At 66.2% G+C, this 56,146-nt stretch carries 52 protein-coding genes and 2 pseudogenes (1 of these 54 cut by a window edge); 36 read left to right on the top strand and 18 right to left on the bottom strand.

Features of this window, described 5'->3' with window-relative positions:
• Positions 1–1,244, bottom strand: partial view of a kynureninase gene (kynU, locus tag KF707C_RS09480; RefSeq protein ID WP_004422279.1) — the 5' portion only. The gene continues 7 nt to the left of window position 1, outside the view; 1,244 of the gene's 1,251 nt are visible here — the first part of the coding sequence; its start codon is at positions 1,242–1,244; its stop codon lies off the left edge, out of view.
• Positions 1,245–1,253: 9 nt separating this feature from the next.
• Positions 1,254–1,895: an arylformamidase gene (gene kynB / locus KF707C_RS09475; RefSeq protein WP_004422276.1), complete on the bottom strand. Its 642-nt coding sequence runs from the start codon at positions 1,893–1,895 to the stop codon at positions 1,254–1,256.
• Positions 1,896–2,025: 130 nt separating this feature from the next.
• Between kynB and KF707C_RS09470 the strand changes: the two genes are divergently transcribed.
• Positions 2,026–2,502: an Lrp/AsnC family transcriptional regulator gene (locus KF707C_RS09470; RefSeq protein ID WP_004422274.1), complete on the top strand. Its 477-nt coding sequence runs from the start codon at positions 2,026–2,028 to the stop codon at positions 2,500–2,502.
• 10 nt (positions 2,503–2,512) lie between these two features.
• Here KF707C_RS09470 and KF707C_RS09465 read toward each other — a convergent pair whose 3' ends face one another.
• Positions 2,513–3,196, bottom strand: coding sequence for an alpha/beta family hydrolase (locus KF707C_RS09465; RefSeq protein ID WP_394296141.1), 684 nt, complete (start codon positions 3,194–3,196; stop codon positions 2,513–2,515).
• A 42-nt stretch (positions 3,197–3,238) separates the two neighbouring features.
• Between KF707C_RS09465 and ccoN (KF707C_RS09460) the strand changes: the two genes are divergently transcribed.
• From ccoN (KF707C_RS09460) to hemN, 14 genes are all read left to right on the top strand, one after another.
• Positions 3,239–4,675, top strand: a complete 1,437-nt coding sequence (gene ccoN, locus KF707C_RS09460; RefSeq protein WP_004422270.1) for a cytochrome-c oxidase, cbb3-type subunit I — start codon at positions 3,239–3,241, stop codon at positions 4,673–4,675.
• The gene (gene ccoO / locus KF707C_RS09455) at positions 4,675–5,286 is read left to right on the top strand and encodes a cytochrome-c oxidase, cbb3-type subunit II (RefSeq protein ID WP_004422268.1); all 612 of its coding nucleotides are present in this window, start codon (positions 4,675–4,677) and stop codon (positions 5,284–5,286) included. Before ccoN (KF707C_RS09460) ends, ccoO (KF707C_RS09455) begins: the two co-directional genes overlap by 1 nt.
• A 4-nt stretch (positions 5,287–5,290) precedes the next feature.
• On the top strand, positions 5,291–5,458 hold the full coding sequence (locus KF707C_RS09450) for a CcoQ/FixQ family Cbb3-type cytochrome c oxidase assembly chaperone (RefSeq protein WP_004422267.1): 168 nt from the start codon (positions 5,291–5,293) through the stop codon (positions 5,456–5,458).
• Complete coding sequence (gene ccoP / locus KF707C_RS09445; RefSeq protein ID WP_004422264.1) at positions 5,455–6,390, top strand: cytochrome-c oxidase, cbb3-type subunit III; 936 nt, start codon at positions 5,455–5,457, stop codon at positions 6,388–6,390. The genes KF707C_RS09450 and ccoP (KF707C_RS09445) overlap by 4 nt, the downstream gene beginning before the upstream one ends.
• A gap of 438 nt (positions 6,391–6,828) precedes the next feature.
• A complete protein-coding gene (ccoN, locus tag KF707C_RS09440) occupies positions 6,829–8,268 on the top strand; it encodes a cytochrome-c oxidase, cbb3-type subunit I (RefSeq protein ID WP_036994110.1) in 1,440 nt (479 codons plus the stop codon).
• Positions 8,268–8,879 (top strand): cytochrome-c oxidase, cbb3-type subunit II, encoded by a 612-nt coding sequence (gene ccoO, locus KF707C_RS09435; protein WP_004422259.1) that lies wholly within the window; start codon positions 8,268–8,270, stop codon positions 8,877–8,879. Before ccoN (KF707C_RS09440) ends, ccoO (KF707C_RS09435) begins: the two co-directional genes overlap by 1 nt.
• Before the next feature lie 6 nt (positions 8,880–8,885).
• The gene (locus tag KF707C_RS09430) at positions 8,886–9,071 is read left to right on the top strand and encodes a CcoQ/FixQ family Cbb3-type cytochrome c oxidase assembly chaperone (protein WP_004422256.1); all 186 of its coding nucleotides are present in this window, start codon (positions 8,886–8,888) and stop codon (positions 9,069–9,071) included.
• The gene (gene ccoP, locus KF707C_RS09425) at positions 9,068–10,042 is read left to right on the top strand and encodes a cytochrome-c oxidase, cbb3-type subunit III (RefSeq protein ID WP_004422254.1); all 975 of its coding nucleotides are present in this window, start codon (positions 9,068–9,070) and stop codon (positions 10,040–10,042) included. Before KF707C_RS09430 ends, ccoP (KF707C_RS09425) begins: the two co-directional genes overlap by 4 nt.
• A gap of 135 nt (positions 10,043–10,177) precedes the next feature.
• Entirely contained in the window at positions 10,178–11,593 is a 1,416-nt protein-coding gene (gene ccoG / locus KF707C_RS09420; RefSeq protein WP_004422253.1) for a cytochrome c oxidase accessory protein CcoG, read from the top strand.
• Positions 11,594–11,608: 15 nt separating this feature from the next.
• Positions 11,609–12,106 carry a FixH family protein gene (locus KF707C_RS09415; protein ID WP_004422251.1) on the top strand — a complete coding sequence of 166 codons (498 nt, stop codon included), beginning with the start codon at positions 11,609–11,611 and terminating at the stop codon, positions 12,104–12,106.
• 6 nt (positions 12,107–12,112) lie between these two features.
• On the top strand, positions 12,113–14,512 hold the full coding sequence (locus tag KF707C_RS09410; protein ID WP_004422249.1) for a heavy metal translocating P-type ATPase: 2,400 nt from the start codon (positions 12,113–12,115) through the stop codon (positions 14,510–14,512).
• Between the two features lie 24 nt (positions 14,513–14,536).
• Positions 14,537–14,758 (top strand): cbb3-type cytochrome oxidase assembly protein CcoS, encoded by a 222-nt coding sequence (gene ccoS / locus KF707C_RS09405; protein WP_004422247.1) that lies wholly within the window; start codon positions 14,537–14,539, stop codon positions 14,756–14,758.
• Positions 14,751–15,479, top strand: coding sequence for a sulfite exporter TauE/SafE family protein (locus KF707C_RS09400; RefSeq protein WP_004422246.1), 729 nt, complete (start codon positions 14,751–14,753; stop codon positions 15,477–15,479). Before ccoS ends, KF707C_RS09400 begins: the two co-directional genes overlap by 8 nt.
• 80 nt (positions 15,480–15,559) lie before the next feature.
• On the top strand, positions 15,560–16,942 hold the full coding sequence (hemN, locus tag KF707C_RS09395; RefSeq protein WP_004422243.1) for an oxygen-independent coproporphyrinogen III oxidase: 1,383 nt from the start codon (positions 15,560–15,562) through the stop codon (positions 16,940–16,942).
• A 7-nt stretch (positions 16,943–16,949) separates the two neighbouring features.
• Here the strand turns inward: hemN and KF707C_RS09390 are convergent, their stop codons facing one another.
• On the bottom strand, positions 16,950–17,399 hold the full coding sequence (locus KF707C_RS09390) for a hypothetical protein (protein WP_036994108.1): 450 nt from the start codon (positions 17,397–17,399) through the stop codon (positions 16,950–16,952).
• Between the two features lie 146 nt (positions 17,400–17,545).
• Here KF707C_RS09390 and fnr point away from each other — a divergent pair, with 146 nt between their 5' ends.
• Complete coding sequence (gene fnr, locus KF707C_RS09385) at positions 17,546–18,280, top strand: fumarate/nitrate reduction transcriptional regulator Fnr (protein WP_004422238.1); 735 nt, start codon at positions 17,546–17,548, stop codon at positions 18,278–18,280.
• 54 nt (positions 18,281–18,334) lie between these two features.
• Positions 18,335–18,883 carry an adenine phosphoribosyltransferase gene (locus KF707C_RS09380; protein WP_004422236.1) on the top strand — a complete coding sequence of 183 codons (549 nt, stop codon included), beginning with the start codon at positions 18,335–18,337 and terminating at the stop codon, positions 18,881–18,883.
• Between the two features lie 47 nt (positions 18,884–18,930).
• Here KF707C_RS09380 and KF707C_RS09375 read toward each other — a convergent pair whose 3' ends face one another.
• Entirely contained in the window at positions 18,931–19,596 is a 666-nt protein-coding gene (locus KF707C_RS09375; protein WP_004422234.1) for a DUF6901 family protein, read from the bottom strand.
• 198 nt (positions 19,597–19,794) lie between these two features.
• Between KF707C_RS09375 and KF707C_RS09370 the strand changes: the two genes are divergently transcribed.
• From KF707C_RS09370 to KF707C_RS29920, 4 genes are read left to right on the top strand one after another with little or no spacing between them, the layout of a single operon-like run.
• Entirely contained in the window at positions 19,795–21,069 is a 1,275-nt protein-coding gene (locus KF707C_RS09370) for an ATP-binding protein (protein WP_036994105.1), read from the top strand.
• Positions 21,066–22,409 (top strand): HD domain-containing phosphohydrolase, encoded by a 1,344-nt coding sequence (locus KF707C_RS09365; RefSeq protein WP_004422226.1) that lies wholly within the window; start codon positions 21,066–21,068, stop codon positions 22,407–22,409. The genes KF707C_RS09370 and KF707C_RS09365 overlap by 4 nt, the downstream gene beginning before the upstream one ends.
• Complete coding sequence (locus KF707C_RS09360) at positions 22,409–22,945, top strand: response regulator (RefSeq protein WP_004422224.1); 537 nt, start codon at positions 22,409–22,411, stop codon at positions 22,943–22,945. Before KF707C_RS09365 ends, KF707C_RS09360 begins: the two co-directional genes overlap by 1 nt.
• Before the next feature lie 46 nt (positions 22,946–22,991).
• On the top strand, positions 22,992–28,679 hold the full coding sequence (locus KF707C_RS29920) for an EAL domain-containing protein (protein ID WP_004422222.1): 5,688 nt from the start codon (positions 22,992–22,994) through the stop codon (positions 28,677–28,679).
• A gap of 253 nt (positions 28,680–28,932) precedes the next feature.
• Here KF707C_RS29920 and KF707C_RS09350 read toward each other — a convergent pair whose 3' ends face one another.
• A complete protein-coding gene (locus KF707C_RS09350) occupies positions 28,933–29,370 on the bottom strand; it encodes a GlcG/HbpS family heme-binding protein (RefSeq protein ID WP_004422220.1) in 438 nt (145 codons plus the stop codon).
• A gap of 361 nt (positions 29,371–29,731) precedes the next feature.
• Here KF707C_RS09350 and gcl point away from each other — a divergent pair, with 361 nt between their 5' ends.
• From gcl to KF707C_RS09320, 6 genes are all read left to right on the top strand, one after another.
• A complete protein-coding gene (gene gcl, locus KF707C_RS09345) occupies positions 29,732–31,507 on the top strand; it encodes a glyoxylate carboligase (protein ID WP_004422218.1) in 1,776 nt (591 codons plus the stop codon).
• 93 nt (positions 31,508–31,600) lie between these two features.
• The gene (hyi, locus tag KF707C_RS09340) at positions 31,601–32,383 is read left to right on the top strand and encodes a hydroxypyruvate isomerase (RefSeq protein ID WP_004422216.1); all 783 of its coding nucleotides are present in this window, start codon (positions 31,601–31,603) and stop codon (positions 32,381–32,383) included.
• Between the two features lie 16 nt (positions 32,384–32,399).
• Entirely contained in the window at positions 32,400–33,290 is an 891-nt protein-coding gene (locus KF707C_RS09335) for a 2-hydroxy-3-oxopropionate reductase (protein ID WP_004422214.1), read from the top strand.
• A gap of 259 nt (positions 33,291–33,549) precedes the next feature.
• Complete coding sequence (locus tag KF707C_RS09330) at positions 33,550–34,830, top strand: glycerate kinase type-2 family protein (protein WP_004422211.1); 1,281 nt, start codon at positions 33,550–33,552, stop codon at positions 34,828–34,830.
• Positions 34,820–36,235 carry a pyruvate kinase gene (gene pyk / locus KF707C_RS09325; protein WP_004422209.1) on the top strand — a complete coding sequence of 472 codons (1,416 nt, stop codon included), beginning with the start codon at positions 34,820–34,822 and terminating at the stop codon, positions 36,233–36,235. Before KF707C_RS09330 ends, pyk begins: the two co-directional genes overlap by 11 nt.
• A gap of 141 nt (positions 36,236–36,376) precedes the next feature.
• Positions 36,377–37,285 (top strand): urea transporter, encoded by a 909-nt coding sequence (locus KF707C_RS09320; protein WP_004422208.1) that lies wholly within the window; start codon positions 36,377–36,379, stop codon positions 37,283–37,285.
• Positions 37,286–37,360: 75 nt separating this feature from the next.
• Here KF707C_RS09320 and KF707C_RS09315 read toward each other — a convergent pair whose 3' ends face one another.
• The 7 genes and pseudogenes from KF707C_RS09315 to KF707C_RS09290 form a co-directional block, all read right to left on the bottom strand.
• Positions 37,361–39,535, bottom strand: coding sequence for a FimV/HubP family polar landmark protein (locus tag KF707C_RS09315; RefSeq protein WP_051050791.1), 2,175 nt, complete (start codon positions 39,533–39,535; stop codon positions 37,361–37,363).
• A gap of 271 nt (positions 39,536–39,806) precedes the next feature.
• The gene (locus KF707C_RS09310; protein ID WP_004422204.1) at positions 39,807–41,210 is read right to left on the bottom strand and encodes a DHA2 family efflux MFS transporter permease subunit; all 1,404 of its coding nucleotides are present in this window, start codon (positions 41,208–41,210) and stop codon (positions 39,807–39,809) included.
• On the bottom strand, positions 41,210–41,644 hold the full coding sequence (locus KF707C_RS09305) for a MarR family transcriptional regulator (protein ID WP_036994102.1): 435 nt from the start codon (positions 41,642–41,644) through the stop codon (positions 41,210–41,212). Before KF707C_RS09305 ends, KF707C_RS09310 begins: the two co-directional genes overlap by 1 nt.
• 100 nt (positions 41,645–41,744) lie before the next feature.
• A pseudogene (locus KF707C_RS29585) lies at positions 41,745–41,963 on the bottom strand (ATP-binding protein); the annotation flags it as partial.
• Positions 41,964–42,027: 64 nt separating this feature from the next.
• On the bottom strand, positions 42,028–42,153 hold the full coding sequence (locus tag KF707C_RS29915) for a hypothetical protein (protein WP_004422200.1): 126 nt from the start codon (positions 42,151–42,153) through the stop codon (positions 42,028–42,030).
• A gap of 101 nt (positions 42,154–42,254) precedes the next feature.
• Positions 42,255–43,103, bottom strand: coding sequence for a type 1 glutamine amidotransferase domain-containing protein (locus tag KF707C_RS09295; protein WP_004422198.1), 849 nt, complete (start codon positions 43,101–43,103; stop codon positions 42,255–42,257).
• 14 nt (positions 43,104–43,117) lie between these two features.
• Complete coding sequence (locus tag KF707C_RS09290) at positions 43,118–43,423, bottom strand: putative quinol monooxygenase (RefSeq protein WP_004422197.1); 306 nt, start codon at positions 43,421–43,423, stop codon at positions 43,118–43,120.
• Between the two features lie 93 nt (positions 43,424–43,516).
• On the opposite strand from KF707C_RS09290, the gene KF707C_RS09285 reads away from it, so the two are divergent.
• The 4 genes from KF707C_RS09285 (at position 43,517) to KF707C_RS09270 (ending at position 48,389) form a co-directional block, all read left to right on the top strand.
• On the top strand, positions 43,517–44,452 hold the full coding sequence (locus KF707C_RS09285) for a LysR family transcriptional regulator (protein ID WP_004422195.1): 936 nt from the start codon (positions 43,517–43,519) through the stop codon (positions 44,450–44,452).
• Between the two features lie 70 nt (positions 44,453–44,522).
• Positions 44,523–45,470, top strand: a complete 948-nt coding sequence (locus tag KF707C_RS09280) for an alpha/beta fold hydrolase (protein WP_004422193.1) — start codon at positions 44,523–44,525, stop codon at positions 45,468–45,470.
• 118 nt (positions 45,471–45,588) lie between these two features.
• On the top strand, positions 45,589–47,457 hold the full coding sequence (locus KF707C_RS09275) for an ABCB family ABC transporter ATP-binding protein/permease (RefSeq protein ID WP_004422191.1): 1,869 nt from the start codon (positions 45,589–45,591) through the stop codon (positions 47,455–47,457).
• Between the two features lie 149 nt (positions 47,458–47,606).
• Positions 47,607–48,389, top strand: a complete 783-nt coding sequence (locus KF707C_RS09270; RefSeq protein WP_004422190.1) for an alpha/beta hydrolase — start codon at positions 47,607–47,609, stop codon at positions 48,387–48,389.
• On the opposite strand, the gene KF707C_RS09265 is transcribed toward KF707C_RS09270, so the two are convergent.
• Complete coding sequence (locus KF707C_RS09265; RefSeq protein WP_004422187.1) at positions 48,364–48,678, bottom strand: putative quinol monooxygenase; 315 nt, start codon at positions 48,676–48,678, stop codon at positions 48,364–48,366. The genes KF707C_RS09270 and KF707C_RS09265 overlap by 26 nt on opposite strands.
• Before the next feature lie 160 nt (positions 48,679–48,838).
• Between KF707C_RS09265 and KF707C_RS09260 the strand changes: the two genes are divergently transcribed.
• Both KF707C_RS09260 and KF707C_RS29910 read left to right on the top strand, forming a co-directional pair.
• Positions 48,839–49,429 carry an NAD(P)H-dependent oxidoreductase gene (locus KF707C_RS09260; RefSeq protein ID WP_004422186.1) on the top strand — a complete coding sequence of 197 codons (591 nt, stop codon included), beginning with the start codon at positions 48,839–48,841 and terminating at the stop codon, positions 49,427–49,429.
• Between the two features lie 163 nt (positions 49,430–49,592).
• Positions 49,593–49,724, top strand: a complete 132-nt coding sequence (locus KF707C_RS29910) for a hypothetical protein (protein WP_004422185.1) — start codon at positions 49,593–49,595, stop codon at positions 49,722–49,724.
• A 154-nt stretch (positions 49,725–49,878) separates the two neighbouring features.
• Here KF707C_RS29910 and KF707C_RS09255 read toward each other — a convergent pair whose 3' ends face one another.
• The 4 genes from KF707C_RS09255 to KF707C_RS09240 form a co-directional block, all read right to left on the bottom strand.
• Complete coding sequence (locus KF707C_RS09255) at positions 49,879–51,090, bottom strand: sodium/glutamate symporter (RefSeq protein ID WP_004422182.1); 1,212 nt, start codon at positions 51,088–51,090, stop codon at positions 49,879–49,881.
• Positions 51,091–51,136: 46 nt separating this feature from the next.
• Positions 51,137–52,072, bottom strand: coding sequence for a formimidoylglutamase (hutG, locus tag KF707C_RS09250; RefSeq protein WP_036994227.1), 936 nt, complete (start codon positions 52,070–52,072; stop codon positions 51,137–51,139).
• 23 nt (positions 52,073–52,095) lie between these two features.
• Positions 52,096–52,824, bottom strand: coding sequence for an IclR family transcriptional regulator (locus KF707C_RS09245; protein ID WP_004422178.1), 729 nt, complete (start codon positions 52,822–52,824; stop codon positions 52,096–52,098).
• Positions 52,825–53,222: 398 nt separating this feature from the next.
• Positions 53,223–53,981: an SDR family NAD(P)-dependent oxidoreductase gene (locus tag KF707C_RS09240; RefSeq protein WP_004422176.1), complete on the bottom strand. Its 759-nt coding sequence runs from the start codon at positions 53,979–53,981 to the stop codon at positions 53,223–53,225.
• Between the two features lie 126 nt (positions 53,982–54,107).
• Between KF707C_RS09240 and KF707C_RS29025 the strand changes: the two are divergent.
• The 3 genes and pseudogenes from KF707C_RS29025 to KF707C_RS09225 all read left to right on the top strand — a co-directional run.
• Positions 54,108–54,197, top strand: a pseudogene (locus KF707C_RS29025) (LysR family transcriptional regulator); the annotation flags it as partial.
• A 135-nt stretch (positions 54,198–54,332) separates the two neighbouring features.
• Positions 54,333–55,466 carry a PilT/PilU family type 4a pilus ATPase gene (locus KF707C_RS09230; protein WP_004422173.1) on the top strand — a complete coding sequence of 378 codons (1,134 nt, stop codon included), beginning with the start codon at positions 54,333–54,335 and terminating at the stop codon, positions 55,464–55,466.
• A 141-nt stretch (positions 55,467–55,607) separates the two neighbouring features.
• The gene (locus KF707C_RS09225; RefSeq protein ID WP_051050790.1) at positions 55,608–56,114 is read left to right on the top strand and encodes a hypothetical protein; all 507 of its coding nucleotides are present in this window, start codon (positions 55,608–55,610) and stop codon (positions 56,112–56,114) included.
• The last annotated feature ends 32 nt before the right edge of the window (positions 56,115–56,146 follow it).

Here is a 56,146-nt window from a genome sequence, read left to right as displayed (position 1 = left end):
ACCTGCTTGCGGGCCAGGAAGCGTTCGTCACGCCAGGTTTCGCCGTCGAGCACCTCGGCGAGGATCCGGGCGGCGTCCCAGGCATCGGTGAAGCGCGTGTAGAGCGGCGTGAAGCCGAAGCGCATGATCCGGGGCTCGCGGTAGTCACCGATGACGCCCCGGTCGATCAGGGCCTGGATCACCGCGTAACCCTCGGGATGCTCGAAGCTCACGTGGCTGCCGCGTCGGGCATGTTCCAGTGGCGTCACCAGGGTCAGCGGATGTCGCCCGCAGCGGGCTTGCACCTGTTCGATGAAGAGGTCGGTCAGCGCGAGCGACTTCTCGCGCAGGGCCTGCATATCGGTCCGGGCAAAGGTCGCAAGACCACACTCCACCATGGCCAGGGACGTGATCGGCTGGGTGCCGCAGAGGTAGCGGCCGATTCCCGGCGCCGGCTCGTAGCGCGGCTCCATACCGAACTGGCGGGCATGGCCCCACCAACCGGAAAGGGGCTGCCAGACCTGCTCACGCAGGGCGGGAGACACCCAGACGAATGCCGGTGAGCCAGGGCCTCCGTTGAGGTACTTGTAGGTGCAGCCGATGGCGTAGTCGGCGCCGGACGCCTTGAGGTCGATGGGCACGGCGCCGGCGGAGTGGCAGAGGTCCCAGATGGTCAGCGCACCGCACTCGTGGGCCAGGGCGGTGAGGGCGCCGATATCATGCAGGTAGCCGGTCTTGTAGTTGACCTGGGTGACCAGCACCACGGCCGTGTCGGAGCCCAGGGCGCCCGGCAGCGCCTCGGGGCTGTCCACGAGGCGCAGGCTGTAACCCTGCTGCAGCATGTCGGCCAGCCCCTCGGCCATGTAGATGTCGGTGGGGAAGTTGCTGCGCTCGGTGACTATCACCTTGCGCGAGGGATCGCGCAGGGCCTGCACCCGCAGGGCGGCCACCAGCACCTTGAAGAGGTTGATCGAGGTGGTGTCGGTGACCACCACTTCGTCCTCGCCCGCACCTATCAGCCGTGCCAGCTGGTTGCCCAGCCGCTCCGGCAGGCCGCGCCAGCCCGCGCTGTTCCAGCTGCCCACCAGGCCATCGCCCCACTCCTCGGCCACCACCTGGCGAGCACGTTCCAGCGCGGCCTTCGGGCGTGCGCCCAGGGAGTTTCCATCCAGGTAGATCAGGCCTTCGGGCAGGGCGAAGTCCTCGCGCAGGGCCGCGAGCGGATCACGGGCATCGAGGGCCAGGCAGTCGTCTCTTGTTGTCATGGTCGGTTCCTAGAGAGGCAGGCGACGCAGCACGGCGCGAACCGGGCTGGCATCGAGATGGGTGAACTTGAGCGGGAGGGCGATCAGCTCGTAATCGCCAGGTGCGACCTCGTCGAGCAGGAGCCCTTCGAGGATCGCCATACGCGAGCGCCTGACCGCCTGGTGCGCGGCCAGCGCCTTGCTGTCCTGGGGATCCAGCGACGGCGTGTCGGTCCCCACCAGGCGCACGCCGTGTCGCGCCAGCAGCTCGATGGCTTCCGGAGCGATGGCGGTGAAGGTCTCGGGCCAGGCGCGCACGGGGGCCAGGCGCCAGGTGCGAATCAGCACCCGGGGCGGCGTGTCCTTCAACCGGGACTCCAGATGTTCCGGAAGGACGAGGCCGCCAGCGTCCAGGCAATGGATGAGGCGACAGGGCCCCAGGTAGGGATCCAGGTCCACGGCGCCGATGGGCAGGCCGGTTGCGTCGTAGTGCAGGGGCGCGTCGGCGTGGGCGCCGGTGTGGGGCGACAGGGTGATGCGCCCCACGTTGACCGGGCAGTGTTCGTCGATCTGCCAGCACCAGGTTTCCTGGAGGGGCGTGTCACCCGGCCAGGTCGGGGTGCTGGCGTCCAGCGCCGGGGTGATGTCCCACAGGGACTTGCCATCGTGCATATTCGATCTCCTCCGAAGCGAGAAAATCATCCACCAAAGGCGATCGAATAATCGTGCTATCTTTGCGTCATAAGCGGCCTGCTTTCGCAGGATCTTTCATCCACCAGAACAAAATTAGAATTTTCCACACATGACACTCGACACCACCGACCTGCGCATCCTGCTCTGCCTGCAACAGAACGGACGCATCAGCAATCAGGAACTGGCGGAAAAGGTCGCGCTGTCGCCGTCGGCCTGCCTGCGCCGGCTGCGCAACCTTGAGGACGACGGCATCATCCGGGGCTATCGACCCGTGCTGGATGCCGAACGCCTGGGTGTGGAACTGGAGGCCCTGGTCCATGTTTCCATGCGCCAGGACGAAGCGGGCTGGCACGAGCGCTTCGTCCAGCAGCTGCACAGCTGGCCGGAGGTGGTGGGCGCCTGGATAGTCACCGGCCACAGCAACTATGTGCTGCGGGTCCAGGCGCGCAACCTGAAGCAGTTCTCCGACTTCATCGTGAACCGCCTGAACCGTGCCAGCGGCGTCACCGATATCCGTTCGGAGATGATCCTGCAGACCGTCAAGGAAGGGGGCGGCGTGCTGGACCTTCTGGCCGCCCGCCGCTAGCGATCGGGCATCAGCCGGCGAGAATGGCCGCCACCCTGTCGGCGGCTTCCTGCAGATGCTGCTCGTGGGTGAAACCGGAGGCCTTGAGCGGTTTCAGGTCGTGGTCGCCGGTCACCAGCCAGTGCAGCCTGATGGCATCCGACAGGCTGTACCCCGCCACCGTCATCCGGTCCCCCATGGGATCGCGCTCCCCCTGGACGATCAGCGTGGGCGTCCTGAGGTCCGCGAGGTGGGCGACCCGAGGCTTGTCCGCCTTGCCAACGGCGTGGAAGGGATAGCCCAGGCAGACCAGCGCATCGGCACCCAGTTCGTCCGCCAGCAGGCTGGCCATGCGCCCCCCCATGGACTTGCCGCCAATGGCCAGCGGCCCTGTGACCTGGCGTCGCACCAGCGCGTGGACTTCCCTCCAGCAGGCCAGTAACTGGGCCTGGGGATTGGGCGGCCGACGGCGTCCGTCGCTCCTCCTTGCCGCCATGTAGGGAAACTCGAAACGAACCACCGCAACCCCGCGATCCGCAAGCTTCCGCGCCATTTCTTCCATGAACTCGCTGTCCATCGGCGCCCCCGCGCCATGGGCGAGGATGAGGGTACCGGCTACCGGGCCTGAAGGCCTGTTCCACAACAACATTGCGACATCTCCATCAAACAGGGGCGATTGACCCAGATCAATAGTCACCCGAAGGGCTTTCACCATGCTTGCCCCGCAATCCAAAAACCGTGGACGGAAGCCCATAACATGAGCACAGCAAGCAGCACCGCCTATAACTACAAGGTGGTCCGCCAGTTCGCCATCATGACGGTGGTCTGGGGAATCGTCGGGATGGGGCTCGGCGTATTCATCGCAGCCCAGCTGGCGTGGCCGGAACTCAACTTCAACCTTCCCTGGACCTCGTTCGGTCGCCTGCGACCACTGCATACCAATGCGGTGATCTTCGCCTTCGGCGGCTGCGCACTGTTCGCCACCTCCTATTACGCCGTGCAGCGTACCTGCCAGACGCGGCTGATCTCGGACAGGCTCGCCGCCTTCACCTTCTGGGGCTGGCAGTTGGTGATCGTGCTGGCGGCCGTCAGCCTGCCACTGGGCTGGACCAGTTCCAAGGAGTACGCCGAGCTGGAATGGCCGATCGACATCCTGATCACCATCGTCTGGGTCAGCTACGCCATCGTCTTCTTCGGCACCCTGATGAAGCGCAAGACCAAGCACATCTACGTGGGCAACTGGTTCTTCGGCGGCTTCATCCTGACCGTGGCGATCCTGCACCTGGTGAACAACCTGGAGATCCCGGTCACCCTGACCAAGTCCTACTCCCTGTACGCCGGTGCCACCGATGCCATGATCCAGTGGTGGTACGGCCACAACGCGGTGGGCTTCTTCCTGACCGCCGGTTTCCTCGGGATGATGTACTACTTCGTGCCCAAGCAGGCCGAGCGCCCTGTCTACTCCTACCGCCTGTCCATCGTCCACTTCTGGGCGCTGATCGCGGTGTACATCTGGGCCGGTCCGCACCACCTGCACTACACCGCCCTCCCGGACTGGGCCCAGTCCCTCGGCATGGTGATGTCCCTGGTGCTGCTGGCGCCGTCCTGGGGCGGCATGATCAACGGCATGATGACCCTCTCCGGCGCCTGGCATAAGTTGCGCTCCGACCCCATCCTGCGCTTCCTGGTGGTGTCCCTGGCCTTCTACGGCATGAGCACCTTCGAAGGCCCGATGATGGCCATCAAGACCGTGAACGCCCTGTCCCACTACACCGACTGGACCATCGGCCACGTGCACGCCGGCGCCCTCGGCTGGGTCGCCATGGTGTCCATCGGTTCCCTGTACCACCTGATCCCGAAAGTGTTCGGCCGCGAGCAGATGCACAGCGTCGGGCTGATCAACGCCCACTTCTGGCTGGCCACCATCGGCACCGTGCTCTACATCGCCTCCATGTGGGTCAATGGCATCACCCAGGGCCTGATGTGGCGGGCGGTCAACGAGGACGGCACCCTCACCTACTCCTTCGTCGAGGCCCTGGAAGCCAGCCACCCCGGCTTCGTGGTCCGGGTGATCGGCGGTGCCATCTTCTTCAGCGGCATGCTGCTGATGGCCTGGAACACCTGGCGTACCGCCCGCTCCGTGGCCTCGTCCGCCTACGACGCCGAAGCCGCCATCCCGCAAGGAGCCCACTGATGAAGCAGCACGAGAAACTCGAGAAGAACGTCGGCCTGCTGGCGCTGTTCATGATCCTGGCGGTCAGTGTCGGTGGCCTGGTACAGATCGTGCCGCTGTTCTTCCAGGACGTGACCAACACCCCGGTGGAGGGCATGAAGCCCTATAGCGCCCTGCAACTGGAAGGCCGCGACATCTACATCCGCGAGGGCTGCGTCGGTTGCCACTCGCAGATGATCCGTCCGTTCCGTGCCGAGACCGAGCGCTACGGCCACTATTCGGTCGCCGGCGAGAGCGTCTGGGACCACCCCTTCCTGTGGGGCTCCAAGCGTACCGGTCCGGACCTGGCCCGCGTGGGCGGCCGTTACTCCGACGACTGGCACCGCGCGCACCTGTACAACCCGCGCAACGTTGTCCCCGAGTCGAAGATGCCCGCCTACCCCTGGCTGGTGGAGAACACCCTGGATGGCAAGGACACCGCGGCCAAGCTCCGTGCCCTGCAGACCCTCGGCGTGCCCTACAGCGAGGACGACGTAGCCGGCGCCCAGGCGGCGGTCAAGGGCAAGACCGAGATGGACGCGCTGGTTGCCTACCTCCAGGTGCTGGGCACCGCCGTGAAGAACAAGAGGTAGCCCCATGGATATCGGAACCCTGCGTGGCCTCGGCACCCTGCTGGTGCTGGTCGCCACCCTCGGCGTGATCTGCTGGGCCTACAGCGGCAAGCGCAAGGCCGCCTTCGACGAAGCCGCGAACCTGCCCTTCGCCGACGATGACCGGAATGATTCTAGGAGCAACCGCGCATGACCACTTTCTGGAGCTGGTACATATCCCTGCTCACTCTCTTCACCCTGCTGGCACTGCTGTGGCTGATCTTCGCCACCCGCAAGGGCGAATCGAAAGGCCCCACGGACCAGACCATGGGCCATGCCTTCGACGGCATCGAGGAGTACGACAACCCCCTGCCCAAATGGTGGTTCCTGCTTTTCATCGGCACCCTGGTGTTCGCGGCCGGCTACCTGGTGCTCTACCCGGGCCTGGGCAACTGGAAAGGCCTGTTCCCGGGCTACGCCGACGGCTGGACCCAGGTCGCCCAATGGCAGCGTGAAGTGGACAAGGCCGAGCAGCAGTACGGCCCGATCTTCGCCCGCTACTCCGCCATGTCCGTCGAAGAGGTGGCCAAGGACCCGAGCGCCATGAAAATGGGCGGTCGCCTGTTCTCGACCTACTGCTCCATCTGCCACGGCTCCGACGCCAAGGGCGCCATGGGCTTCCCCAACCTTACCGACGGCGACTGGCGCTGGGGCGGCGCACCGGATGCTATCCGCACCACCATCCTGCACGGCCGCATGGCCGCGATGCCGGCCTGGGGCGAGATCCTGGGTGACAGCGGTGTCAGGGACGTGGCCGCCTACGTGCGCCAGGACCTGGCCGGGCTGAAGCTGCCGGAAGGCGCCCAGGCCGACCTGGAGGCCGGCAAGAAGCTCTTCGCCGTCAATTGCACCGCTTGCCACGGCGCCGAGGGCAAGGGAACCCCGGCCATGGGCGCGCCGGACCTGACCCACCCGGCTGGCTGGATCTACGGCTCCGGCCTCGCCCAGCTGCAACAGACCATTCGCTATGGCCGCAACGGCCAGATGCCCGCCCAGCTTGAATACCTGGGTGAAGACAAGGTCCACATCCTGGCGGCGTACGTCTACAGCCTGTCCCACAAGGCAGAAGCAGTCGCCGCCCAGTAGCAGTGAAGAGGACGGGGCGACGCAGGGATGCGGCGCCCCACCCGACAGCGACGCCCACCGGGCCGAACTGCTCGCCGCGCAAAAGGCATCCTTGAGCCGGATGCCAGGGACACAGGGATGTGTCCACCCCTTCCTTTATATAGTGCGACCCAGTGTCGCACCTCCCCGACCAGTTGCACCCTCCCCCCGTTGACTTCGGCTAAGCTCTCTCGCAGTCGCCACTTTGCACAACTCCAAGGCGATTCCCTTCTTCGCGCAACTCGATCGGCCTCGACAACCTGCCGGGAAAGCGGGTCGGCATAGCCGCAAATCCTTGTCCAATGGGCTTCCCAGCCCGGATTGTATCGGCATGTGTCGTTGCATTGCCTACCCGCTTTCTCCATACTTGCCGCCGATTTTTTGTCCCCAAAAAACTCCATTAACCGTGGAACCCCTAGCATGAGCACAGCAATCAGTCAGACTGCTTATAACTATAAGGTGGTCCGCCAGTTCGCCATTATGACGGTGATCTGGGGGGTCATAGGGATGGGTCTAGGCGTGTTCATCGCCGCACAACTCGTGTGGCCGGAACTCAACCTGAACCTGCCCTGGACTTCGTTCGGCCGCCTGCGTCCCCTGCATACCAACGCGGTGATCTTCGCCTTCGGCGGATGCGCCCTGTTCGCCACTTCCTACTATGTGGTGCAGCGCACCTGCCAGACCCGCCTGGTATCCGACAGTCTGGCCGCCTTCACCTTCTGGGGTTGGCAAGCCGTGATCGTGCTGGCCGTGATCACCCTGCCGCTGGGTTTCACCTCCTCCAAGGAGTACGCCGAGCTGGAGTGGCCGATCGACATCCTCCTGGGTCTCGTCTGGATCACCTACTGCGTGGTGTTCTTCGGCACCATCCTCAAGCGCAAGACCAAGCACATCTACGTGGGTAACTGGTTTTTCGGCGCCTTCATCCTGGTAACCGCCATGCTGCACATCGTGAACAGCATGGAAATGCCGGTGACCCTGTTCAAGTCGTACTCCATGTACGCCGGGGCAACCGACGCCATGATCCAGTGGTGGTACGGCCACAACGCGGTGGGTTTCTTCCTGACCACCGGCTTCCTGGGGATGATGTATTACTTCGTGCCCAAGCAGGCCGAGCGCCCGATCTACTCCTACCGCCTGTCCATCGTGCACTTCTGGGCGCTGATCACCCTGTACATCTGGGCCGGTCCGCACCACCTGCACTACACCGCCCTGCCGGACTGGGCCCAGTCCCTCGGCATGGCCATGTCCCTGATCCTGCTGGCTCCGAGCTGGGGCGGCATGATCAACGGCATGATGAGCCTCTCCGGCGCCTGGCATAAGCTGCGCTCCGACCCCATCCTGCGCTTCCTGGTGGTGTCCCTGGCCTTCTACGGCATGTCCACCTTCGAAGGCCCGATGATGGCCATCAAGACCGTGAACGCCCTGTCCCACTACACCGACTGGACCATCGGCCACGTACACGCCGGCGCCCTCGGCTGGGTGGCGATGATCTCCATCGGCTCCCTGTACCACCTGATCCCGAAAGTGTTCGGCCGTGAGCAGATGCACAGCGTTGGCCTGATCAACGCCCACTTCTGGCTGGCCACCATCGGCACCGTGCTCTACATCGCCTCCATGTGGGTCAACGGCATCACCCAGGGCCTGATGTGGCGCGCAGTCAACGAAGACGGCACCCTCACCTACTCCTTCGTCGAAGCCCTGGAAGCCAGCCATGCGGGCTACCTGGTGCGCATGATCGGCGGCGCCTTCTTCGTGACCGGCATGCTGCTGATGGCCTACAACACCTACCGCACCGTACGCGCCGCCAAGCCGGCCGAGTACGACGCGGGCGCCCAGATTCCGCAAGGAGCTCACTAATGAAGCAACACGAATTAGTCGAGAAGAACATCGGCCTGCTGGCGCTGTTCATGGTGATCGCCGTGAGCATCGGTGGCCTGGTGCAGATCGTCCCGCTGTTCTTCCAGGACGTGACCAACACCCCGGTGGAAGGCATGAAGCCGCGCACCGCCCTGGAACTGGAAGGCCGTGACATCTACATCCGCGAGGGCTGCGTTGGCTGCCACTCGCAGATGGTTCGTCCGTTCCGTGCCGAGACCGAGCGCTACGGCCACTACTCCGTCGCCGGCGAAAGCGTCTGGGACCACCCCTTCCTGTGGGGCTCCAAGCGTACCGGTCCGGACCTGGCCCGCGTGGGCGGCCGTTACTCCGACGACTGGCACCGCGCGCACCTGTACAACCCGCGCAACGTAGTCCCCGAGTCGAAGATGCCCTCCTACCCCTGGCTGGTCGAGAACAAGCTGGATGGCAAGGACACCGCCGCCAAGATGGAAGCGCTGCGCAAGCTGGGCGTGCCCTACACCGACGACGACATCGCCGGTGCTCGCGAAGCGGTCAAGGGCAAGACCGAAATGGACGCGCTGGTCGCGTACCTGCAAGGTCTGGGCACTGCAATCAAGAACAAACGGTAACGCACGATGGATATCGGGACTCTCCGCGGCATAGGCACCTTCGTGGTCTTCGTCGCCTTTATCGGCGTCGTGCTCTGGGCCTACAGCAGCAAGCGCAAGAGCAGCTTCGACGAAGCCGCCAACCTGCCCTTCGCGGATGAGCCCAAGTCCTCCGAGCGCGACGAGCACGCCTCTAGGAGTAACAAAGAATGACTTCGTTCTGGAGTTGGTACGTCACCCTGCTGACCAGCGCCACGCTGGTAGCACTGACCTGGCTGATCTTCGCCACCCGTCGTGGCCAGCGTCAGGAAAGCACCGAAGAAACCGTTGGCCATTCCTTCGACGGCATCGAGGAATACGACAACCCGCTGCCCAAGTGGTGGTTCATGCTGTTCGTCGGCACCCTGATCTTCGCCGTCGGCTACCTGGTCATGTACCCGGGCATGGGCAACTGGAAAGGCATCTTCCCCGGCTACAACGAAGTGGCCGAAGGCAAGCCGTTCGCCACGGGCACCACTGGCTGGACTGGCGTTCACCAGTGGGAAAAGGAGATGGACAAGGCTGACAAGCAGTACGGCCCGATCTTCGCCAAGTACGCCGCCATGCCCATCGAGGAAGTGGCCAAGGATCCGCAGGCACTGAAGATGGGCGGCCGCATGTTCGCCTCCTACTGCTCCGTGTGCCACGGCTCCGACGCCAAGGGCGCCTACGGCTTCCCCAACCTGACCGACAACGACTGGCGCTGGGGCGGCGAAGCCGCGACCATCAAGACCACCATCATGGGCGGTCGCCATGGCGTGATGCCGGCCTGGGGCGAAGTGCTGGGCGAGCAGGGTGTTCGCGACGTCGCCGCCTTCGTTCGCGTAGGCCTCGATGGCCGCGACCTGCCGAAGGACGCCAAGGCCGATCCGGAAGCGGGCAAGGCGATCTTCGCCGCCAACTGCGTGGCCTGCCACGGTCCGGAAGGCAAAGGCACCCCGGCCATGGGCGCCCCGAACCTGACCCATCCGAGCGCGTTCATCTACGGCAGCAGCTTCGCGCAGCTGCAGCAGACCATCCGCTACGGCCGCCAGGGCGTCATGCCCGCCCAGGAGAACATCCTCGGCAACGACAAGGTGCACCTGCTGGCTGCCTACGTGTACAGCCTGTCGCAGAAACCCGCTGCGGAAGGCGAAGCCAAGTAACACCCCTGCCTGCCATGCGCGACCTACTGTCGCACATGGCAGGCCGCTATCAGGCGTACCATATGAAGCGGACAGCTAGACTCAGACCGGCAAAGCACTGGTCAGAGCGCCGACAACCGCCGTGGTACGAGAACGATGAGCGAACAGATTCCCGTCAAGAACATTACCCCTCCCCCGGCAAAGGGCGGTGAAAGCACCGACCTCTACGCCAGTCGCGAAAAGATCTACACACGCGCCTTCACCGGCATCTTCCGCAACCTGCGCATGGCAGGCGGCACCTTTCTCTTCCTGCTCTACTTCGGCACGGTCTGGCTCAGCTGGAACGACCGCCAGGCCGTCTGGTGGAACCTGCCCGAGCGCAAGTTCTACATCTTCGGCGCCACCTTCTGGCCCCAGGACTTCGTACTCCTCTCCTGGCTACTGATCATCTGCGCCTTCGGACTCTTCTTCATCACCGTCTTCGCCGGACGCGTCTGGTGTGGCTACACCTGCCCCCAGAGTGTCTGGACCTGGATCTTCATGTGGTGCGAGAAGGTCACCGAAGGCGATCGCAACCAGCGCATGAAGCTGGACAAGGCCCCCATGAGCGGCCAGAAGCTCGCGCGCAAGTCCGCCAAGCATGGCCTGTGGCTGCTGATCGGTTTCGCCACCGGCATGACCTTCGTCGGCTACTTCACGCCGATCCGTGACCTGGTCATCGAGTTCTTCACGGGCGAGGCCAGCGGCTGGGCCTACTTCTGGGTCGGCTTCTTCACCCTCGCCACCTACGGCAACGCCGGCTGGCTGCGCGAGCAGGTGTGCATCTACATGTGCCCCTACGCCCGCTTCCAGAGCGTGATGTTCGACAAGGACACCCTGATCGTGTCCTACGATCCCCGCCGTGGCGAAACCCGCGGTCCGCGCAAGAAAGGCATCGACTACAAGGCCCAGGGCCTGGGCGACTGCATCGACTGCACCATGTGCGTCCAGGTCTGCCCCACCGGCATCGACATCCGCGACGGCCTGCAGATCGAGTGCATCGGCTGCGCCGCCTGCATCGACGCCTGCGACGGGATCATGGAGAAGATGAACTACCCGAAAGGGCTCATCAGCTACACCACCGAACACAACCTCAACGGCCAGACGACTCACCTGCTACGTCCGCGCCTGATCGGTTACGCTATCGCCCTCGTCGCGATGATCGGCCTCTTCGCCTACGCCGTGGCCATCCGTTCCCTGGTGGAGCTGGACGTCATCAAGGACCGTGTCCTGTACCGCGAGAACGAGCAGGGTCGGATCGAGAACGTCTACACCCTGAAGATCATGAACAAGTCCCAGGCAGACCAGACCTTCGTCATCGAAGCGGAAGGCCTCGACGGGCTGGTGTACGAAGGCAAGCGGGAAGTCCGTGCCGACGCGGGCGAAGTGCTCTCGGTACCGGTGGAATTGTCCATCGAACCCGACGGGTTGCCGTCCAGCACCAACAAGATCCTCTTCCGCGTCCACAGCGCGGATGACCCCAGCATCAAGACCGACGCCGACAGCCGCTTCATCGGCCCCAGCGTCCGCTAAGACAACGGAAGAAACATGCAGTCCGAAACGCCCAGCACCTGGTACAAGCAACCCTGGCCCTGGTTCATCCTGGCCATCCTCGGCACCTCGGTGGTGCTCGGCACCACCATGCTGGTGATCGCCACCCGCAACCCGCCGAGCCTGGTGGCCGACAACTACTACGAGGTCGGCAAGGGCATCAACACCTCGCTGGAACGGGAGAACCTGGCCAAGGAACTGGGCATGCGCGCCAGCCTGAGCCTGGACGAGGAGACCGGCAACGTCGACCTGGAGCTGGTGGGCAAGAGCCGTCCGCAGCAGGTGGTGCTGAGCCTGCTCTCCCCCACCCAGCCGGAGAAGGATCGCCGCGTCGTTCTCCAGCCCCAGGCCGACGGTCATTACCGAGGCCACCTGGAGGAGCCGGTCAGCGGCCGTCGCTTCGTCGAGCTGATCGGCCAGGAGCAGGGCCGGGACTGGCGCCTGTTCGAAGAAGAAACCCTGACCCGGGGCAGTGTCGTCCAGCTCGGCGAATGACCGCCGATGAGTGCGCCCCAGCCCTGCTATCACTGCGGCCTGCCGGTTCCCACCGGCAGCCGTTTCCACGCCCGCGTGCTGGGAGAGACGCGGGCCATGTGCTGCCCGGGCTGCCAGGCTGTGGCCGAAGCCATCGTCGCCGGCGGCCTGGAAAACTACTACCGCCACCGCAGCGATACCGCCGCCAACCCCGACGCCCTTCCCCGCGAACTGCCGGACGAACTGGCCCTCTATGACCGCACCGAGGTGCAGCAGCCCTTCGTCGAACATCGGGGCGAGCTCAGCGAGACCTGCCTCCTGATCGAGGGCATCAGTTGCGCCGCCTGCGGCTGGCTGATCGAAAAGCACCTGCGCACCCTGCCCGGCGTCGCCGAGGCCAGCCTCAACCTGTCCAACCATCGCCTCCAGGTGCGCTGGTCCGACAGCCAGCTGCCCCTCAGCCAGTTGCTCAAGGAGCTGCGCAAGATCGGCTACGCCGGCCATCCCTACAAGGCCGACGAGGCCGCCGAGCGCCTGGCCGACGAGAACCGCCGCGCCATGCGCCAGCTGGGCGTGGCGGGCCTGCTGTGGATGCAGGTGATGATGGCGGCCATGGCCACCTGGCCGGAGTTCAACATCGACCTGTCGCCTGAGCTGGATACCATCCTGCGCTGGGTCAGCCTGTTCCTCACCACCCCCATCGTCTTCTACTGTTGCGGCCAGTTCTTCCGCGGCGCCCTGCGGGACCTGCGCACCCGCCACCTGACCATGGACGTCTCGGTCTCCCTCGCCATTGGCGGTGCCTACGTCGCGGGCATCTGGTCCACCATCACCGGCGTCGGCGAACTCTACTTCGACGCGGTGGGCATGTTCGCCCTGTTCCTCCTCGCCGGTCGTTATCTGGAGCGCCGGGCCCGGGAGCGCACAGCGGCCGCCACGGCGCAGCTGGTGAACCTGCTGCCCGCCTCCTGCCTGCGGCTCGGCAGCGATGGCCAGAGCGAACGGATCCTGCTCAGCGAACTGAAGGTCGGTGACCGTGTGCTGGTACCGCCAGGCGCCCTGCTTCCCGCCGACGGTCGCATCCTCTCCGGCCAATCCAGCGTCGATGAGTCGCTGCTCACCGGCGAGTACCTGCCCCATCCGCGCACCGAAGGTGACGCCGTCACCGCCGGCACCCTCAATGTGGAAGGCCCCCTCACCGTCGAGGTCCAGGCGCTGGGCGACGACACCCGCCTTTCCGCCATCGTCCGCCTGCTGGACCGCGCCCAGGCCGACAAGCCTCGCCTGGCGGAAGTGGCCGACCAGGTCGCCCAATGGTTCCTGCTGATCGTCCTCGCCGCCGCCTCCCTCGTCGGCATCCTCTGGTGGCAGATCGATCCCGACCGGGCCTTCTGGGTCGTGCTATCCCTGCTCGTGGCGACCTGCCCTTGCGCCCTGGCCCTCGCCACGCCGACCGCGCTGACCACCGCCACCGGCAGCCTGCACAAGCTGGGCCTGCTGCTCACCCGGGGCCACGTGCTCGAAGGCCTGAACCAGATCGATACGGTGATCTTCGACAAGACCGGCACCCTCACCGAGGGACGCCTGACCCTGAGCGCCATCCACCCCCTGGGCCGCCTCGATCGGGACCGCTGCCTGAGCCTGGCCGCCGCCCTCGAGAACCGCTCCGAGCACCCCATCGCTCGTGCCTTCGGCCGCGCCCCCCAGGCCGCCGAGCAGGTGGACAGCATCCCTGGCCGCGGCCTCGAAGGCCGTGTCGGCGACCAACGCCTGCGTATCGGCCAGCCCGGGTTCGTCGCCGAACTCGCCGGGCAGCCGACTCCCGCGATTCCCGGCGACCAGGGCCAGTGGTTGCTGCTGGGCGACGAGCAGGGCCCCCTGGCCTGGTTCGTTCTCGACGACCGCCTCCGTGAAGACGCCTCCGCCCTGCTCGACGCCTGCCGTGAGCGAGGCTGGAAGACCCTGCTGCTGTCCGGCGACAGTTCCCCCATGGTGACGGGCATCGCGCGGGAGCTCGGCATCGAGGATGCCCGAGGCGGCCTCACGCCTGACGCCAAGCTCGACGTGCTGCGCGACCTGCACCAGCGCGGCCACAAGGTCCTGATGCTGGGGGACGGCGTGAACGACGTGCCGGTGCTGGCCGGCGCCGACATCAGCGTCGCCATGGGCAGCGCCACGGATCTCGCCAAGACCAGCGCCGACGCGGTGCTCCTCTCCAACCGGCTGGGCAGCCTGGTGCAGGCGTTCTCCCTGGCCCGTCGGACCCGTCGGATCATCGTCGAGAACCTGGCCTGGGCGACCCTGTACAATGGCTTGGTTCTGCCCTTCGCCGCCCTCGGCTGGATCACCCCCCTCTGGGCCGCGTTCGGCATGTCGGTCAGCTCGCTGCTGGTGGTGATCAACGCCTTGCGGCTGGCCAGAAGCTAAACGCCCCGGAAACGAGATATCCCGATGCCCGCGCTCTATATCCTGATCCCCGTCGCAATCGGCCTGGTCGGATTCGCCATCTGGCTGTTCTTCTGGGCCGTGGACAGCGGCCAGTACGACGACCTCGATGGGCCCGCCCACAGCATCCTGTTCGACGACGAAGACCCCAAGCACCAGGCCGGCATCGCCGAAGCCGAACGCAACGAGCAGCAGCCGCCGGACGACCAGGACAAGCCCCGTGGCTGAACTCCTTCCACTGCTGCTTTCCGCGCTGATCCTGGGCCTGCTGGGTGGCGGTCATTGCCTGGGCATGTGTGGCGGCCTGATGGGCGCCCTGACCCTCGCGATCCCGAAAGAGCAGCGCGCCCGCCGCCTGCGCCTCCTGCTCGCCTATAACCTGGGCCGCATCCTCAGCTACACCACCGCTGGGCTTCTCATCGGCCTCGCCGGATGGGCCATCGCCAACAGCCCCGCAGCCACCGCGCTGCGCGTCCTGGCGGCGACACTGCTGGTCTGCATGGGGCTTTACCTGGCCGGCTGGTGGAGCGGACTGACGCGGATCGAAGCCCTGGGGCGAGGGCTCTGGCGCCATATCCAGCCGGTCGCCAGCCGCCTGCTGCCCGTCTCCAGCCTGCCTCGCGCCCTGCTCCTGGGCGGTCTCTGGGGCTGGCTGCCCTGCGGCCTGGTCTACAGCACCCTGCTCTGGGCCGCCAGCCAGGGCTCGGCCACCGACAGCGCGCTGCTGATGTTCGCCTTTGGCCTTGGCACCCTGCCGATCCTGGTGGCCACCGGCCTGGCCGCCGAGCGCCTGACCGCCCTGCTGCGGAGACGCGGCGTGCGCATCGCCGGGGGCCTGCTGGTGATCCTGTTCGGCCTCTGGACCCTGCCTGGCCCGCACCAGGCCTGGCTCATGGGACACGGCGGGCATCAGGACGCGAGTGCCAGCGCACCTCGGCATAGCCACTGATCGGCTTGATGCAAGTCAAGACCGCCCCGACGGACGCCCCCTAGACTGCCGCCACAGACAGCCTAACCGGGGATGCCCGCATGCTCGACGATATCCGCTGGGACGCCGGCCTCATCCGCCGCTACGACACCCCAGGCCCGCGCTACACCTCCTATCCCACCGCCGTGCAGTTCAGTCACAAGGTGGGCTCCTTCGACCTGCTCCATGCACTGAGGGACAGCCGCAAGGCACGACGCCCGCTGTCCCTCTACGTGCATGTGCCCTTCTGCGCGAACATTTGCTACTACTGCGCGTGCAACAAGGTCATCACCAAGGACCGGGGGCGCGCCCTGCCCTACCTCGAGCGCCTGGAGCGCGAGATCGAACTGATCGCCTGCCACCTCGACCCGCAACAGCGCGTCGAACAGCTGCATTTCGGGGGCGGCACCCCGACCTTCCTCAGCCACGATGAACTGCGTCGGTTGATGGGCCACCTCCGCAGTCACTTCAGGCTGCTGGACGACGACTCCGGCGACTACGGCATCGAGATCGACCCCCGGGAGGCCGACTGGTCCACCATGGGACTGCTGCGGGAGCTGGGCTTCAACCGCGTCAGCCTGGGCGTGCAGGACCTCGATCCCGCCGTGCAGCGGGCGGTGAACCGCCTGCAGAGCCTGGAAGAGACCCGCGCCATCGTCGAGGCCGCGCGCACCCTGCAATTCCGCTCGCTCAACCTGGACCTGATCTACGGTCTGCCCCGCCAGAATCCGGACGGCTTCGCGCGGACCCTGGACGAAGTGATCGCCCTGCAACCCGACCGGTTGTCCATCTTCAACTACGCCCACCTGCCCGAGCGCTTCATGCCGCAACGGCGCATCCGCAGCGAGGACCTGCCCAGCGCCGCGCAGAAGCTGGAAATGCTCCAGCGCAGCATCGAGCAGTTGCGCGCCGCCGGCTATCGCTACATCGGCATGGACCACTTCGCCCTGCCCGATGACGAACTGGCCATCGCCCAGGAGGACGGCCGCCTGCAGCGCAACTTCCAGGGCTATACCACCCACGGCCACTGCGACCTGATCGGCCTGGGGGTCTCGGCGATCAGCCAGATCGGCGATCTCTACTGCCAGAACAATGCGCAACTGAACGACTACCAGAACGCGCTGGAGAACGGGCTGCTGGCCACCTCCCGTGGCCTGGTCTGTGATGAGGACGATCGCATTCGCCGGGCTGTGATCCAGCAGCTGATCTGCGAATTCGAGCTGGAGTTCGCCACCATCGAACGGCGCTTCAACATTGAATTTCGTGGCTACTTCGGCGAGATCTGGCCGCAACTGGAGCAGATGCACCACGACAGGCTGATCGACCTGCGCGAGAACCGCATCGACGTGCTGCCCGCTGGCCGTCTGCTGGTGCGCTCGCTGTGCATGCTGTTCGACCACTACCTCAATCGCCAGGACCAGCAACGCTTTTCCCGGGTCATCTGACCCGGGATCAGGCCATCAGCAGGCGTCCCACCTCGATGGACTGCTCCTCCGACAGGTTGGACTCACGCATCATCCTGGCCAGGTTGAGGTTGGCACTGGACAGGGCACTGCGCAGCGATTCGAGCTGGGCGCGAACCTCGTCCAGGCGCTGCAGGCGCGCCTCTTCGTCCAGGCCCTGGTCGGCGGCGATAGCCTCCAGCTCGGCCTGGCGCTCGGCGATCTGAGCCTTCAGCTCACGGATCATCTTGAGCAGCTCCTTGATGCCGTCGGGTAGATCGCTTTCGTCGATGTCGTCGTTGCTGCGTGGTTTGGACGCCTTGCCCAGATCGGTGAGACTGACCCGGATATCCTCGCGCAAGGCCTCGGGATCCCGAGGGCCGTTTTCCCTGAATGCGACCTGTCGTCGCACCGACTCGGCCACCCGTGCTGCGGGATTGGAAGTGTCGATGCGTAACATGGGGCTTCTCCTGTCCTTCGACAGTACGGCTATCGGCCACAGCGCCCCGGACTTGAACGAATCCGCGCCAGCCAATCACTGGCTGTCGTTCCCACCCTGCGTTAACCTTACCCGCATTGTGTGATTGCCTCTCAAGGAATGGCCCCATGTCCGAAATCATCAAGGTGCGCAACGTACCCCAGGCCCACTGCAAGGACTGCAGCCTGGCCGCCCTGTGCCTGCCTCTTTCGCTGAACATGGAGGACATGGATGCCCTGGACGAAATCGTCAAGCGCGGACGCCCCCTGAAGAAGGGCGAACTCCTGTTCCGCCAGGGCGACGCCTTCGGCTCGGTGTTCGCGGTGCGCTCCGGCGCCCTGAAGACCTTCACCGTGACCGACACCGGTGAGGAACAGATCACCGGTTTCCACCTGCCCAGCGAACTGGTGGGACTGTCCGGCATGGACACCGAACTCTACCCGGTCTCTGCCCAGGCCCTGGAGACCACCTCCGTCTGCGAGATTCCCTTCGAGCGGCTCGACGAGCTCTCCGTCCAGCTGCCACAGCTGCGCCGCCAGCTGATGAGGGTCATGAGCCGGGAAATCCGTGATGACCAGCAAATGATGCTGCTGCTCTCCAAGAAGACCGCCGACGAACGCATCGCCACCTTCCTGGTCAACCTGTCCGCCCGCTTCCGTGCGCGGGGCTTCTCGGCCAACCAGTTCCGCCTGGCCATGTCCCGCAATGAGATCGGCAACTACCTGGGCCTGGCCGTGGAGACCGTATCCCGCGTTTTCACCCGCTTCCAGCAGTCCGGGCTGATCGCGGCGGAAGGCAAGGAAGTCCACATCCTCGACCCCATCGAACTCTGCGCCATGGCCGGCGGCAGCATCGAAAGCTGATCCGCCAGCGGTGGGCGCAGCCGTTTCAACCCGCCCTCTCCACCAGGCATCGACATGATCTTCGACGACTTCTCCATCAAGACCCTGATCCGCCCGGTACCGGACTTTCCCAAGCCCGGCGTCGTGTTCCGCGACATCACCCCGCTCTTCCAGTCGCCCCGCGCCCTGCGCCTGGTGGCCGACAGCTTCATCCAGCGCTACGTCGAAACGGACTTCAGCCATATCGGCGCCATGGATGCCCGGGGTTTCCTGATCGGCTCCATCATCGCCTATGAGCTGAACAAGCCCCTGGTGCTGTTCCGCAAGCAGGGCAAGCTTCCGGCGGAAGTGCTCTCCGAGCCCTATCAGACCGAGTACGGCGAAGCCTTCCTCGAAGCCCACAGCGACAGCCTCTGCGAAGGCGACAAGGTGCTGATCTTCGATGACCTGATCGCCACCGGCGGCACCCTGCTGGCGGCAGCCCGCCTGGTTCGCCGCATGGGCGCCAGCGTGTTCGAGGCCGCCGCCATCATCGACCTGCCGGAGCTGGGTGGCTCCGAGCGCCTGGCCGATGCCGGCATTCCGACCTTCGCGCTCACGGCCTTCGCCCTCGACGAACGCTGAAAGCCCGGTGGGCCCGCCTCCCGGGCCCGCCCAGATGGCGCGATCCCTCACTCCTCCTCGAAGAATTCCGCGAAGAAGCCATCCAGCTCCCCCTCGTAGCTGTCCAGCGAATACAGGGTATCCGCGGCCAACAGGTCCAGCAGGATCAGGCCGTTCAGGCTGGAGTCCTCTTCCGCCGCCGCCCGCAGCCGCCCGGCCATGCCCAGGTTCACCTGGCGAAGGTTCCGGTAGAGCTCCCGCAGTCCGTCCAGGTTCCAGTCGGGCTCCAGCCCCCGCTCCTGCCGCAGATGCTGGCCCAGCAGGTAGGTACCGACGACCCGGTAGAAGGTCTCCGACGACGAGCTGAAGGGCTGATGAAACCAGGCCATCGCCCGCAGCATCCGCGTATGGGGGCATCCACTGGTGGCTCCCAGCAGGCCCAGCAGGGACCCGAGCGCCCTTTGCAGGGTGGTGTGCTGACGGACCTCCCGCCCCCGCCAGGACACGGTCACCGCCACCTCCTCATAGGACGGTGATCGCGCCAATACCGCCATCGGTCGGGCCAGGGCCGTGGCGAACGGACAATCCCGGATCTCCGCGACCTTCAGCGGACAGTTGCCACATTGCTGGAACCCCAGGCGTGCCCACTCGGGCCCCGGCTCCGGAGGGACCGGCGCAAGGTCCACGCCATGGACCCAGAGGCGACCATCGGGAAAGCGGAACTCATAACGCACCTGCGTTTCGGACCTCGTATCCAATCCCATGATCTACCCTTCGCCTCCTGCGACCAGGCAACATCCTGGCCTTTCAGCTTTACTTTCGTCAGAATTCGGACGCCTGGAATCTGTCATACACTTCCTACAACAAAGTCGGAGAATCGGCAGATTTCAACCTCCGAACCCAAGCTTCATCTTGAGAATGCGGGCGATGTCATGGATAGCAGCCCTATCGATCTTGCGAGTGCCCTGATCCAACAGATCGAGGTGGGTGTCATCCTCCTCGACCGGGATCTGCACATCCTCCACTGGAACACCTTCATCACCCAACGCAGCGGCAAGGACCTCGCCTCGGCCATCGGCCAGCCCCTGGTGACCGTCTTCCCGGAGGCCGATACGCCGAGGCTGGCGGCGATGGTGGACAAGGCCCGTGACCAGGGACTGCACGCCTACACCCACTGGCGCGAAGACCCCTACCTGATCCAATTGCCCTACGGCCCGCAGGGGCAGGTGAACCCGTTGCGACTGCAGAGCACCCTGCTCTTCCCCTTCGAGAGTGATGGGCAACGCTGCTTCGGGCTGCTGCTCTACGACACCACCGAGTTCGCCCGCTCCAACGACCAGTTGGCCGCCGCACTGAACGCCCTGGGCAGCAAGCAGCAGGAGCAGGAGCAACTCATCCGCAAGCTGGAGAAAGCCAATGCCCAGCTCCTGCAGTCTGAAAAGCTCGCCGCCATCGGCCAGTTGGCGGCCGGGGTCGCCCATGAGATCAACAACCCCATCGGCTACGTGTTCTCCAACCTCAAGACCCTCTCGGGCTACGTCAACGACCTGCTCCGCCTGGTCGATGCGGTGGATGGCGTCGGCAGCCTGGAAGAACTCCAGCAGCTCAAGCGCAGCCTCGAGTACGACTACATCCGCAATGACGTGGAGGCCCTGATCCACGAGTCCGGGGACGGCATAGAGCGGGTGAAGAAGATCATTTCGGCGCTGAAGGACTTTTCCCACATCGAGGAAGAGGAGTTCCACCTGGCCGACCTGCACCCTGGCCTCGACAGCACCCTCAACCTGGTGAACAACGAACTCAAGTACAAGGCCGAGGTGATCCGCGAATATGGCGATCTGCCGCAAGTCGAATGCATCCCCTCGCAGATCAACCAGGTCGCGATGAACCTGCTGATCAACGCCGCCCACGCCATCGAGACCTTCGGTCGCATCACCCTGCGCAGCGGCCACCAGGACGGCTGGGCCTGGATCGAGGTGGAAGACAACGGCAAGGGCATCGATCCCTCCATCCTCCACCGCATCTACGAACCCTTTTTCACGACCAAGCCCGTTGGACGAGGCACGGGGCTTGGACTGGCCCTGTCCTACAACATCGTGCAGAAACACGGCGGACGCATCGAAGTCAGCAGCCGGCCGGGGCAAGGCACCCGCTTCCGCGTCTGGCTGCCCCTGCGCCAGCCCGGCTGCGGGGAGCCAACGGCATGAGCGATGAAGGCAAGCTGCCATGCGTCCTGCTGGTGGATGACGAGCCACACATCCTCGCCGCCCTCGGCCGCGCCCTGAGAGGCGAACCCTACCGGCTGCTCACCGCCAGCAGCGGCATCCAGGCGCTGGAGCGGATGACCAGCGAACCGGTCGACCTGCTGATGACCGATGCCCGCATGCCCGGCCTGGACGGCCCAGGCCTGCTCTCCGAAGTCCAGCGGCGCTGGCCCGACACCCGGCGCCTGCTGCTCACCGGTGACGCCAATCTGACCACCTGCATACGCGCCATCAACCAAGGGCAGATCTACCGCTACCTCGCCAAGCCCTGGAACGACGATGAGCTGCGCGCCACCCTGCGCCAGGCCCTGGCCCACCAGCACGCCGAGCGCGAGCACCGGCGCCTGGAGCGTCTCGCCCTGGAACAGAACCGCCGACTGCAGGAGCTGAACGCCCATCTGGAGCAACGGGTTCGCGACCGCACCGCCGAGCTTCAGCAGACCGCCGACATGCTCGACCTCGCCTACGAGGAATTGCACCACAGCTACGTGACCACCACCGAGGTATTCGCCTCCCTGCTCAACCAGCGCCTGCCCACCGACAAACGCAGCAATGCCCAGGTCATCGCCCTGGTCCGGGCCTACGCCGCCCAGCGGCAGCTCTCCGAAGCCGACAACCGCGACCTGGCGATGGCCGCCGCGCTGTACAACCTGGGCAAGCTCACCTGGGACGACCACCTGCTCAGTCGCCCCAGCGACCTGCTGCACCGGGACGAGCGGGAGCGTTACAACCGTTACCCGGTCCAGGGAGAAAACCTGCTGATGACCCTGGAGCCGCTGCACGATGCCAGTCAGCTGATCCGCCACCACCAGGAGCACTGGAACGGCGCGGGCTTCCCCGACCACCTTCACGGCGAGGCGATCCCTTTCGGCGCCCGACTGCTCAAGCTGGCGGTGGACTTCGTGGAGTTGCAGTGCGGGCTGGTGCTGCAACGACCGCAGTCCCGCGAGGAAGCCCTGCAGTTCCTCGCCCGCTACTCGGGCCGTCTCTACGATCCCGTCCTGTGCCGCGACTTCATCGACTTCTGTACCCACCAGGCGCCGGACCTGCAGGGCAGCGACCCCGACGTCCTCGTGATGGATACGCGCCGCCTCGAACCCGGCATGATCCTGGCCCGCAATCTCCTGGCGGACAGCGGCATGCTGCTGCTCAACGCCGGAAAACAGCTCAGCGCCGCCGTGATCGACAAACTGATCGCCTTCGAAGCCAGCGAAGGGGCCCGCTACACGCTGCATGTCCGAAGACCCGCCAACGAAACCGCCACGGCGGTGGAGAACAGCTGATGATCACCATCCAACTGGTGGACGACGAACCCCATGTTCTCACCGCGCTGCAACGACTGCTGCGCCCCCAGGGCTGGGAGCTGCAGCCTTTCGACGATCCCGAAGCGGCGCTGGCGGCCCTGGCGCAACAGCAGTACGCGGCTATCCTCTGCGACCTCAACATGCCGCGCCTGGACGGACTGACCTACCTGCAGTTCGCCCGCCAGCGCCAACCGGAAGCCGCGCGCCTGCTGCTCAGCGCCCACGGCGACCGCGCCACCCTGATGAAGGCGATCAACCGCGCCGAAGTCTTCCGCTTCCTCTCCAAGCCCTGGGACGACTACGACGTCGAGAGCGCCCTGCAAGCCGCCGTCGATCTCTACCGACTGCGTACCGAGAATCGCCGCCTGCTGGAGCAACTGCGCGGCCAGCAGCACACCCTGGACCGTCAGCGTCAGGAGCTTCTCCGGCTTGAAGCCCAGCATCCCGGCCTGACACGGGTACGCCGCGACCCGGACGGCGCCGTCCTGCTCGAGGGCGACGAACTGGATGACTGATATCCGAGACCAGGGCGCCCTCCCCCACGAGGAAGGACACGACAGCATGGCGCGACAGAATCGCGACCTCAGCTACCAGGCCTTCCTTCATTGCCTGGCGTTCGCCCTCATGATCCTGGGCGCCATCGGGCTGCTGGCATTTGTGCTCCAAGGCAATCCGGGCCGTCACGAACTGGTGCTGCTTCCGGAGACCGCGCTGGTCACCCTGCTTGCCGGCAGCGCCCTGCTGGCCGCAGCCAGAGGCCGGGCACGTACCGCCCTGCTGGCCAGCCTGACGCTGGTCGTCCTGTCCGCCTACAGCTTCGGCCACAACCTGCTGACCGGAGGCAACGATCCGGGGCACTCCCTGGTCGGTGGCCTCTGGCACATCCGCAGCGAGCTGGCCATCGTCGCCAGCCTGTTCGGCCTGGCCACCCTGCTGTCGGTGGCGAGACGCGGTGGACGCTGGCCCAGCCAGTGCTGCGGCGCCGTGCTGCTGTTGCTGGCGCTGCTGTCCGAGTTCGCCTCGCTGGGCGCGAGCCCTGACCTGCCACGATTCTCCCTGCGCCCCGAGGCCGGGCATGTCGCCAACCTGTTCATCGCCCTGCTGGGCACCGCCGTGTTGATGCTGGGCGCCCTGCGGGAGGAACACCGGCAACCGCTCGATCGTCGCACCACCCTCACCGGCCTGCTGGGGGCCCTGGCCACCTGCATCGGCTGGTTCCTCTTGAGCCAGAACGAAATCTCCAGCCTCAACACCCACGGCCACCAGCTGCTGATGAGGGCCCAGTCGTCCATCGAGCACACCGTCACCACCCGGTTGCAACTGATGCAGCGCATGGGCGAGCGCTGGCGGGCTCTGGGCGAAATGCCGACGGAAGGGCTCTGGCGGCAGGAGGCGAGCAGCTACCTGCGTGACTTTCCCAATATCGACCTGATTGCCGTACTGGACACCGACCTCGCGCCGCAACGACAGCAGGCGCGGTCGCCGCAGGCAGCGACCTGGCTGATGCACTTCCTCGCCTTGCCGCAGCAGCGCGACTGGCTACGCCAGGTAGAGGGCGGAACCCATTCGCGGATGAGCTCAGCCCAGAACTTCCGAGGCTCGAACGCCAGCCTCCTGGTCGCCACCCCGGTGACGCTGGCCGGGCAGCCTACGGCGCTGCTGGTGGCAGTGCTGGACATCAGGGCGACTCTCGACCAGCAATTGGGTCGCGACCTGGAGGGCTTCGTGCTGGAAGTGTCCGAAGGTGACCGTCGTGTGTACCTGTCGCAAAGACCGGCGGACCGGCGCGAGCTACAGCCCCTGGGCGAGAACATGACCAACCTGGGACCGGAGGGACGCTGGAGCCTGCGGCTCTTCCAATTGCTCCCAAGGCGCGATGCCGCTGCGGTCTACCTGCCGCCGCTGTTCATGCTCTTCGGACTCGGTTTCACCTTCCTGCTAATGGTCAACCAGCGGTTCTCCCGCCTGGCCCTGGACCGCAGCAGGCGGCTGCGGCACAGCAACCGGGAGCTTGAGCTGAGCCTTCAGCACCAGGCGCGCCTGCAGCGGCAGAACCAGCGGATCATGGAACACTCCATGGACGTGCTCTGCTCCATCGACGAACACGAGCGTTTCACCCAGGTGAGCCCCTCCTGCCAGAGCGTCCTGGGCTACCGCCCGGAGGAACTGATCGGCCGCCCCTACACCGACGTGGTCCTCACCGAAGACCGCGAGCGCACCCGGGGCGACCTGCAGGCCATCATCCGGGGCGAGTCCTGGGAAGCGGTGCGCAACCGCTGCCAGCGCAAGGACGGCAGCGTGGTGCACCTGCTCTGGTCGGCGGGCTGGTCGGACAGCGAGCGCACCCTGTTCGCCGTGGCCCACGACATCACCAGCCTGGTTCGCCACGAGGCCTACGCCGAGGACCAGCGCGACATCCTCAGCATGATCTCCACCGACCAGTCCCTGGGCGACATCCTCGAAGCCATCTGCCTCATGAGCGAAACCCTGGAACCCGCCGCCCTCTGCTCCGTGCACCTGGTGGACGCCGAGGGCAAGCGCCTGCAGCCGGGCGCCGCCCCCAGCCTGCCGGGCGCCTACCGCCAGGCCCTGGACGGACAGGCCATCGGCCCCCTGGCGGACGCCTGTGGTACCGCGGTGTTCCGCCGGCAGATGGTGGTGAGCGAGGACATCAGCGAGGATCCGCTCTGGCACAGCCACCGCGACCTGGCCTTGCGCCACGGCTTGCGTGCCTGCTGGGCCATACCGCTGATCTCCCACCACGGCGACGTGCTCGGCACCTTCGCCATGCACCTGCGCTTCCCCTGCGTGCCGGACGACGATGCCCTCCAGCTCATCAGCACCGCCGGGCAGCTGGCGGCCATCGCCATCGAGCGCCAGCACGACCGCCTGCGCCTGCTGGAAAGCGAGCAACGCTATCGCTCGCTGTTCACCTTCAACCCCGATCCGGTGTTCTCCTTCGACCGCGAAGGACGCTTCGTCAGCCTGAACCAGGCGGGTGGCACGCTGATCGGCTACGGCTCCGATGAACTGCTCGGCCAGTACTTCTCCTGCCTGGTGGTGGACGCGGATGTGGAACAGGTCGAGAAGCACCTGAAAGCCGCCCTGGACGGAAAGGCCCAGCGCTACGAGGCCACCTGCCGCAACCGTGATGGCGCGCTGTTGGAGCTGGACATCACCAACCTGCCCATCGTGGTGGAAGGACGGATCGTCGGGGTTTTCGGCATCGCCAAGAACATCAGCGAGCGCAACCGGATGACCCGCGCCCTGCAGGACACCCTCGCCCAGTCCGAGCGCAAGGCGCAGCTGCTGCGGGGCCTCAGCGAGACGGCACTGCACATCGGCGGCATTCTCGACACCCAGGCCCTGCTGGACTTCATGTGCGAGCGACTGCGCTTGCTGGTGGGCGCCCATCAGTCGCTGCTGACCCTGGCGGACCATCCGGACCTGCAGGCGCTCTCCTTGTCCGCCCGTCATCAGCCCTGGAATGCGCCGCTGCTCACGCCGGAGGGGCTGGCCCTGGGGAACGAGCCCGACGATTCCTGCCTGCCTCGGCTACTGACTCGCGCGGAACTGGAAATCCGCAACGCGCCCCTGCAAAGCTGGCTGGCCGTGCCCCTGGTGGACCACGAAGGACGCCAGTTGGGCCTGATCCAGCTGTCCGACAAACTGGAGGGCGACTTCGACACCGACGACCTGGCCATCGCCCAGCAGTTCGCCCAGATGGTGGTGGCCGCCCTGGAGAACATCCGCCTGGTGCAACAGGTGCTTTCCGGCGAGCAGCGCCTGCAGGAACAGCTGGACTTCACCTCCGCCATCACCGACAGCGTTGGCGAGGGGCTGTTGGCGGTGGATCGCCAGGGTCGACTGACCTTCGTCAATCCGGCCGCCGCCACCCTCCTGGGCAAGCCGGTGGACGCCCTGCTCGGTCGCCCCCTGGCGGAACTGCTGCCCCTGGATCTGTACGACGCCGGGGCCAGCGCGACACGCCACGGCGAAATGGGGCTGGGGGGTGAGCGCCATATCGCCTACGACTGCGCCCCACTGCTGCACGCCAGGGCGCTGGGGGGCTGGGTCATCGCCTTCCGCGACATCAGCCGGACCCGGCAGTCGGAGGAGCAGTTGCGCATCCTCCAGCGCAGCATCGAGGCCAGCTACAACGGCGCGCTGATCTGCGACGCCAGCGCCCCCGACCTGCCCATCATCTACGTCAACCCGGCGTTCGAACGCATCACCGGCTACAGCGCGGGCGAGACCCTGGGGCGCAATTGCCGCTTCCTCCAGGGACCGGACCGCGAACAGACGGGCATCGCCGAGATCCGTCGAGCCCTGGAGGAACAGCGCGAGGTCCATGTGGTGCTGCGCAACTTCCGCAAGGACGGCACGCCCTTCTGGAACGACCTCTACATCGCTCCCGTGCCGGACGAGCATGGCCGCATCACCCATTTCATCGGCGTGCAGAACGATATTTCCGAACAGAAGCGCGTGGAGTCCGAACTGGCCTACAACGCCAGCCACGATGTCCTCACCGGCCTCCCCAACCGCTCGCTCATGGAGGACCGCCTGCGCCAGGGCTGCCAGATCAGCCAGCGCTACCGGCGCAAACTGGCGGTGATGTTCATCGACCTGGATGGTTTCAAGCCGATCAACGATTCCATGGGCCACGGCATCGGCGACCAGATCCTGGTGGAGGTGGCCCGGCGCCTCAGCCAGCAGGTGCGTCCCGGCGACACCGTGGCGCGCCTGGGGGGCGACGAGTTCATCCTGATCCTGCCGGACCTGGCCCGGGAGGAGGACGTGCTGCAGGTGGCCGAGCGGGTCATCGACTGCATCGCCCGCCCCTACCCCATCGCCGGCAGCGAACTGCACATCACCGCCAGCCTCGGCATCGCCCTGAGCGAGAAAGGCATGCAGCAGCCCATGCAACTGATCCAGCAGGCGGACCTCGCGATGTACAAGGCCAAGCAGCAGGGGCGCAATTGCTACCAGTGGTACACCACGGACCTGGAGCAGAAGGTCAGCGAACGGGTGACCCTGCGCAATGAACTGCAGAAAGCCATAGAGTCCAGTGCCTTCATGCTCTACTACCAACCCCAGATCGACGGCCGCAACGGGCGGGTCACCGGCTACGAAGCACTGTTGCGATGGCAGCACCCGCTGCTGGGTTTCATCTCGCCGGCGCAGTTCGTCCCGGTGGCCGAAGACACCGGACAGATCATCCCGCTGAGCGAATGGGTCCTGGCCACCGCCTGCCGCGACTGCCGCCGGCTCATGGACCAGGGCGTCACCGGGACCGTGGTGGCGGTGAACATCTCGGCGGTGCATTTCCAGCGCAACATCTTCGTCGATACCGTGCGCCGGGTGCTGGAGGAAAGCCGCCTGCCCGCCGAACTGCTGGAGCTGGAGATCACCGAGACCGTCCTCCTGGACAACGCCGAGCGTGCCATCGCCACCCTGCAGGCGCTCAAGGCGCTTGGCGTGCGGCTGTCCATCGACGACTTCGGCACCGGCTTTTCCAGCCTCAACTACCTGAAGCGCCTGCCCATCGACAAGGTCAAGATCGACCGCGCCTTCGTCCAGGAGGTCATCAGCGACCACCATGACGCGGCCATCACCCAGGGCATCATTTCCATGGCCCACCACCTGCGCCTGCGAGTGATCGCAGAGGGCGTCGAGACCGAATCCCAGTTCGCCTTCCTGAAGAAGAGCCATTGCGACGAGTTCCAGGGCTACTACTTCGCCCGGCCCATGCCCTTCGACCAGCTGGAGCGCTTCTTCCATGAGCACCACAAGAGCCCGGCCGCCTACCTGGAGTCGCGCTCGGGCACCCCGGGCGGCCAGACCCTGCTGCTGCTGGACGATGAAGAGAACATCCTTCGCGCCCTGACCCGCGTGCTGCGCCGCGACGGCTACCAGATCCTGACCGCCACCCGCGCCCAGGACGCCTTCGGCCTCCTGGCTCGCCACGATATCCAGGTGATCCTGTCCGACCAGCGCATGCCGGAGATGAACGGCACCGAGTTCCTCAGCCGGGTCAAGGACCTCTACCCGGACACCGTGCGCATCGTGCTCTCCGGCTACACCGACCTGAAATCAGTCACCGATGCCATCAACCAGGGCGCCATCTACAAGTTCCTCACCAAGCCCTGGGACGACGAGCAGTTGCGCACCGTGATCGCCCAGGCCTTCGTCCATCACAGCATGGTGAGCAGCAAGGAAGAGGACGAGGTGGTGGATGAAGGGAACTAGCATCGATCTACCCATCGCAGCCAGCTAGCCGGGGAGCCGGGGAGCCGCGATGCTGTGCCTGCTGCCAGGCCACTACCGCCAGGCGCCTGGTCCCGCGCCGTGCGCCCATACCCCGCAGCGAGGGCCCCAAGGCTGTGGAGTGACACCGCGCCAACCCCGATCCCGATCCCGATCCCAATGAAAACGGGGAGCCAACCGCATAGGCGGCAGGCTCCCCGTTTTCATTTCCGCTGCGGGGCAACCCCGCACGGCATCAGGCCGCGCCGGCGTCAGCCCGGAAACCGGCAGCCTCCACGGCGCTCACGGCGCACTGCTCGTCGATATCGGAGGTGTCGCCGCTGATACCGATGGCGCCGATCACCTGGCCCTGGGTATCGCGGATCAGCACACCGCCAGGAGCCGGGACCAGGTTCCCGTCGGCCAGGTTGTTCACCGCACCGATGAAGGCCGGACGCTGCTGGGCGTCGGCGGCGATCAGGCGCGACCCCTTGCCCAGGGCAACCGCGCCCCACGCCTTGCCGATGGCGATCTGCGGGCGAAGCATGCTGGCACCGTCCTCGCGCTGCAGGCTGATCAGGTGACCGCCGGCATCCAGTACGGCGATGGTCAGCGGGGCGGTGCGCAGCTCCCGGCCGGTGGCCAGGGCGTGATTGGAAATGCTCACGGCGGTTTCCAGGGTCAGGGTGGTCATTTCAAGCGTTCCTCATGAGTGGTTGAACCTTGTGCGGCACCGTCCGGGCTGCCACGAAGCAACTCCGTCCAGCCATGCGGGCATTTTCCAGCCCGTCCTGCGGTGCGTCTGAAAGCTGTAGATCACTATCCCATCGAACACAAAAAAATCAACACATAGATACAATCACATTATTTTTTGTATACAGTATTTCAACCAACCTGCTGACAGGCTCCTGAGACGACCATGAAACGGGCGTTTTAAAAGAGTCGCCTCTCTGCGACCTTTAGCCTCACGAATGGCCTTGACCCCTTAGTCAGCACCTGCATAGAATCGGGCCACGTTGGTTGTATACAATTTTCACAATAAAGAGGCACAAAACATGGCCAAAATGAGAGCAATCGAGGCTGCCGTCCTGGTGATGCGCCGTGAAGGCGTCGATACCGCGTTCGGCGTCCCCGGCGCCGCCATCAACCCGCTGTATGCGGCCCTGAACAAGATCGGCGGCGTTGACCATGTACTGGCCCGTCACGTCGAGGGCGCCTCGCACATGGCCGAGGGCTACACCCGCACCAACCCGGGCAACATCGGCGTCTGCATCGGCACCTCCGGACCTGCCGGCACCGACATGGTCACCGGCCTGTACTCGGCGTCCGCCGACTCCATCCCGATCCTCTGCATCACCGGCCAGGCTCCGCGCGCCCGCATGCACAAGGAAGACTTCCAGGCCGTCGACATCACCAGCATCGTCAAGCCGGTGACCAAGTGGGCGACTACCGTCCTGGAGCCGGGCCAGGTGCCCTACGCCTTCCAGAAAGCCTTCTTCGAGATGCGCAGCGGCCGTCCCGGCCCGGTGCTGATCGACCTGCCGTTCGACGTGCAGATGGCCGAGATCGAGTTCGACATCGATGCCTACCAGCCGCTGGCGGTGAACAAGCCCAGTGCCACCCGCATCCAGGCCGAGAAAGCCCTGGCTATGCTGAATGAGGCCGAGCGTCCGCTGATCGTGTCGGGCGGCGGCATCATCAACGCCGACGCGTCCGACAAGCTGGTGGAGTTCGCCGAACTGACCGGCGTTCCGGTCATCCCGACCCTGATGGGCTGGGGCACCATCCCCGACGACCACCCGCTGATGGCCGGCATGTGCGGTCTGCAGACCTCGCACCGCTACGGCAACGCCACCCTGCTGGAATCCGACCTGGTGTTCGGCATCGGCAACCGCTGGGCCAACCGCCACACCGGCTCCGTCGACGTCTACACCCAGGGCCGCCGCTTCATCCACGTGGACATCGAACCCACCCAGATCGGCCGCGTCTTCACGCCGGATCTCGGCATCGTTTCCGACGCCGGCTCGGCACTGGACGCCTTCCTCGAAGTCGCCCGCGAGTGGAAAGCCGCCGGCAAGCTGAAGGACCGCAGCGCCTGGGTGGAATCCTGCCGCGAGCGCAAGCGCACCCTGCACCGCAAGACCCACTTCGAGAACGTGCCGGTCAAGCCCCAGCGCGTCTACGAAGAAATGAACGAATTCTTCGGCAAGGACACCTGCTACGTCAGCACCATCGGCCTGTCGCAGATCGCCGGCGCCCAGTTCCTGCACGTCTACAAGCCGCGCCACTGGATCAACTGTGGCCAGGCGGGCCCGCTGGGCTGGACCATTCCGGCAGCGCTCGGCGTGGTCAAGGCCGACCCGAGCCGCCAGGTCGTCGCCCTGTCCGGCGACTACGACTTCCAGTTCATGATCGAGGAGCTGGCGGCCGGCGCGCAGTTCAACCTGCCCTACATCCACGTGCTGGTGAACAACTCCTACCTGGGCCTGATCCGCCAGGCGCAGCGTGGCTTCGAGATCGACTACTGCGTGCAGCTGTCCTTCGAGAACGTCAACGCACCGGAGCTGAACGGCTACGGCGTGGACCACGTAGCCGTGGTCGAGGGCCTGGGTTGCAAGGCCATCCGCGTGTTCGACGCCAACGACCTGCAGGCCGCCTTCGCCCAGGCCCGCAAGCTGATGGAGGAGTTCCGCGTACCGGTGGTGGTGGAAGTCATCCTGGAGCGCGTCACCAACATCTCCATGGGCACCGAGATCAACGCGGTCAACGAGTTCGAGGAGCTGGCCCTGTCCGGCGCCGACGCCCCGACCGCCATTTCGCTGCTGGATTGATTGCCGTCTACCCCGCTCCCATTCGTGGTGGGAGCGGGGCTTTCATCTCCCCTGCCCCGCTTGCGGGGCCTGGGGAACCAGAAGGAGACACTCATGCCCCGTTTTGCCGCCAACCTGTCCATGCTGTTCACCGAGGTGGACTTCCTGGACCGTTTCGCCGCTGCCGCCCAAGCCGGCTTCAGCGGTGTCGAGTACCTCTTCCCCTATGACTTCCCGGTCGAGGAAATCCGCGCCCGCCTGGACGCCAACAAGCTGGAACAGGTGCTGTTCAACCTGCCGGCCGGTGACTGGGCCAAGGGCGAGCGTGGCATCGCCTGCCATCCCGACCGCGTCGAGGAATTCCGCGCCGGCGTGGACAAGGCCATTGCCTATGCCAAGGTCCTGGGCAACACCCAGGTCAACTGCCTGGCCGGCATCCGCCCGCAGGGAATCGACTGCGCCACCGTCGAGCAGACCTTCGTCGACAACCTGAAATTCGCCGCTGATAAGCTCGAGGCCGCCGGCATCAAGCTGGTGATGGAAGCCATCAACACCCGCGACATCCCGGGCTTTTACCTGAACAACACCCGCCAGGCCCTGGCCATCCGCGAAAAGGTCGGCAGCGCCAACCTGTTCCTGCAGTACGACATCTACCACATGCAGATCATGGAAGGTGACCTGGCCCGCACCGTGGAAGGCAACCTCGCCGCCATCAACCACGTGCAGCTCGCCGACAACCCGGGGCGCAACGAGCCGGGCACCGGCGAGATCAACTACCGCTTCCTCTTCGAGCACCTGGACCGCATCGGCTACCAGGGCTGGATCGGCTGTGAATACAAGCCGGCCACCACCACCGCTGCCGGCCTGGGCTGGCTGAAAACCCATAACGCCATCTAAGAACGAGGTATTCAACATGGCCAAGATCGGATTCATCGGCACCGGCATCATGGGCAAGCCCATGGCTCAGAACCTGCAGAAAGCCGGCCACACCCTGTTCTTCTCCGAGCACTTCGACAAGGCACCGGCCGACCTGCTGGGCGACAACGGCGTGGCCCTGGCCAATCCGAAGGAAGTCGCCCAGGAAGCCGAGTTCATCATCATCATGGTGCCGGACACCCCGCAGGTCGACGACGTCCTGTTTCGGGAGAACGGCGTGGCCCAGGGCGTCGGCGCCGGCAAGGTGGTGATCGACATGAGCTCCATCTCCCCGTCCGCCACCAAGGTCTTCGCCGAGAAGATCAAGGCCACCGGCGCCGCCTACCTGGACGCCCCGGTATCCGGCGGCGAAGTGGGTGCCAAGGCCGCGACCCTGAGCATCATGGTCGGTGGCTGCCCGAACGCCTTCGAACGCGCCCTGCCGCTGTTCCAGGCCATGGGCAAGAACATTACCCGCGTCGGCGCCAACGGTGACGGCCAGACCGCCAAGGTCGCCAACCAGATCATCGTCGCCCTGAACATCCAGGCCGTCGCCGAAGCCCTGCTGTTCGCCGCCAAGAACGGCGCCGACCCGGCCAAGGTACGCGAGGCACTCATGGGCGGCTTCGCCGGCTCGAAGATCCTCGAAGTGCACGGCGAGCGCATGATCAAGGGCACCTTCGATCCGGGCTTCCGCATCAGCCTGCACCAGAAGGACCTCAACCTGGCCCTGTCCGGCGCCCGCGAGCTGGGCCTGAACCTGCCCAACACCGCCAACGCCCAGCAAGTGTTCAGCACCTGCGCGGCCATCGGCGGCAGCAACTGGGACCACTCCGCCCTGATCAAGGGCCTGGAGCACATGGCCAACTTCTCCATCCGCGAGGAGTGATGTTTCGCAGGATAGGTTGAACACGGGACCGCCCATCGAGCCGGCAGCTCCCACGATGGCCGGAAACGGTTCATCCTGTCCTGCGATCCTTTCGACCACCCTGACCTGCGGTGACACGGCGCCAAGGGTCAGGGAGGTCGATTCCAGTCCCGAACCGCCGTGCGCGGCGGTTCCGGACTGAAATCGGCCAGACACGCCCGGCGACATCGTTCGCCGGCACGCCGCCCGACAACAAGAATCCAGTGCCCCGGAGCCTGCCATGTCCCTCGACCCCAAAGCCTTCCTGCGCGACCTGTTCGCCACCGCCATCTCCGCCGCCCATCCCCGCCAGGTCCTGGCCGACCACCTGCCCGCCGACCGTTCCGGCCGCGTTATCGTCATCGGAGCCGGCAAGGCCGCTGCCGCCATGGCCGAGGTGATCGAACGTGAATGGCAGGGAGAGATCTCCGGCCTGGTGGTGACCCGCTACGGCCACGGTGCCGACTGCCGCAAGATCGAAGTGGTGGAAGCCGCGCACCCGGTGCCCGACGCCGCCGGCCTGGAAACCGCCCAGCGCGTCCTGAAGCTGGTGAGTGGCCTGTCCGAGTCCGACCGGGTGATCTTCCTGCTGTCCGGCGGAGGCTCCTCCCTGCTGGCCCTGCCCGCCGAGGGCCTCACGCTCCAGGACAAACAGGCCATCAACAAGGCGCTGCTGAAGTCCGGCGCCGCCATCGATGAAATGAACTGCGTGCGCAAGCACCTTTCGGCCATCAAGGGCGGCCGCCTGGCCAAGGCCTGCTGGCCGGCCACCGTCTACACCTACGCCATCTCCGACGTACCGGGCGACGAAGCCACGGTGATCGCCTCCGGCCCCACCGTGGCCGACCCGACCACCTCGGCCGAAGCCCTCGCCATCCTGGCCCGCTACCAGATCGAGGTGCCGGCCCATGTCCGTGCCTGGCTCCAGGACCCCCGTTCGGAAACCGTGAAGCCGGGCGATGCCGGTCTTGCCCGCAGCCATTTCCAGCTCATCGCCAAACCCCAGCAATCCCTGGATGCCGCCGCCGAGAGAGTCCGTGCCGCCGGCCTGACTCCGCTGATCCTCGGCGACCTGGAAGGCGAGTCCCGCGACGTGGCCAAGGTCCATGCCGGCATCGCCCGCCAGATCGTGCTGCACGGCCAACCCATCAAGCCGCCCTGCGTGATCCTCTCCGGCGGCGAGACCACGGTGACCGTACGTGGCAATGGTCGTGGCGGTCGTAACGCCGAGTTCCTGCTCAGCCTGACCGACAGCCTGAAGGGGTTGCCCGGCGTCTATGCGCTGGCCGGCGACACCGACGGCATCGACGGCTCGGAGGACAACGCCGGTGCCATCATGACCCCCTGCAGCTACAGGCGAGCCAGCGAGCTGGGCCTGTCTTCCAGCGACGAACTGGACAACAACAACGGATACGGGTATTTCGCCGCCCTCGGCGACCTCATCGTCACCGAACCGACCCGCACCAACGTGAACGACTTCCGCGCCATCCTGATTCTCGAGAGCCCTGAACATGACGCCTGACAAGAAAGTAAAAATCCTCGCCACCCTCGGCCCGGCGATCAAGGGCATCGACGACATCCGCCAACTGGTGGAAGCCGGCGTCAACCTGTTCCGCCTGAACTTCAGCCACGGCGAGCACGCCGACCATGCCCAGCGCTACCAGTGGGTACGTGAGGTCGAGCGCCAGCTGAACTACCCCATCGGCATTCTCATGGACCTGCAAGGCCCGAAACTGCGGGTCGGCCGCTTCGCGGAGGGCAAGGTCAACCTGGAGCGCGGCCAGGCCTTCCGCCTGGACCTGGACGCCACGCCGGGCGATGCCCGTCGCGTCAACCTTCCGCACCCGGAGATCATCGAGGCCCTCGAGCCCGGCATGAACCTGCTGCTGGATGACGGCCGCCTGCGCCTGCGGGTGACCGCGTCCCACGCCGACGCCGTGGAAACCGAAGTTGTGGCCGGTGGCGAGCTTTCCGACCGCAAGGGCGTGAACGTCCCGGAGGCGGTGCTGCAGTTGTCGCCGCTCACCGCCAAGGACCGACGTGACCTGGCCTTCGGCCTGGACCTGGGCGTGGACTGGGTGGCCCTGTCCTTCGTGCAGCGCCCGGAAGACATCGTCGAAGCCCGCGAGCTGATCCAGGGTCGCGCCTACCTCATGGCCAAGATCGAGAAACCCTCGGCCGTGCAGCACCTGGAAGAGATCGCGCGGCTCTGCGACGCCATCATGGTGGCCCGCGGCGACCTGGGCGTCGAAGTGCCCGCCGAGAACGTGCCGCGCATCCAGAAGGACATCATCCGTACCTGCCGCCAGTTGGGCCGGCCGGTGGTGGTGGCCACCCAGATGCTGGAGTCCATGCGTTTCTCCCCTGCCCCGACCCGTGCCGAGGTGACCGACGTCGCCAATGCCGTGGCCGAAGGCACCGACGCGGTCATGCTGTCCGCCGAGACCGCCTCCGGGGATTACCCGCTGGAAACCGTGCAGATGATGAGCAAGATCATCCGCCAGGTGGAGAACGGCCCGGACTTCCAGAGCCAGCTCGACGTCAGCCGCCCGCAAGCCGAAGCCACCGCCTCGGACGCCATCAGCTGCGCCATTCGCCGCATCAGCAGCATCCTGCCGGTTCAGGTGCTGGTGAACTACACCGAGTCCGGCAGCTCCAGCCTGCGCGCCTCCCGCGAGCGGCCCAAGGCGCCGATCCTGAGCCTGACCCCGAACCTGGAGACCGCCCGCCGCCTGACCCTGGCCTGGGGCATCTACTCGGTGGTCAACGAGCGCCTGCACAAGGTCGAGGAAGTCACCAGCACCGCGCTGGAGATCGCCCAGGCCCAGGGCATGGCCCAGCGTGGCGACACCGTGGTCATCACCGCGGGCGTGCCGTTCGGCCAGCCAGGCAGTACCAACAGCCTGCGCATCGAAACCCTGGGCTGATCCGGCCCCGGAGCGACGGGTTCCACAGAGAACCCGCGCTCCCCGTACCGGCCTCGACGCCGGGCGGACTCCTCAATATCCAGCTGGCCCTGGCCAGTGAATCGTCGCCCCCTTGCCGGGGCGTCACTTCTTGAAGCTGCCATGACTCGACTGCCCCTACGACCTGAAGTCCGTAGCTGGGCCTCGGCCCAGTTGAACGGGTTCAGCCAGATTTTCCTCCAGCGTCACCCCGGCTGTGGCGCCCTGATCCTGCTCGCCATCGCGGTGGGGGCGCCCAACCTGCTGGGCGGTGCTCTGCTGGGCGGTGCCGCGGCCTGGCTGACCGCCGTGCGCCGACGCTTCGCCGCGGAAGACATCGAGGCGGGGCTTTACGGCTACAACGGGGTGCTTCTGGGCCTGCTGCTCAGCCTGCGCTTCGAGCCGTCGCTCTACCTGGCCCTGCTGATCCTCTGTGCCGGTGGCCTTTCCAGCCTGGTGCTCCATCCCCTGCTCAAGGCCGTGCGCCAGCGCAACTGGCTGCCCGCCTATACCGCGCCCTTCGTCGGGCTGGGATGGCTGCTGCTGGCGCTGGGCGCCCCCCTGGAACTGACGCCCATCGCCACGCCGCCGCATCATTTCCAGCAAGACTGGCTGGAAACGGCCCTCGCGGTCATCCGCGGCATCGGCCAGGTGATCTTCCTCGACCGCCCCATCGCGGGTGCGCTGGTGCTGGCGGCGCTGTTCCTCGCCAGTTGGCGCGCGGGAGTCTGGGCGTTGCTGGGCTCGACCACCGCACTGGCGACCGCCTCGTGGCTGGGCCAACCCGCCGAGGCGGTGCTGGGCGGCCTGTTCGGCCTCAATGGCGCGCTGATCGCCCTGGCGCTGGGCCGGGATTTCCGTCGTCCCTGGTGCGTGCTCGTCGCCATCCCCCTGGGTGCCTGCCTGCAGCCCGGCTTCGCCGTCGTCGAATTACCCGCCATGACCGCACCCTTCATCCTGGCCTGCTGGCTGGTGCTGGCGACCAAGCGATGCCTCGGTCTGGCGAAGCCGGTGAGATCGCGGCCGCTGTAGTCCGAAGCGCCGTTGACGCTCCGAACAAACGAAGCCCGGACACAGGCCCGGGCTTTTTCATTGCCGCTTGTGAAGTCAGGCGATACGCGCCAGCAGGTCGCGAGCCTCCTGACGCTGCTGATCGTCACCGGCACTGATAACTTCATTGAGAATGCTGCAAGCCGCCTCGATATCGCCCTGCTCGATATAGCCAAGGGCCAGGTTGAGCTTGGTGAGGTTCTCCTGGCGAGCATCCAGTTCGTCGAGTTCCTCCAGACTGACCATGGGATCGGCGAACTCCAGCGTGAGCTCGTCGAGGCTCTCCGCCTGGGGCAGCTCCGGCAGTTCGCCGAAGGGGCTCAAGGTATCGGGGTCGAGCGTCAGCTCGAAGACCTCCGGCAGCTCCTGGAGGTTGGTCGGGAACGCGAGGTCCTCCTCCACTGTCGGGAACGCCTGGACCACGTTGGCCTTGCGCTTGGGCTCGGCGGTCTTGAAGGGACTGACCTGTTCCCAATCGGCATCCAGCGGGTAGCCGTCGAAGTCCGTCTGCGGCCTTTCGAAGGGCTCGCTGCCGGCGGCAGCCAGGCTCGGGGACGGCTCGTTGAGCACGAACGCCGGCTCGACGCTGGCACTGGCGGAATCGAGGTCGGCGAAGCGGGCACGAATCTCGGCCAGGCGCTGATCATCGGCCTGCAACTCGCGAAGGGCGGCCTCTTCAAGGTTGAAGGCCGCCGGGTCATGCAGTTCGCCCAAGACCTCCAGCAGGCGATAACGCAGGTCGAGACGCTGGGGTTCCCGAGCCACGGCCGGGCGCAGCACGCCCAAGGCTTCGCGCCAGCGGCCATAGGCGATGTAGATGTTGGCTGCCTCCATCGCGTCGGCATCGGCCTTGGCACCGGAAGTCGGGACCAGGTGCAGCGGCGCGACGACCTTGGCCTTGGCGGCGACCGGCTCCGCCCTCGCGGGCTCGACGACGGGCTTGGCTTCCTGATGACGGTGCTGGAAGGTGACCTTGGCTTTGCCGGTGGTCTGGGCTTCCACCAGTTCCTGCTCCTGGGCCTCACGACGGGAGCGGCGCAAGAGGACCCAATCCAGCAGGAAAAGCACCACGAGACCGGCCACCATGATGCCCCACCAAATGGGGCTGATTCCGGTACCGGAACCCTGGATCGGAGCGGCCTCCGCAGCCTGGGCGGCGGGAATCACGGCCGGTGCGACCACAGGTTGAGCTTGGTCCGCCCGGGCATCCACGGCGGGTACGGTGCCGAGTTCCTCCACCTGCGCCTGCAACTGGCTCATCTGCTGGTCACTGCCGCTCAACTGCCGCTGCATCACCTCGAGGCGGGCCTGGAGTTCAGCAACCTGCTGTCGCAACTGCGCCCGCTCGGCTTCGCTCTGGGCAAGCGTCGAATCGATCCGCTGCTGCGCCTGGGTCAGCTCATCCAGAGTCGGACCGGCTGTGGGGGCTTCAGCAGGCGAAGGCTCCGGCGCCTCGGCCGTCATGGCATCGGTATTCGAAGCTGGGGCAGGCTGAGCAGCCACCGCCTGTGTCGAATCGCCGTCCCACTGGGCGGCGTCAGGCAGCAGCAACCACTGCCCGGCATGGATACGATTTGGATCACCGCCCGGAAACGCCTCGGCATTCAGTGCTTGGATACCCTGGAGCATCTGCTGTTGGCTCATGGCGCTACCGATGCTGAGACGCTTGGCGATAGTCCACAGGCTATCGCCCCGGACAACCTGATAGCGCTTGCCATCGACGGCAGGCGGTAGCGGCAGCGCGGCGGCAGGCGCTGCAGTTTCAGCGCTCGGCTGGCCACGGGTCTGCTGGCTCCGGGCGACGACCGGTGCGGCGCTCGGAGCGTAGGCGGAAGAGCCCGGTGGGTCGAGGAGCAGGGTGTACTCGCGAAGCAGCTTGCCGTTGGGACGGGCCACTTCGACGATGAAGTTCAGGTAGGGCTCGATGACGGGCTTGCTGGATATCACCCGTATGCGGCTGGCGGAACCCCGGATCACCGGGCTGAAACGCAAGTCATTGAGGAAGATGAAGCGGTCGACGCCAGCTCGCTGGAAATCATCGACGGAGGCCAGGCTGACCTTGACCTCGCTGTCATCGAGGTCGCCGACCTCGAGCAGTTCGATCTCGGCATCCAGTGGCTGGTTGAGGGCGGAATGGAGGGTGATTTCACCGAGCCCCAGCGCTGGTACCAGGCCCGAATAGAACACCGAACCTGAAGCCAACGTAAGAAGGAGCTTGTGAACCCTTGCCATATGTCCTCCCCGGCCGAACGGACCCCCGTATCACGCCCCTGATGTCCCGCCCGGGCATCCTTGAAGCGACGTGGAATGCGCTGACCTCAACACTCAAATGATAGCGAGATGTGGCTCCTTATCCATCTCACTCGAACCTTCTGGAAGACGGGATTCCCACTCCCTGCCCGTCTAATGGCAGCTGGCCACAAGGCTGTTTCCTAGCTTACTCCACTATAGAAAAGATTTCGCGGGGGACTTGACAATATTTTTTATCGTGCCTTTTGCACGCTCAAGACCTGACGGAGCGGACGCCCCGGGCGGGAACGACCGCCAGCACGAATAGGAGCGCCACGAGCCAGAAGCATTGCTCGAAGGCCAGGGCATCGGCTGCGGCGCCGCCGCCTGCAGCACTATGGCGCCACTCCAGGAAGTAGGTCAGCAGGTTGACGCCGAACGCACCCCCCAACTGCCGCACGAAAGTGATGGCGCCGGCCCCGAGTGCCAGCTCCTCGGCCTCGAGCACATCGAGCGCCCCGGTGCTCATCGCAGGCAATAGCAGTCCGAGCCCGACACGCCCGAGACAGGCCCAGGCACAGAGCACCAGGAAGGACGAGCCCTCCCCCGCCAGCCCCAGCGCCGCCGAGGAGACAGCGAACACCAGCAAGCCGAAAACCAGCATGGACGCTGCCGACAGACGGTCGCTCGCCCAGCCACCGAGGAAGGAAGCCAGCCCCAGGACGATGCCGGTCGGCAGCAACAGCAGCCCCGCCTGCCCCGCGCTGTACCCCTCGACCGTCTGCAGGAACAGCGGAATCAGGTAGGTGGACCCGTAAAGCCCCAACCCGAGTACCAGGGCCACCCAGCTCGCCTTGCGAAAGGCCTTGTGCCGCCAGAGCTGCAGGGGCAGCAAGGGACGAGGACGCGAGCGGCTGCGACGCAGGAATGCCACCGTACATGCCAACCCGAGCGCTCCAGGCAGCCAGGCGGAGGGCGCCTGCCACCCAAAGCGCTGGGCCTCGGCCAAAGCACCCAGAAGGGCGAACAAGGCGACGCAAAGCAGGGCGAAGGCCGGCAGGTCGACACCCGGGGTCTCGCGATCTCGGTGGCTCGGCATCAGCCACTGCGCCCCCAGCAATGCCATGAGGCAGAGGGGCAAGGGCAGCCAGAAGACCGCGCCCCACCCGAAATGGTCGATCAGGTAACCACCGACGGTGGGACCCAGGGTGGGGGCGACCATGATGCCAAGACCATAAAGGCCCAGCGCCATGCCCCTTCCACCCTCGGAATAGACTCGGAAGATCAGGACCATCGCCAGGGGCTGGATGATGCCGGCGCAGGCGCCCATGACGATCCGCAGGGCGATCAGCTGCCAGGCGTGCGTCGCCACCAGGGCCAGGACGGACGCCAGGCAGAACAACCCCAGACCGTACTGCACGGTGCGCCGCGCCCCGAGGCGAGCCTGGCACCAGGCCGCCAGCAGGAGGCCCGCAGTCATGGATGCGAGGAAGCCAGTGGACAGCCATTGCGCCAGCGGCCGGCCAATGGCGAAATCCGCCATGATCGCCGGCAGCGCGACGTTGATACTGGTTGAAGCGAGGATCATCGCCATGCTGCCGAGCATGAGCAGACCGAGCAGCCATTGTGGATAGCGGGCACCGAAGCGCGCGTGCAGCGCCTCCAGATCCTCGCCCATCAGAGCCGGTCCAGGTTGGCCAGTATCCGCGCGTGAATCTGCTGGCAGTGACGAAGCTCCTCGTCATCGATGCCAGCGAACAGCTCCTGGCGCAACTGACTGGAAATGGCTTCGATCCGCTCGATCAAGGGCCGTGCCGGCGGACAGAGGGCAATCTTCTTGGCGCGACGGTCTTCCGCTACCGCCATTCGCTGGATCAGGCCCTGGGCTTCCAGGCTGTCCAGCAGACGGGCGAGCGTCGGGCCTTCCACACCGACGCTCTTGGCCAGCTCACGCTGCGTAGGCAGCTCCTGGAAACGGGACAGGTGCAACAGCACCAGCCAACGAGCCTGGGACAGGCCCATGCCGGCCAGGCGACGGTCAAGCTCAGCGCGCCAGGCACGCGACATCTGCGCGAGCTGCATGGCAAAACGGTGTTGATCGGGATAGGACATCGAAATTGACTCGGACTTCTTATACTAATAATTAGTCAGCTAACCATAGCCCGAAGCCCCGGACAAGCCCCCCCTTCCCACACCGTCGCGCAGGATTCCGCTTGACGAAGCGTCCATCGTCATGGGCAGCCAGGGCGTAGGCCAGCCAGGTTTTACCAACGCCGGTGGCGCAACCGATGATCAGGTTGAGGCCATCGCGCAGTCATTGGCCACTGCTCGGCAGGAGGATCAGCGCCCTGCCCAGTTCGCGCGAGCTGTGGTAGTCGACGTCCGCGAGGCAAGCGTTTTGGCGCAGTTTGGCCTGACGCAGGCTGCTGCTTCATCAACGGGTAGGACACCGAGTAGTGATGCCCATCAACCGCGGTGTGGCAGTCGATATGCACTCACACCCAGTCGGGCAGTAGCCGCTGCTCGCTGGGCACCACCGCAGACGGTGGAAACAGCTGGCGTTCCAACTGGACGTTGGACAACCCACGGGGCCAACTGAGACCGCTGGCGGAGAAACGCACCCTAGGATCCTGCGAGAGCCCGACGCACAGGGTGCCGTTACCCGAAGGGCAACGCACCGCTGCACCGCCGGAACTGCGAGCCGATGTCCCAGGCCCCGCGTTCACTCGGACCGGGTGGCGCCCAGTTTCTCGACCAGGGCCTTGGCCAGGGCATGGTCGGAGAAGGGGTTCTGGCCGGTGATCAACTCACGGTCCACCACCACATTAGGGGACCATTCCTTGCTGTAGCTCATCTCGCCGCCCGCGCCGGCCATGGCCTTGGCCGGGTAGAAGAGGACGCGGTCGCCGTTGAGGGAACCTTCGAAGACGCGCTCCTCCGGGTCGGAGAAGATGGTCATGCGATAGCCCTCGTACAGCCAGTTGTCGGCGGCCGGCCTGGCGCCACGGGCCAGGGCCGCCTGGTAGCCCTGGGGGTCGTCCTGGGCCGAGAGCAGCGCGATGGGACCGTGGCAGATCGCCGCCGTGGGCTTGCCGGCCTGATGGAAGTGGCGCAGCAGTTGCCCCACCTCGGGGTTCTTCGCCAGGTCGATCAGCGGCGCGTGGCCGCCGGGGATCAGCAGACCGGCGTAGCGGTCGAGGTCGCCGGCCAGCACCTCCTTGAGCGCGAGGGTGTCGTCGATGCCCGGCAGCCCCGCCACCAGCTGCTGGATGCGTTTCATCTCCGCCTCATCGCCGCCGAAATACTGCGGGTCGATGGAGCGAAGGTCGACGCTGGGCGCGTTGCCCCTGGGCGTCACCAGCACCAGCCGGTAGCCGGCCTTGAGCAGGTGGTCCGCCGGTACGCCGAACTCGTTCAGGTAGTAGCCGGTGGGGTAGTGCTTGCCGTCGGCCAGGGCGAGCTGGTTTTCGCTGGACAGCAGCACCAGCACCTCACCCTTGGGGGCTGCGGTGGCGGCGCCGGCGAACAGTGAGCCGGCGAGGGCCAGCGCCAGGGTAGTCGTCTTGCTCATGGGTTCACTCCTGATCAATTGAAGGGGGCCAGGTCCAGCGGACGGGACTGTCGTACTTCCGTAGGCGCGGCCAGCAAGCTGCCGGCGGCAGCGCGGAACGCCAGGTAGTGGGCGCTCTGCCGATGGGCCTCGACCGCCGCCTCGTCGACGTAGAGCTCGAACAGGTCGAAGGCCGCGGTTTCGGCGTCACGGGTGAAGAGGTCGTAGCGCAGGTTGCCGGGCTCGCGGCGGGAGAGCTGCGCCAGCTCACGCAGGGCGCGCTCGGTGGCGTCGCGGTGTTCCGGCAGGGGGTGCACGGTGGCAAAGAGGGCGATGGTCATCGGGGGCTCCGGTGGGTCCTGGGTGTGGTCGCCATCCTAGGCAAGGCGTTAGCATTCGATAATTCGAAAGCTCTTATTTCTGGCATTCAAAATATGAATATCGCCAACAAGGACCTGAACCTGCTGCTGGTCTTCCAGGTGCTCTACCAGGAACGCAACGCCACCCTGGCCGCCGAGCGCATGGCCCTCAGCCAGCCGGCCCTGAGCCACAAGCTGAACAAGCTGCGGCACCAGTTCGGCGACCCGCTGTTCGTCCGCGCCCCACGGGGACTGACGCCCACGCCGAGGGCCCACGAGCTGGCGCCGCGGGTGCAGGCGCTGGTAGGCGAACTCGAAGCCTTCTACGAGCTGTGCGACGGCCGAGACTTCCTCCAGCGCAGCGCGCGGATTCACCTCTACAGCACCGACTACCTGGAGCAGACCCTGCTGCCCCGGCTGCTGCCGATCCTCCGCAGCCAGGCGCCGAACCTGGTGCTGATCACCCACAACACCCGGGGTCAGTTACCACGGGAGGAACTGGAGAAAGGCACCTGCGACCTGGCCATCGCCGGCTTCTACAACGACCTGCCGGAGACCTTCCACCAGCAGCGCCTGCTCAGCGAGGACTTCGTAGTCCTGGCCTCGCGGGACAACCCGCACCTCGCGGGCGGGCTGGACCTGGAGGCCTTCCTCGCCTGCGAGCACCTGCTCACCACCCTCACCGGCGACCTCGACGGCCTGGTGGATCGCGCCCTGCAGGCACGCGGCCTGCAACGCCGCATCGCCGCCGGGCTGTCCAGCTTCATCGCGCCGACGCGGCTGGTGCGCGGCACCGACCTGCTGCTCACCTGCCTGCGTTCCCTGGCCGAGGAGGCCGTGGCGCGGGACCCCGAGCTGCGCCTGCACCCGCTGCCGCTGGCGGTGCAACGCGTGGAGGTGATGCAGATCTGGCATGCGCGCACCCACGACGACGGTCTGCGCCGCTGGTTCCGCCAACAGGTGCAGCAGGTCGCGGGCACCCTCGGGCAGCCCATCCATTCCACGTCATAGCCCCCGCGAATGGTGCTGGGCGCACACCAGCAGGCTTGCTAGCGTCGGCGGCATTTCCCAGGAGCGCACCATGGAACAGCACCTGCTGCCGCTGAACGGCATTCACCTGAACATCCATGTGGCCGGCCCCGAAACGGGGCGTCCGGTCTGGCTGCTGCACGGCTTTCCCGAGTGCTGGCACTCCTGGCGCGAGCAGATCCCGGTGCTGGTGGCGGCCGGCTACCGGGTCTTCGTCCCCGAGATGCGCGGCTACGGCGCCAGCTCCGCGCCGGCGGCGGTGGAGGACTACCGGTTGCTGGCCCTGTGCGGCGACATCCAGACCGCACTGGATGCCTTCGGCCATGAGCGCACCTGCGTGGTGGGTCATGACTGGGGCGCCGTGGTGGCCTGGCACCTGGCGCTGCTGGAGCCGGTCCGCATCCAGGCGCTGGCCACGCTGTCGGTGCCCTTCGCCGGCCGCCCCCGGCGCCCGGCCATCGAGATCCTGCGCAAGGTCCACGCCGGGCACTTCAACTACATCCTCTACTTCCAGGAGCCCGGCGTCGCCGAGCGGGAGCTGGACGCCGACATCGACCGCACCCTGCTGGCCTTCATGCAGGGCGGGAATGCCGACGCCCTGTTCCTAGCGCCGCGCCCGGCCGACTCGCGCCTGCTGGACGGCCTGCCGGCAGCGACGCTGCCGGATTGGTGTTCGCCGGAGGACTTCGCCCAGTACCGCAAGGCCTTCGCCGGCCGGGGCTTTCGCGGCGCCCTGAACTGGTACCGCAACTTCGAGCGCAACTGGCAGGACACCGAAGCCCTGGCCGGACGCAAGGTGGAGCAACCGACGCTGTTCATCATCGGCGCCCGCGACCCGGTGGCGACCCTGGAGGCCTTCACCCTGGAGCGCATGCCCCTGCAGGTGCCGGACCTGCGCCTGCACCGGCTGGAAGACGCCGGGCACTGGCTGCAGAGCGAAAAGGCCGAGACGGTGAATGCGCTGTTGCTGGACTTCCTCGGCCAGACCTACCCGGCCTGAGATCCGCCTCCCCGGCCCCATCGACCCCATCGATGGGCCGAATCAGCCAGGACAGTTCGCACCCACCCGGCCGCTGGAGTAAGGTCGCCCCATCTCGACGACACAAGGCAGGTGGGCGATGGCAGCCCTCGACAAACAGACCCCGACGCCGCAGGCGAACGCCGGCGGCACGCACGAAGGCGCCGCCCCGGTGGCGCGCAAGGCCGGCTCCCGAGGCGACGCCGCGGTGATCGCCACCCTCCTCCCCTATCTCCGCCCTTACACCGGGCGCATCGCCCTGGCCCTGGGGCTGATCCTCGCGGCCAAGCTGGCCAACCTCTACGTCCCCATCGCCCTCAAGCAGATCGTCGACCAGCTCAATGTCGCCCCCAGCCTGGTGGTGCTGCCGGCCGGCCTGCTGCTGGCCTATGGCACCGCGCGCATCGGCGTGACGCTGTTCACCGAGCTGCGCCAGGTGGTGTTCGCCCGGGTGATGGCGCGAGCCTCGCGACAGATCACCCTCAAGGTGTTCCAGCACCTCCACGGACTCAGCCTGAAGTTCCACCTTGGCCGTCGCACGGGCGGCGTGGCGCGTGACGTGGAGCGCGGCGGCAGCGCCATCTCCGACCTGCTGGACTGGACGCTCTACACCATAGTCCCGACCCTGCTGGAGGTGATCCTGGTCACCGCCGTGCTGGTCTGGGCCTATGACTGGGGCTTCGCCTTCATCACCCTCGCCACCCTGGTGGCCTACGGCCTCTGGACGGTGGCGGTGACCGAATGGCGCACCCGCTACTACCGCGCCGCGGTGGAGGCCGACACCCGCGCCAACGAGCGGGCGGTGGACTCGCTGCTCAACTACGAGACGGTGAAGTACTTCAACAACGAGGCCCACGAGGCGGCGCGCTACGACGAGAACCTGCGCCACCTGGAGAACGCCAAGGTCAAGGCGACCAAGTCCCTGGCCCTGCTCAACCTGGGCCAGACCGCCATCGTCGCCCTGGGCGTGACCGCCATGATGTGGCGCGCCGCCGCCGGCGTGGTGGCCGGCGAGCTGACCATCGGCGACCTGGTGCTGGTGAACACCTACCTGCTGCAGCTCTCGGCGCCGCTGTTCATGCTGGGCATGATGTACCGCGAGGTGAAGCAGTCGCTGACCAACATGGAGCGGCTGTTCGGCCTCCTGGACGAACGCCAGGACGTGCGCGACGCCGAGGGCGCCGTGCCCCTGCAGGCGACCCGACCCAGGGTGCGCTTCGAGCAGGTGCACTTCGGCTACGACCCGAGGCGGGAGATTCTCCACGGCGTGGACTTCGAGATACCGCCAGGCGGCACGGTGGCCGTGGTGGGACATTCGGGCTCGGGCAAGTCCACCCTCGCCCGCCTGCTCTACCGTTTCTACGACATCGACGGCGGCCATATCCGTATCGACGGCCACGACCTGCGCGAGCTGACCCAATCGTCGCTGCGTGGGGCCATCGGCATCGTTCCCCAGGACACGGTGCTGTTCAACGACAGCATCTACTACAACATCAGCTACGGCCGACCGGATGCCAGCCGCGAAGAGGTGGAAGCGGCCGCCCGTGCCGCCCATATCCACGACTTCATCCTGCGCCTGCCCGACGGCTACGAGACCCAGGTGGGCGAGCGCGGGCTCAAGCTCTCGGGCGGGGAGAAACAACGGGTCGCCATCGCCCGCGCCCTGCTGAAGAACCCGGCGATCCTGATCTTCGACGAAGCCACCTCGGCCCTGGACTCCAAGTCGGAGAAAGCCATCCAGACCGCCCTCGACCGCATCCAGGAGGGCCGCACCACCCTGGTGATCGCCCACCGCCTGTCGACGGTGATGGACGCCGACCAGATCCTGGTGCTGGACGCCGGCCGGGTGATCGAGAAAGGCACCCACCGGGAGCTCCTGGAGGCTGGCGGCACCTATGCGCAGATGTGGACGCTGCAGCAGCAGGAACCGGACGTGCAAGGCTCGCCATTGCCGGTCGCACCGACCTGACCGCCATCGGGTGGAGATCCGCCACGCGGGTTTCCACCCCGCCCCCCATGTTCCAGCAGGTCCAGGCGTCTATGGTTAGGGAAGTCGACTGAACACCGGGAGACCAGGGTGCACCCCCGCCACCTCGCCGCCGCCCCCGCTTCGGCACCATGCGCCGCCTGATGCACCTGCTCCTGCTGGCCGCCGGGCTCTGGCTGCTGATGGCGCTGCTGCTGTTCGTCTTCCAGCGTTCGCTGCTCTATTTTCCCCAACCCCGCACCCTGGGCGGCGTGGAGCAGGTGATGCTGCTGCCCCTGACCGACGCCCGGGTGACGGTCACGGTCAGGCCGGTGTCCGGGCCACGGGCGCTGATCTACTTCGGCGGCAATGCCGAGGACGTATCCCGCAGCCTGCCGGACTTCGCCGAGGCCTTTCCCGACCATGCGCTCTACCTGCTGCACTACCGGGGTTTCGGCGACAGCGGCGGCGAACCCACCGAGGCGAATATCCAGCGTGACGCCCTGGCGCTGTTCGACAAGGTCCACGCCCTGCATCGCGACGTGGCGGTGGTGGGCCGCAGCCTGGGCAGCGGCGTGGCGCTGTACCTGGCCAGCCGGCGCCCGGTATCGCGCCTGGTGCTGGTGACGCCCTATGACAGCATCCTCGACCTGGCCCGCCGCAGCTTCCCCCTCTTCCCGGTGAGCTGGATGCTTCGCGACCGCTACGAGTCCTGGCGCTACGCCCCGGCAATCGAGGTGCCCACGCTGCTGCTGGTGGCCGGGCGCGACGAGGTGATTCCCCGCTGGAGCAGCGATCGGCTTCTGGGACGCTTTCGCCCAGGCGTGGCGCGCGAGGTGGTGATTCCCAGGGCCGGCCATAACGATATCGGGGCCTTTCCCGAGTATCTGCGGCTGATCCGCGACGCCCTCAGCCCTGCGCCCTGGACGGACTGAGCATCTCGATCTCGCGGATCTCGAAGTCGCGGCGCAGGTACTCCATGCGCTCCTCGTGGAAGCGGCGCATATGCGGCAGGTTGCTGTGGACCTCCAGGTGGGCGCGGCTCTGCCAGACCTCGTAGAAGATGAACAGGGTCGGGTCCCGGGCGTCCCGCAGCATGTGGTACTCGATGCAGCCGGGCTCGGCGCGGCTGGGTTCGACATAGGCGCGAAACAGTGCCTCGAAGGCATCGGCCTTCTCCGGGCGGGTGTGGGCGTGGAGGATGAAACCGTAGGGATGGGACATGACGCGAGGCTCATGGCAAGGGATGACCCCGCAAATTTAACGCAATGAATCGCGAAAATTCGTGATTTTTCGGCAAGTATCATTTGCTGGCCGCCTGGTTTTTCCGCCGGGTGTGCGCCGCTAACCTGCGCCGCATCCAACTTGCGGAGGCATCCCAGCCATGAAGAAGATCCTGTTGCTCAACGGCGGCAAGCAGTTCGCCCATTCCAACGGCCAGTACAACGACACCCTGCATGACGCCGCCCTGGCCTACCTCGATCGCGCCGGCTTCGACCTGAAGGAAACCCGCATCGACGCGGGCTACGACGCCGATGAAGAAGTGCGGAAGATCCTCTGGGCCGATGGGGTGATCTACCAGATGCCCGGCTGGTGGATGGGCGCGCCCTGGACCGTGAAGCGCTACCTGGACGAAGTCTTCACCGCCGGCCATGGCAGCCTCTACGCCAACGACGGGCGCACCCGCTCCGACGCTTCGCAGAAGTACGGCAGCGGTGGCCTGATCCAGGGCAAGCGGTACATGCTCTCGCTGACCTGGAACGCCCCCCGGCAGGCGTTCGAGGACCCCAGCGATTTCTTCGAGGGCAAGGGGGTGGACGCGGTGTACTTCCCCTTCCACAAGGCCAATCAGTTCCTCGGCATGAGTGCCCTGCCCAGCTTCCTCTGCGTGGACGTGATGAAGCGCCCGAACATCGAGGCCGATGTGAAACGCTATGAAGCGCACCTCGCCCAAGTGTTCGGCATCACGGCCTGACGACCGCAAGGCGCGTCGCCGTGCGATGCGCCACGGCGGGGCTATGCTTGATGCATCGACCCGGTGAAGCAGCGGGCCTTCGGGCTCAGGAGGTGGTGATGGCCAATGAGCGCTCCAGGGCAAGGACGCGTTGATCCATCCACTTTCCGCGGAGGTCGTCGCCATGAGCAAAGGTCTTGAATCCAAACGCGAGGCGAAGAAGAAACCCCAGAAGACCATGCTGGAAAAACGCATGGCCAAGCGCGCCCGGAAATCCGGCGGGACGCTGCTGGGCAGCCACGCCGCCAACCCCTGAGGGGACCTGAATGAAAACGCCCTCCATATGGAGGGCGTTTTCATTGGGTCCCGGCTCATGCGTAGGAGCCGGCTTGCCGGCGAACGACGCGGCCTGGCCCATTCACCGGGAGGGTTCCCTCTTTCGTGATCCGGCCAGGTGCGACGGCTGGTCGTCAGTTGCCGAAGGCGTTGATGAACCAGGTGATGGCCGGCAGCGCCACGATGTCGATCAGCACGGCACCGCACAGCGGCACGATGATGAACGCCTTGTAGGAGAACACCTTGTAGTGCTCGCAAACCGCTCCCATGTTGGCGACCGCGTTGGGGGTTGCGCCGAGTCCGTGCCCCATGAAACCGGAACAGAGGACCGCCGCGTCGTAATCCCCACCCAGCAGGCGGAACAGCACGAAAACCGTCAGCAGCAGCATGACCACGACCTGGATGACCAGCACCGCGAGCAGGGGCAGGCCCAGTTGCTCGAGCTCCCAGAACTTCAGGCTCATCATCACCATGGTCAGGAACACGCCGAGGCAGACGTCGCCGAGGGTGCCGATGGCGTTGTCCGGCAGCTCCAGCCAGCGAGTACGGTCGTTGACGTTGCGCAGGATGATGGCCACGAACATCGCCCCGACATAGCTGGGGAGAACGACGCCGAGCGAGTCGCCCAGGACATTGCCGAGCCAGAAACCCAACACCATGATCACCAGGATGCAGGTCAGCAGCCGCAGAAAAGTGGCGCTGTCGAGCGTCCCGAGATGGCCCTTGCCGGCCTTCTCCAGGGCCGCCATGGAGCCGACCTCGCCGGACTCGATGCGCAACCTGCGGCGCTCGATCAGCCAGCGGGCCACCGGCGTGCCCAGCAACCCGCCCGCGACCATGCCGAAGGTGGCCGAAGCGATGGCCGCCGTGGTGGCGCCCTGGGCGCCAAGCGCCTCGGCGACCGGACCGAACGCGGCCGCGGCTCCGAAGCCACCCTCCAGGGAAACCGCGCCCGCCATGATCCCCAGCAGCGGGTCGAGTCCGAAGGCCTGGGCGGCACCGACACCGATCAGGTTCTGCAGAATCGCCAACGCCCAGCAGGCACCGAGGTAGATGAACAGTGTCGTGCCGCCGTGACGCAACAGACCGAGGCTCCCGCCGAGGCCCACGGTGGTGAAGAAGGCCACCATCAAGGGGGTCTGCAGGGCGGTGTCCAGTTTCAGGTCCAGCACCTGCAGATCACGCAGCAGCCAGACCAGCAGGGCGAAGCTGAAACCGGCGATGACCGGTGCCGGCACGCAGAGCAAGGTCAGCCAACGGCTTCGCTTCTTCCATAACGCACCACCGGCCAGCAGCAACAGCGCCAGCGCCGTGGTGGTCAGGGCGTCAAGTTCCAGGGTCAACATGGGTTCAAGGCTCTCTTATTGGGATTGTTGATGAGAAGCGTGCCCGTCAGGCGAGCAAGGCATGGATGAGGCGAGCGCCGCTGCGTGCGGTCAGGCCGTCACAGTCGAGGCGCGGGTTGAGCTCTGCGACGTCGGCGAGGCGCAGCTTGCCGCTTGCCGCGGCTCGCCGAACCAAGCGCTCCACCAGGGGTAAGGCCACGCCATGGGTGGCGGGCGCACTGACCCCCGGTGCCTGGCCGGCCGGCAACACATCGAGGCACAGGGTCAGGTAGAGGTGATCGACCTCCGCCAGCATCCGGTCGAGCAGCGCCTCGGCTTCCGCCGGGTCCTCGCTGACCTGGTGGTCCAGGCGATAGCGCACCTGCAGCCGATCAGCGGCGGCGAACAGCGCGGCAGTGTTGTTCGGCCGGCTTACCCCCAGGCAGCAGTAGTGAAAAGGCATCCCTTGCCGCTCGCAAAGCTCGGCGATCTGGCGGAACGGCGTGCCTGAACTGGGCCGCTCGGCATGCCGCAGATCGAGGTGTGCATCGAGGTTGAGAATCCCGATACGCGGCGTTTCGCAGTGCCGCCGCAGGTGCTGGAACAAGCCACTGAAACTGGCGAACGCGATTTCATGGCCGCCACCCAGGCCGATGGGCAGATGCCCCTCGTCGAGCAGGCGCGCCAGACGCGCGGCAAAGGTTTCCTGAGCGGTTTCCAACTGTTCGTCGGCGCATACGACATCACCCGCGTCATGCAGATACCCGTCGCCGTGCCAGGCGAGATTGGCCAATGCCCGGCGCAGGGCCCCGGGCCCAAGCGCCGCGCCGGTGCGCCCCTGGTTGCGGCGCACGCCCTCATCGCAGGCGAATCCCACCAGCGCCACTCCCGCCGGAGCGTCGGGCGCCAGGGGACGCACCCACTGGTGCCAGCGACGGGCACGCTCGCCCTCGCCGGTGTCCACCCTGCCCTGCCAGGCGCTCATATCGATCTGTTCGGTCATCTTCACGTCCATCGGTTGAAAGGTCAGCCCAGTCGTGCGCTGATCCGCCCCGCGCATTCGCGGGTCCAGCGCACCAGCCAGTCGGCGCGTGCCTGTACCCGTAGCGCCGGCGCCATCAGGCTGATCGCACCCTGGAGGCGCCCCTTGCCGTCCACCACCGGGGCACTGACACCCCAGACGCCATCATCGATCTCGCCCAGGCTGACGGCGTGGCCCTGCTGGCGTACCTGGCGCAGTTCGGCCTCCAGGTCCTCCAGGTCTCGCCCTTCCACCCCCTGTCGAACCAGCAGTGACCGGCACTCGTCCTCGGACATGAAGGCGAGCAATGTCTTGGCCGAGGCGCCACGCAGCAGCGGCTGGGCCAGTCCTTTCTGGTAGCAGCAGCGCAACGGCTGGGGGCTGTCGATCAGTTCGATACAGATCACCTGGCCATTGCCCGGCACCATCAGTGCCACGCTTTCCAGGCTCAGTTCGGCCAGTCGGCGAAGCTCCGGCTTGGCCAGCGTCACCAGCAGCCCTTCCCGGTCGAACTTCTTCGCCAGTTGCAGGCAGGTCGGTCCGGGGAGGTAGCGGCCGGTTCCCGCCTGTTCCTCAGCCAGCCCCCAGCGCAGCAGCGTCTTCAGGTGGCGGTAGGTGCTGCTGAGGGGCTGCCCGAGATTTAAGGACAGTTCCTTGGCCGAGACCGGGTCAGGTGCCTGGCCCAGCGCAACGAGAATCTGCAGCAGTCGGTCGGTGGGGTTGGTGTAGGTCATGGCGTCTCCTGGGGCGGCATCCTGAGAGCATTTTCTCGATGCGCGAAACGTCATTCCCACCCAGCGAGAAAAATCCTGCAATCAGGGCATGATCAGTGGCGCCGTGAATAACCAAGGGCGCAGTGCCCCGCGGCGCCAGTGCGACCCGGGGCCGGAAGCAACGCAGGGATGTGGCCGGGTCCTCTCGCGAGCGAGCGCCTACAGGCACATCCCGAGCCCGCCGCAACGGGGCCCTGGTACAGCCGTAGGAGCCGGCTTGCCGGCGAAAGACGCGCCTGATCCATTCGCGAGGGAACACCTACAGGAACATCCCGAGCCCGACTCAATGGGGCCCTGGCGCCCGTGTAGGAGCCGGCTTGCCGGCGAAAGACGCGGCCTGATCCATTCGTGAGGGATGCCTACAGGAACATCCCGCCCGAAGCCTCCACCCGCTGGCCGTTGATCCAGCGGCCAGCGTCCGACAGCAGCATGGCCACCGCCGCGCCGATGTCCTCCGGCAGCCCCGCGCGCCCCAGGGCGGTGTTGGCGGCGATGAAGGCGTTCACCTCGGCGTTGTCCCTCACTACGCCACCGCCGAAGTCGGTCTCGATGGCCCCGGGAGCCAGGACGTTCACCGTAATCCCACGGGCGCCCAGTTCCTTGGCCTGGTAGCGGGTCAGCACCTCGATACCGCCTTTCATCGCCGCATAGGCGGCGTATCCCGGCAAGGCGAAGCGGGTGAGGCCGGTGGAGATGTTGAGGATGCGGCCGCCATCGGCGATCAGCGGCAGGAGTTTCTGGGTCAGGAAGAACGGTCCCTTGAGCTGGACCTTCACCAACTGGTCGAACTGCTCCTCGGTGGTCTCTTCGAACGCGGCATGGATGCCGATGCCGGCGTTGTTCACCAGGAAATCGAAGCTGTCCCGACCGAACTCGTTCTTCAACAGGCGCCCCAGGCTGGCGGCGAAGTCATCGAAGGTGGCGCTGCGGCTGACGTCCAGTTGCAGCATGGCGGCGTGGCCGCCCAGGTCCATGATCTCGCGGCTGAGGGATTCGGCGTCCTCCAGCTTGCTGTGGTAGGTGCCAATGATGTCGATGCCCTGGGCGGCCAGGTGCTGCGCCATGCTCTTGCCAAGGCCACGGCTGGCGCCGGTGATGAGTGCGATCTTGCGGGTCATTGTGAAGCTCCTCCAGTTAGTGGGGCGTGGCGGGAAGCGAATTGTCCGGATGTTCCCGGATAAATATTCTCGAACCCTAAGCACTGATCGGCCGTGCCGGACAATCCACAGGGAGGCGCCTCACGGATGAACAAGCCGGATCTACTGAGAACCTTTGTCGGTGTCAGCGAGCTGTCAAGTTTCACCCAGGCTGCCGACAGCCTCGGCCTGCCCCGACGGGTGCGGGTATTCATGGACTGGCTGGAGGCGCTGATCGAGCGGGAAGTGCGATGGCCGCTGGCGGGTTGACGGGCGTCATGCCCTTCCGGGCGAATGCCCTGCTAGGCTTGCCGGCAACCATTAGGAGCCATGATGAACGACACCACGCCCCCGCCTTCCCGCGACGTTTTCCCCCTGCTCCAGCTGCTTTACGACAAGGGCGGCTCGGACCTCTTCCTCAGCGTCGGCGCCCCGCCCCATATCAAGGTGGAAGGGCGCAGCGTGCCGGTGGGCGACCAGCCGCTGAAGTCCGGCGAGGTGCAACTGATGGCCTACCAGTTGATGACCCAGAAGCAGGTGGCCGAGTTCGAGCGGGAGCTGGAGATGAACCTCGCCGTGAGCATCCAGCGAAGCGGTCGCTTCCGGGTCAACCTCTACTACCAGCGGGGCGAGGTCTCCATGGTGGTGCGGCTGATCAAGAGCGAGATTCCCGGCATCGAGGCCCTCGGCCTGCCGGTGCTGCTGGAGAAGCTCGTCTTGCAGGACCGTGGCCTGATCCTGGTGATCGGCGCGGCGGGCTCCGGCAAGTCCACCACGCTGGCGGCGATGCTGGACTACCGCAACCGTCACCGAGACGGCCACATCGTCTGCATCGAGGACCCCATCGAGTTCCTCCACGCCCATCAGCGCTCGATCATCGACCAGCGCGAGGTGGGCCTGGACACCCACAGCTTCTCGGACGCCCTGCGCAACGTGCTGCGGGAGGCGCCGGACGTGATCATGCTGGGGGAAATCCGCGACCTGGACACCATGCAGCACGCCATGCACTACGCCGAGACCGGCCACCTGGTGCTCGCCACCCTGCATGGCACCAGCAGCAGCCACGCCATCGAGCGGATCGCGCGTTTCTTCCCGGACGAAGCCCGGCGCCAGGTGCTGGCCGACCTGTCCCAGAACCTGCTGGCGATGGTGGGCCAGCGCCTGGTTCCGGGCGTTTCCCAGAAGCGCGTGGCGGCGGTGGAGCTGATGCTGGGCACGCCCTATATCCGCGACCTGATCCTGCGGGACCAGCTGGACGAGCTGAAGTCGGCCACCGAACGCGCCCTGGAGCAAGGCATGCAGACCTTCGACCAGCACCTTTACCGGCTGATCGAGGACGGTCGAATTTCCCTGGCCGATGCGCTGAAGTTCGCGGACTCGCGCACGGACCTCGGCTTGCGCATCAAGCTGGAGCGGGGCTTCAGCAGCACGGATTCCGAACTCAAGGTGATGCGCGACAGCCAGTGACCCTCGATCGAGGCAGGTGCAGCGGTCGCGACCGTTGTGCCTGGATTCGTAAAGCGCCCTGTCGGCCTTGACCAGCGCCTGGCTTGCGCTCTCGGCACTGCTATGTTTTTCGAGGTCACCACTCCTCCTGTGGACACCGCCATGACCCCGATTCCCGTTTCCTCGAAGGCACTTCCCCGCGCAGCGAATGCGCGCACTCTCGCCCTGCTGTCCGCGCTGCTCCTGGCACTCGCCGTCCCGGCCCAGGCCGAGAACGCCGAGGTGACACGGGGCCGTTACCTGATCCAGGTCTCCGGCTGCAACGATTGCCATACCTCCGGCTGGATGGAATCCGCCGGACAGATACCGGAGGACCGCTGGCTCACCGGCAGCCCGCTGGGCTGGCGGGGCCCCTGGGGCACCACCTACGCCTCCAACCTGAGGCTGGTGGCCCACAACCTGACGGAGGCACAGTGGCTGGAGCACGCCCGCCGGGAATGGCGACCGCCCATGCCCTGGTTCAACCTGCGGCGCATGGAGAACGACGACTTGCTGGCCATCTACCGTTTCATACGCCACCTGGGCGCCGCCGGGGAACTGGCGCCTGCGTACGTGCCACCGGACAAGACGCCGCCCATGCCGTTCGCCGTTTTCCCGGGCGTGGAGTGAACGCCGGCGGAACGCATGAAACGCCCGCCGCC

The sequence above is a fragment of the Pseudomonas furukawaii genome, from assembly GCF_002355475.1.
Lineage (GTDB): Bacteria > Pseudomonadota > Gammaproteobacteria > Pseudomonadales > Pseudomonadaceae > Metapseudomonas > Metapseudomonas furukawaii.
The sequence above is the reverse complement of the archived record's forward strand: the minus strand, read 5'-3'. Positions and strand labels throughout refer to the sequence as shown.

Coding starts and splice junctions, on each gene's coding strand:
- KF707C_RS09225 (WP_051050790.1), top strand. CDS start 55,608: ATGACCCCGATTCCCGTTTCCTCGAAGGCACTTCCCCGCGCAGCGAAT.
- ccoO (WP_004422259.1), top strand. CDS start 8,268: ATGAAGCAACACGAATTAGTCGAGAAGAACATCGGCCTGCTGGCGCTG.
- ccoG (WP_004422253.1), top strand. CDS start 10,178: ATGAGCGAACAGATTCCCGTCAAGAACATTACCCCTCCCCCGGCAAAG.
- hemN (WP_004422243.1), top strand. CDS start 15,560: ATGCTCGACGATATCCGCTGGGACGCCGGCCTCATCCGCCGCTACGAC.
- KF707C_RS09290 (WP_004422197.1), bottom strand. CDS start 43,423: ATGACCATCGCCCTCTTTGCCACCGTGCACCCCCTGCCGGAACACCGC.
- KF707C_RS09245 (WP_004422178.1), bottom strand. CDS start 52,824: ATGACCTACACCAACCCCACCGACCGACTGCTGCAGATTCTCGTTGCG.
- KF707C_RS09230 (WP_004422173.1), top strand. CDS start 54,333: ATGAACGACACCACGCCCCCGCCTTCCCGCGACGTTTTCCCCCTGCTC.
- KF707C_RS09450 (WP_004422267.1), top strand. CDS start 5,291: ATGGATATCGGAACCCTGCGTGGCCTCGGCACCCTGCTGGTGCTGGTC.
- hyi (WP_004422216.1), top strand. CDS start 31,601: ATGCCCCGTTTTGCCGCCAACCTGTCCATGCTGTTCACCGAGGTGGAC.
- KF707C_RS09380 (WP_004422236.1), top strand. CDS start 18,335: ATGATCTTCGACGACTTCTCCATCAAGACCCTGATCCGCCCGGTACCG.
- KF707C_RS09315 (WP_051050791.1), bottom strand. CDS start 39,535: ATGGCAAGGGTTCACAAGCTCCTTCTTACGTTGGCTTCAGGTTCGGTG.
- ccoP (WP_004422254.1), top strand. CDS start 9,068: ATGACTTCGTTCTGGAGTTGGTACGTCACCCTGCTGACCAGCGCCACG.
- KF707C_RS09415 (WP_004422251.1), top strand. CDS start 11,609: ATGCAGTCCGAAACGCCCAGCACCTGGTACAAGCAACCCTGGCCCTGG.
- ccoO (WP_004422268.1), top strand. CDS start 4,675: ATGAAGCAGCACGAGAAACTCGAGAAGAACGTCGGCCTGCTGGCGCTG.
- KF707C_RS09295 (WP_004422198.1), bottom strand. CDS start 43,103: ATGAGCAAGACGACTACCCTGGCGCTGGCCCTCGCCGGCTCACTGTTC.
- KF707C_RS09360 (WP_004422224.1), top strand. CDS start 22,409: ATGATCACCATCCAACTGGTGGACGACGAACCCCATGTTCTCACCGCG.
- KF707C_RS09335 (WP_004422214.1), top strand. CDS start 32,400: ATGGCCAAGATCGGATTCATCGGCACCGGCATCATGGGCAAGCCCATG.
- KF707C_RS09275 (WP_004422191.1), top strand. CDS start 45,589: ATGGCAGCCCTCGACAAACAGACCCCGACGCCGCAGGCGAACGCCGGC.
- KF707C_RS09280 (WP_004422193.1), top strand. CDS start 44,523: ATGGAACAGCACCTGCTGCCGCTGAACGGCATTCACCTGAACATCCAT.
- ccoP (WP_004422264.1), top strand. CDS start 5,455: ATGACCACTTTCTGGAGCTGGTACATATCCCTGCTCACTCTCTTCACC.
- hutG (WP_036994227.1), bottom strand. CDS start 52,072: ATGACCGAACAGATCGATATGAGCGCCTGGCAGGGCAGGGTGGACACC.
- KF707C_RS09330 (WP_004422211.1), top strand. CDS start 33,550: ATGTCCCTCGACCCCAAAGCCTTCCTGCGCGACCTGTTCGCCACCGCC.
- kynB (WP_004422276.1), bottom strand. CDS start 1,895: ATGCACGATGGCAAGTCCCTGTGGGACATCACCCCGGCGCTGGACGCC.
- KF707C_RS09430 (WP_004422256.1), top strand. CDS start 8,886: ATGGATATCGGGACTCTCCGCGGCATAGGCACCTTCGTGGTCTTCGTC.
- KF707C_RS09390 (WP_036994108.1), bottom strand. CDS start 17,399: ATGTTACGCATCGACACTTCCAATCCCGCAGCACGGGTGGCCGAGTCG.
- KF707C_RS09255 (WP_004422182.1), bottom strand. CDS start 51,090: ATGTTGACCCTGGAACTTGACGCCCTGACCACCACGGCGCTGGCGCTG.
- KF707C_RS09350 (WP_004422220.1), bottom strand. CDS start 29,370: ATGACCACCCTGACCCTGGAAACCGCCGTGAGCATTTCCAATCACGCC.
- KF707C_RS09470 (WP_004422274.1), top strand. CDS start 2,026: ATGACACTCGACACCACCGACCTGCGCATCCTGCTCTGCCTGCAACAG.
- gcl (WP_004422218.1), top strand. CDS start 29,732: ATGGCCAAAATGAGAGCAATCGAGGCTGCCGTCCTGGTGATGCGCCGT.
- ccoS (WP_004422247.1), top strand. CDS start 14,537: ATGCCCGCGCTCTATATCCTGATCCCCGTCGCAATCGGCCTGGTCGGA.
- KF707C_RS09305 (WP_036994102.1), bottom strand. CDS start 41,644: ATGTCCTATCCCGATCAACACCGTTTTGCCATGCAGCTCGCGCAGATG.
- KF707C_RS29920 (WP_004422222.1), top strand. CDS start 22,992: ATGGCGCGACAGAATCGCGACCTCAGCTACCAGGCCTTCCTTCATTGC.
- KF707C_RS09310 (WP_004422204.1), bottom strand. CDS start 41,210: ATGGGCGAGGATCTGGAGGCGCTGCACGCGCGCTTCGGTGCCCGCTAT.
- KF707C_RS09410 (WP_004422249.1), top strand. CDS start 12,113: ATGAGTGCGCCCCAGCCCTGCTATCACTGCGGCCTGCCGGTTCCCACC.
- KF707C_RS09365 (WP_004422226.1), top strand. CDS start 21,066: ATGAGCGATGAAGGCAAGCTGCCATGCGTCCTGCTGGTGGATGACGAG.
- KF707C_RS29910 (WP_004422185.1), top strand. CDS start 49,593: ATGAGCAAAGGTCTTGAATCCAAACGCGAGGCGAAGAAGAAACCCCAG.
- ccoN (WP_036994110.1), top strand. CDS start 6,829: ATGAGCACAGCAATCAGTCAGACTGCTTATAACTATAAGGTGGTCCGC.
- fnr (WP_004422238.1), top strand. CDS start 17,546: ATGTCCGAAATCATCAAGGTGCGCAACGTACCCCAGGCCCACTGCAAG.
- KF707C_RS09465 (WP_394296141.1), bottom strand. CDS start 3,196: ATGGTGAAAGCCCTTCGGGTGACTATTGATCTGGGTCAATCGCCCCTG.
- KF707C_RS09370 (WP_036994105.1), top strand. CDS start 19,795: ATGGATAGCAGCCCTATCGATCTTGCGAGTGCCCTGATCCAACAGATC.
- KF707C_RS09320 (WP_004422208.1), top strand. CDS start 36,377: ATGACTCGACTGCCCCTACGACCTGAAGTCCGTAGCTGGGCCTCGGCC.
- KF707C_RS09260 (WP_004422186.1), top strand. CDS start 48,839: ATGAAGAAGATCCTGTTGCTCAACGGCGGCAAGCAGTTCGCCCATTCC.
- ccoN (WP_004422270.1), top strand. CDS start 3,239: ATGAGCACAGCAAGCAGCACCGCCTATAACTACAAGGTGGTCCGCCAG.
- KF707C_RS09285 (WP_004422195.1), top strand. CDS start 43,517: ATGAATATCGCCAACAAGGACCTGAACCTGCTGCTGGTCTTCCAGGTG.
- KF707C_RS09240 (WP_004422176.1), bottom strand. CDS start 53,981: ATGACCCGCAAGATCGCACTCATCACCGGCGCCAGCCGTGGCCTTGGC.
- KF707C_RS09265 (WP_004422187.1), bottom strand. CDS start 48,678: ATGTCCCATCCCTACGGTTTCATCCTCCACGCCCACACCCGCCCGGAG.
- KF707C_RS09270 (WP_004422190.1), top strand. CDS start 47,607: ATGCGCCGCCTGATGCACCTGCTCCTGCTGGCCGCCGGGCTCTGGCTG.
- pyk (WP_004422209.1), top strand. CDS start 34,820: ATGACGCCTGACAAGAAAGTAAAAATCCTCGCCACCCTCGGCCCGGCG.